Raw genomic sequence first — 57,671 nt, forward strand, 5'->3', positions numbered from 1 at the left:
GGAGGCTCATATGTGTTAGGCAAAATTAACCGTTGTAATTACCTTCAATTTTCCGATAAGGGCTAGCACAAGGTTTTTCAAACTTAAAAAGAGCAGGCTTTACTTTATCCGATTCTATTATCTCGATTACATAACTACAATTTGCTGATGCGAGAAACTCATAGACGGCTTTGTTTGCTCTTTCACCAAGAAATTTACGTAATTGATCTTCAATAGAAATGGTGAACGGCTTGCTTTGTCCTGGCTTAAGAAAAACACCTATGTCTCGTGGAACGGGGGCTATGAATGCACTCTTATCAGATGAGCCTTTGGGAGTTATATATACTTTAATATCACCAAACCTAGAAGACTTATCACCTGAATTATCTGCATAAACAATAAATTCTGATAAGTTGCGACTTATATCAATAACCCTAGTTTTAGATTCTGTTTTAACTGAACTTGAAACAACGGTAAAAAAGGTGGTTGAAACTGAAAGCAGTGCGACTATGAGGGATAGTGCGACCGAACTAAAATTAAAGTGACGTTTCCAATTTTGATGAGTTCCGCACTCCTTACACAAAGTAGCGCCATTTGGGATTTCACTTTTACACGCACAACAATTTTTCAATTTTTTAATTGTGTCATCAGTCATAGCAGCCTCCTTTTGCCTAACGCTTCAAATAAGCGGCGCAGGCTTGCTGGCTATACTTGGCGAAGAATGAGCTCCAGCCAGCGAGTTTGCGTCCGGCGACGAAGGAGCTTACTTGATTTGCTTTGTTAGACGGCGCAATACACATGCTATAAACATCCTTTGTCTGTTGAATAACACTATTACCTAATACAACCACCAGATAATAACCCCTGCAATTACCTTGTTTAAAGATAGCCTGAAACTACTAAACAGTTCAAACAACCTTTAATGACTAACCACTTTGTGTGTTTAAAACCACCTAGAAGAAAAAAGAAATGATGTAGTCATTTCATGTGATTTCAAAACAACTATGCACCTTAAACTAGCGCCTTCTAACAATATTATTAAGTCGCAAAAGTCCGTGTTTAAACACTGGCTTTTGCCGTATATAAATTTAACCTATTTTAATCACAGAGGGTAACTTATTACAACATATAGGTTTTTTCAGATTTCTACTTTTCCCACTGTGAAAGTACGGCAATTACCAGTGATCTTGCATAGTTACGGCTTCGAAGCTAAATCTGTATATAATCACAATAATCGGTGTGGCGGTGACATTGATTTACTAAAAGTTTGAATGTCTGCATATGTCGACTTAGCCGACCAAAGCATACAACTTAAAAGCGAATAATACAGTCTATTAGTTGGCAACCTGACTTTACTTTAGGCACAAAACATTCTACTTGTCGTCACCACTACTTCACTCAATTTAGATGTTGAACGCTAATCTTCCATAATACCTTTTAAGTTCTCCAAGCCTTGTTGAAGGTCTGGGCCAATTAACGAGTCCATGGCGAGTGCAAAATAGCGGTTAATAGGGTTTAACCCAACATCACCGGTACCAATCCAAGTGACTAATGTTTGGCCATTGCTTTCTTGAAAGGTTAATTGCCCTTGGGATGTCATATCAAAGGCAGAAAAGTAGAGTTCATAGGTGACACTTTGGCTTGGCTCTAAAGCAGAAATTGTCATGATACCATCGCCCTCTGACACACTTTGCCAAGAAGATTGCATGCCTATGGATGCACTATCGCCTGAAAACTCTACTTGCATATCGGGATCTCGTTGATACCAGACACCCCAATTGCGCCATTGTTTAAGATCCGCCACTTGCGGATAAATGTTATCCGCCGAGGCGTTAATTGTAATACTCCGTTGAACTCGATACTCAGATGGCAGAAAGTACCCAAATACAATAAACAGAGTAAGTAGTATTAAAATTGCGAATACGATTTTTTTGAGGGCTGCCATGTGAGGTTCTCCTAGATCAACATCTAAATTGTTTTAATATATAGTTTAGAACAGCATCCTTATCGACATTGAATGCCACGTCGATATCAAACCCTTGCTCTGGATCTCGGTATGTTTGCCCAGCATTAGGTTCGTTTGTAGCGACATTTAATTTTACAGATTCAAATTCTATTTCACCGTTTTGCAGGGCTAATACACTGGTTGCTAATACATCCCACATAAAATAGGTAAATTCATAGCTAGGAATGGTATTGATAGTGGTTGCCCAAAACTGACAAGCCAAACTCGATATAGGATAGTTTTTTTGTTCGGCTAACTGCCCCAAAAAATCAATATTAACGGGCAAACAATTAGTGGCATCCAAACCGATGAGTTTAATCTTTAAACCTGAAGCGAACAGTTTTTGGCTTGCGACAGGATCCCAATAAGCATTCCATTCAGCACTTTTATCGTGGTTGTACATGGCTACATTTCCAGGTACATCCACCGCTCCCCCCATCCAGATAACGTCTTTAATCTTACTCTTTAATTCAGGCTGTTTTTCAAATGCAGCAACTAAGTTGGTACACGGGCCTGTCATTAATACACTTACATTTTGCTGATCAGTTAAACATTTGTTGATCAACTCTTCTGCGCTCAGATCCGAAATTTGCTTTTTGTCATAGGGTTGCGCCAACATGTCCGGTAGCACGTTACATATTTTGGGTTGCGCGCGCCAGTCCGCCGGAAAGGCATTTTCACCGTGTAATTGCCCTTGACCAACAGGCACATCAGAACGATTAAACTTAGATAGGATTTTTAACGTTGATAGCGTGGCATCAGATAAATAACAATCTGCTGGGGTCACTGTTACCGCCAACAAATCGATATGATCCATTGTTAATAGCAGCATTAACGATAATAAATCGTCCACTCCTCCATCGTGATCGAATATGACTTTTTGTTTTTCTATGAGGGTATTTTGTTGATTTTGTAATGGCATTAATTTCTCTTACTAACCTTGATAAAACTGTTGTTGGTACTCGCTTGGGGAAATACCAACAAATTTATGGAAGTTGAATCGTAAAGTAACGGTATTATCAAACCCAACTCGAGAAGCAAGTTCATCCATGGATAGACGATCATGCTCCAATAATTCTTTAGCTAATCTGATTCGCTGTTGATTTAACCATTCTTTTGGCGGCATTCCTACAGACGCTTTAAAATGACGATCAAAGCTGCGACGGGACATATTTGCATGTCGAGCTAAATCATCTACTTTAGAAATAGTATTTAACTTTTTAATTGACCACTGTAAGGTTTTCGCAAACTTATGGTGTTTTTGCGGCATCGGAGTTTCAACAAATTGTGCCTGCCCACCAGCTCGATGAGGAGAGATAACCAGTCGTCTAGCCACTATATTGGCTACCTCATGTCCATAGTCTTGGCGCACAATTTCTAACGATAAATCTAATCCGGCAGCGCTTCCTGCAGCGCAGTAGACATTATCTTGCTGGGTATAAAGTACGTTATCCACATACTCCACCATAGGAAATCGTTGTTTAAAAAGTTCAGCATAACGCCAATGAGTGGTGGCTTTACAATGATTAAGCAAACCCAATTGTGCTGGCAAAAAAGCACCAGAACAAAATGTAATTATGCGTTTATTTAAACTGTGGAATGCTACTATTTGTTCTGCCAGTGCCAATTTAATTTTGCGGGAATCGGTATCCCAACCAGGAATCAACAAAATGTCGTAATGCAGTAATTCAGTTACTTCGTTGACCTGCATCAACAATCCGGTAGAAGAAGTTAGCAGTTTGCCGTCAAAACTTATAACATCGCATTTGTACCATGGCGATATTTCTTGTCTAGGCAAACTAAACACTTCCAGTGCACAACCTAATTCAAACACCGGAAAATTGTCGGTGACTAAAATCGCCATATGATGCATTTTCGATTCCTATTCGACGCTGCAACAATTAAAACTGGCTTAATATTAGCGAATAATATCTATTTTGCCACCCTAAGATTGGGTTAATGAAAATATCTTTAATAAAATTTTAACAAATCAAATTGTTTTTGCCGAAAGTACGTGCCAAACTCGTTACATCAAGGTAGCTGTTTGAGCCGTCGTTCGCCTTGATCCAACATTATTATAAATTGTTTGAGGAAGTAATTATATGGAAGGACAGAACCCCCGTTATATTAGTAATTTAACTCGTGATACTTATGCTCTAATTTTAGCTGGCGGCCGCGGTTCTAGGTTGCATGAACTGACTACATGGCGAGCCAAACCTGCCTTGTATTTTGGTGGTAAATTTCGAATTATCGACTTCCCTCTTTCCAATTGTATTAATTCTGGCATACGCCGAGTTGGAGTGGTTACTCAGTATAAATCTCACTCATTAATACGCCACCTGGTTAGAGGTTGGGGACACTTTAAAAAAGAACTGGGTGAGTCAGTAGAAATATTGCCAGCATCACAACGTTCTTCTGATAATTGGTATCAAGGAACTGCAGATGCGGTATTCCAAAATATTGATATTATTCGTAACGAATTACCTAAATATGTAATGGTCTTATCAGGCGATCATATCTATCGCATGGATTATGGTACTTTGCTTGCTCGCCATGCAGAATCTGGTGCAAAAATGACAGTGTGTTGTATGCCAGTTCCTATAGAAGAAGCCGCAGGTCAGTTTGGTGTTATGTCAGTTGACGAATCAATGCGAATTATAGGTTTTGAAGAAAAGCCAGAAAACCCTACACCTCTTCCAGGTAATCCAGATATGTGTTTAGCCTCTATGGGTAATTACGTATTTGACACCGAGTTTTTATTCGAGCAACTAAAACGTGATTCCGAAAAATCAGAGTCAGATCGTGACTTTGGTAAAGACATAATTCCAGACATCATTAAAGATCAACTGGTTTATGCGTATGCCTTTGATGAAGTCGACCAACGTGAAGTGTATTGGCGTGATGTGGGTACACTAGATTCATTTTGGAATGCTAATATGGAGTTGGTACAACCTGTACCAGCACTAAATTTGTATGATAAGCGCTGGCCGATATGGACTTATCAAGAGCAACTTCCTCCCGCTAAATTTGTTTGGGAAGAAGACAACCGCCGTGGTGCTGCAATCAACTCAGTGGTCTCTGGAGGATGCATAATATCCGGTGCAACAGTCCGTAAGAGCGTCTGTTTCTCCAATGTTCGTGTTCACTCCTATAGTGTTGTTGATGAGTCGGTTATTTTGCCTGATGTGGAAATAAAACGTCATTGTAGAATACGCCGTGCAATCATTGACAGAGGTTGTATTATTCCTGAAGGAATGGTTATCGGACATAGCCGTCAGGATGACGAAGCACGAGGTTTCCGAGTCACCGAGAAAGGCGTGACCTTGGTTACTCGAGAAATGCTAGGCTTACCAGTCGGATATTAATCTCACTGCATTTAAGTAGTTTGGGTATATTGTTTTGAATACTTGATACTCAAACTACTTCTTTCATCGACTCCCACTGAGCAATTTTTTGGTTTATCAACTCAGCAACCAAATTTGGTTGCTCAAGGGGAAACATATGCCCCCCTTCTTTCACTACTAAGTGTTCAAGTTTGTTCTTTTTAATAAAGGGCGCAATTAACCTCTCCTTACACACTTTGGTTTTTTCTCCGGTAATAATCATTGCTGGCAAGTTTTCAGGTAATTTGTAACGACCCATATTCAATGGAATTGTTCTAAAAATATTCGCTTCAATACGATGATCAAAATCCAATTTAAACGCGTCCGGCGTTTCTTTAACGGCAGAACTCACGTAATCGGCAATGCATTCTGGATGCATATCTTTAAATAATGCTTTGCCTTTAAAGTAACTCTCAACATCCGTATCTTTAGACCAGGTAGTGCATCTATTCATTGCTTGTTTAGCTGGTGATAATCTGTCAGCAAGACCCAATCTACGTACACTTTTAAATAATAGGCTAGTCAAGCCAGTAATTAGCGGAGGGTCAAGTAACACCAGTCCTTTAACCAGTTTCGGATGCTGGCAAGCAGTTAAAAATGACACTACTGCACCAAACGAATGGCCAACTAAATAACAGGGTTCAGCCTGCTTTTCATGCAAAAATTCGACGAGCTCAGCGACCTGGTTTTGCCAACCAAAATCAACCGGAAAATTGGGATTATGGGCCAATTTATCTATCGCAATCACCTGATGTTGGCTACTAAGAGAGTCCAACAAAACACGATAACTTCCAGCGGGAAAGCCATTAGCATGGGCAAAATGTATTTTAGAATTCGTTTTCATGTTTATATTAGCTTTCATTTTAATTTAAGTCGAAATTGCCATTTTGTAGACAACTATCATTTCTGTTTTTCACCACTTTATACTAAGAACTTAAGGTATCACTTTAAATACCTAAGTATTACTAAGCAGATTTATTTGTGCGCTCCACTGTACCAAACTCAACCCACGTTAAAAAACAAACCAAATTAATTGAGGTCAAAATGAAGGCACAAGTAAAACTTCTTTTGTTAACCAGCATTGCAAGTTTAGGTATCACTACTTTTGCAAATGCATCAATTAGCGTTTCTATGGAAACGGTTTGTAAACAAGCAAACAATCAGAAATTAGCGGTTAAAGCAACACAATCAACCGCTACGGATAATAGCTTTGCATTATTGTCACAACACTTTGCTGTGACAACCTGTAATGGCAAACAGCTGCTAGAACCCACAACTTTAGAACAAGTTAAAATATTGTCGTCTAAATCAGTCGACAACCAGCTTGCAAGTTCAACTGATTAACCGAATTGGACTATCCAATTTAGAAACTAACCATTTCCTTTGATACTTAGTGGTACTTTCCCATCCCTTGATGGTAATAGCCGCTCCTCCCCGGAGCGGCATTTTTTTATCCGTTTCTTTGCTCGGCATTTTCCCAATCTCTATTGACTCGTCTTGAAGTCCAATAAAATGCCAAAATAGATAAAAGATAAGGGACAACTAACCAACTCAGTGCCAACCTTAAGGATTCCACTTCACCATGTGACTCACTCAACATGTTACTAAGAATACCAATAAACGTTGGTCCTCCGCCTAACGCTATAATATTCAGCACAAAGAAGAATAATGCTGTTGACATTGCCCTTACTCTTACTGGTGCTAATGTTTGCGCTAAGGCAAATGATGGCCCCAGATATGCTCCACTTGTAAACAGTAATACGGTCAATAAAATGAGTGACAAGATTGGACTGCCAACCTGCAATGCCATAAACAATGCGGGCGTTCCAATCAGCAACATGCCAGCGGGCACTAAACCGTAAGCTTTTTTACTTTTCTTACCTAATTTATCAACTAATGCTCCACCAAGCCAAACTCCCGCAGCGTAGGCAGTACCATTACTGATACCCATAAAAATAAGTAAATTAAAGAAACTGAAATCAGGATGTGCGCGAACAAAAAAATCGATTATCCACGTAGAAATTGCGTAATTGCCAAAAGACCCAAAAGAAATACCAATACACATCCCCCACCACGAAGGGATAGTGAGCAAGGTTTTAATAGCCTGTTTAAATGGCACAGTCTGCATATCTGCATTACTGTTATCTCCTCCGCGTACCGGTTCTTTAACCGTAAACTTCAGCAGTAACGCCAATACAACCCCTGGCAAGCCCACACTGATCATAACTAAACGCCAATCCGCACTTCCCCCTTTGATAAGAAAGGCAGTAGCAAAAAACGCCAACATAACACCAAAAGGAATCCCCAATGAATAGAACGCTAGGGCACCTGCACGTTTATCCTTAGGAAATAAATCAGAGATCATAGAGTGTGAAGGAGGACTACCGCCCGCCTCGCCAATCCCAACCCCTATGCGTGCCAATGCAAGTTGAAAGTAACTGGTTGCAAGACCAGACAATGCGGTAAACCCGCTCCAAAGGGTCAAAGAAATTGCAACTATATTCACTCGGCTATATTTATCGGCCAACCATGCAATTGGAATCCCGACAAACGTATACAACAAAGCAAAATAAATTCCTTTCAACCAACCTAACTGCGCATCATCTAATCCCAGATCGGCTTTTATCATCGGAGATAAAATACCGATAATTTGTCTATCGATAAAGTTAAACGCATAAACTAAGGTCAATATGACCAAAACATACATTCTGTATTTGTTGCTGACAGGCTCTTGCGACGCAACTACGTCAGGACCATTTTTAGCGTTATTCGACATGTAAACTCCCAGTTATCATTCAAACTGTATTCATACTAATGACCATTCGTTAAAAATAACAAGTAAACCTGTTAACTATTTGTAAATAAAATAATTATCATCATAGAGATTGATAGATCAGTTGATTCGCGAGCTTCGAACAAGAGAAACTTTAAATCACCTCTGGGTTACATCATGATCGGTAAAATGATTCAAAACCCAACTGGACATCCGACCAGCTTACAGTTATAAAAGCATCTCTTTTAGGGGATCAAATATATGACATTAGATGAGTTATTAGCGCAGGCCAAAGAGCACAGCCTAGATGCTAACAAACAACCAACAATGACCATTCCAAAGGAATGGGGTCAAGGACGCACTGTATTTGGAGGATTATCCGCATCTATACTTTATGCAGCGATAAAGGTAAAAATTGACGATGACAGAGTTATGCGCTCCTTTAATTGCAATTTTGTTGGTCCTTTACTTGTGGATACGACTTTCGAAATAGTTGTTGAAATTTTACGTCAGGGTAAAAATGCGACACAAGCATTAGGTCGAATTGTCCAAGATGGAAAAACTTGCGTGACTTGCCAAGTCTGTTTTGGAGTAGCCAGAACCTCAAAAATAGTTGTGAAAAACAACGATACCCACACTATGGAAATTCCCAAAAAAGGCATGTTTTTACCGCAGATTCCTAAGATAACACCTAAGTTTATGCGTTTTTATGATCTGTCAATTGTGGAAGGCAGAATGCCATTTATGGGCAGCAAAAAAAGCGAAATTAGCGGCTGGATGCGATTCAAAAAACCGCCTGTAGAAATAACCGATGCGCACTTAATCAGTTTGATTGATGCGTGGCCGCCGACTATCCTGCAAATGCTCCGGTTACCTGCGCCATCAAGCACAATGAGTTGGAACATTGAATTCATTCATCCACATCAAGATTTTTCACCTGCGGATTGGTTTGCTTTTAAAGCCATCACCAGACAAGCGGCAGACGGTTATGCTCATACTGAAGGGAATGTATGGGATCAAAGCGGCCAGTTAATTGCCATTAGTCGCCAAACAGTGGGTATTTTCGACTAAAGATTTAAGCCGCTCACACAATAGCCGCAGACGCAGGACTAAACATAGCAAGGACGCTAAGACTCTGCATACCCACATGGCTTAAAGCAGCATCTAAGTCACTATCTTCTAAACCTAAGTTTTCATATAACTCAACTTCGAGGTTAGCGTGTCCAGAATAAATTTCTGGATTACAATTATCGAGAGCCAGAATATAGCTTAATTGCATAATTTGCTGTTCAACATCCGAGACTTCATGTTGGCTGTAGTGCTGTTTACTGATGGGCGTAACGATCGCATCGGGTATTCCCCACATTCTTACTAGTGTAGAGCCAATATCCGCGTAAGTTGCACCGCCTAATAACTTTAACTGTAGCTCAAGTGGGGTTTCAGTTTCGTTAATTTGCGCGCACTTTTTAGCAATTTCGGGGTTGAATCTGACCATAACCAGCTCACCCACATTATGTAGTAGACCAGAAACAAATAATCTTTCAGACTCTTTCAGTTTTTTACGTTCTGCAAAATACTTACATAACAAAGCGCAACAAACAGCATTTTCCCAAAAACGCTCTAAATCAATCACCGAAGAATCTAACTGTGTAAAGGTTCGGCATATACTGCACGCAACCACTAAGTCATAAACGGAGTTAGTACCAATGACTTGAATGGCTTTAGACACTGTTTCGATTTTATTAGGAAATTTGTAAAGTGCACTATTGGCTATTTTTAAAATTTGTACTGTTAACGCAGGGTCGAAATTTATCACGCTAGCAATGTCATCCATACCACTAGCGTCATCATCGATCAGTCTTTTTATCTGAAGCACTGAATCAGGTAATACAAAAATGTCTTTTGCTTCAGAAGCATAATCCAACGCGTGCATCATTAAAACTCCGTTAAACCTTATGGTAACTAGTGTAGTTAACTTAACAAAATTTGCCTAAAAGGTGGAACTATTATTCACAATTTAGGATAAAAATAATCCCAAAACCAATTTAGCATGATTTCATGGTTGTATTGTACAACTCTACCGCCGACATTGATTCTGTTATCGTTTGTGGATTGTTAGTTAACTGGTAGATCAGTCCTATTACCTTTTTATTCACTGGCGCGGCAATTCCTAATTTGGCCCCTTCCTCAACTATTGCCCCATTTAAATAATCAATTTCCGTTTGCTTTCCATTTGAGATATCCCACCACATTGATGTTCTGACATTTTCATCAATAGCTAACATGCGATTAGCAACTATTTTGAATATAAAATCCGGTAAACTCAAAACAAAGGGTAGAGAATGGGCAGAAACGGAGGTCACTTTAGGTAACACTATCCCTTTTGCATCGGTAACCAAAAGTAATTCACGCATCATTTGCGCTATAACCAATCTATATTTTCGCTGTTGCAACATGTGTTTCACTGGAATATTGGCTAATGCATTGACACTATTCCCTAAATTTAATTGTAACTTGGCCCATAATAACCAAGTCATTTGAGTACACATAGAAAACGCTAAAATCGGCGAATCTATACTGGCAATTAATTGCTCAGTAAAGTTGCGATCATCAATACAGCTTTCAATAGTCAATCTGCCTTCTGACCCTCGATGAAAATGGCCATCGGCTATCTCCACCACATTGAACGGCACCATAGCTCTTAACACTCGGTTATTAGGAAAGGCTGTTTTAATCACGCTCTCTGATCCCAAGCCATTTTGACAGCAGATAATGGTTGTCTGATGATTAACCAGTAATTGCAATTGCGCTAAAGAGTCCTCCACAGCGGTGCATTTTACGGTTAACCAGATAATATCAAAACTATGCTCTGTTTCTGAATCAGGTAATAAGAATGTAAGGTTGTTAACTTCCACCCGGTGCTCTAAATAGTCCGTTAAAATGATTCCTTTAGATAATTTGTTTACGCTGTGTGATCGAGCCAAAAACGTCACATTTTGGTTTTTGTGCAGTAAACTAGCGCCTAAGTAGCTGCCAATAAGTCCAGCTCCAAAGACTAAATGTTTCGCCATTATATGTTCCATTATTTAAACTTTAAGCTATCTTAAGTCTTTCCCACTTTACTGCATAGGGTTATCATCCACGACCTCCATTGACATGCCCAAAATTGATACTTAGATGACTCAGCAAGCAGAAAAATTACCTAAACAGCTATTGGCCATTGGTTACGTGTGGCCAGAACCAAACTCTTCTGCTGCAGGAAAACACATGTTGAGCTTATTAAAGTCATTTATAGCTGCCGGTTATCAAGTGTGCTTTGCAAGTCCTGCAATTCAGACTGAACACAAGATCGATCTAACTGAATTGGGGATTGAAGAAGCCAGCATCGAGTTAAATCACAGCTCTTTTGATCAGTTTGTTGCCAACTTAAATCCGCAAATCGTTCTATTTGACCGTTTTATGATGGAAGAACAATTCTCTTGGCGTGTTGCGCAAAATTGTCCCAATGCATTGCGTATTTTGGATACAGAGGATTTACACTTTTTACGTGATGCCCGTCATAAAGCCCATAAACAATCGCGGCAAGTATCTGAATCAGATTTAAAAAGTGATATGGCGATGCGTGAAATTGCCGCGATATATCGATGTGACCTAAGTTTGATTATTTCAGAGTATGAAATGAATGTTTTGCAACAGCAATTTAGCGTGCCTTCAGCGTTATTGCATTATTGTCCTTTTATGCTGGATATTAAACAACTGAAGAGATCTCCGGTCGAGTTTAGCCAGCGACAACATTTCGTAAGCATTGGAAATTTTCGTCACGCGCCAAATTGGGATGCGGTTTTATATCTTAAGCAAACAATTTGGCCATTAATTCGCAAACAAATTCCGTCTGCCCAGTTACATGTCTACGGTGCATATCCGCCACCTAAAGCCACTGATTTACACAACCCAAAGAGCGGCTTTTATGTGGATGGATGGGCCGAAGATGCGTTTTCAGTATTGCAACAAAGCAGAGTGTGCATAGCGCCACTGCGTTTCGGTGCGGGTTTGAAAGGCAAGTTAGCTGATGCCATGTGGACAGGCACACCATCAGTGACAACCAGCATTGGGAGTCAAGGGATGAATGACTCTTCAATGTGGCCAGGGGCGATTGCAGATGATCCGCAAGAGATAGCGGATCAAGCCGTTGCTTTATATCAAGATGCCAAACAATGGCAACTTGCTTCTGACTATGGATATCAATTACTCGCGCAACGTTTCAATTTGCTAGTGATCCAACAGCAGTTACTAGAAAGAGTCGACTACTGCCTGACACATCTGGCACAACTCAGATTAGATAATTTTACTGGGATGATGTTACAACACCATTCCCATAAAAGTACCCAATATATGTCACAATGGATAGAAGCGAAAAACGCCAATCCAAAGTGACCTATGAACTATAATCGACTGAGTTATTTGACCTGTTTGACGATGCTTTTTTCACCCAACCATTCAATCCGATAAAGGTCTCGTCTTTTATCTAAAAAGTTACGCACTGAGCCAGTATTTTGTAAAATTTGTAATTTATCCAAATCCACGTCAACGATTAACGTCATTTCGGTATTTGGCGTGGTTTCGGCCATCACTGCATCATGGGGGAATGCAAAGTCAGACGGAGAAAATACCGCTGTTTGTCCGTACTGAATATCCACGTTGTCCACTTTGGGCAAGTTTCCGATACTGCCGGCGATAGCCACATAACATTCATTTTCTATAGCACGTGCTTGCGCACAACGCTTCACTCGTAGATAGCCATTTTTTGTATCTGTCCAAAAGGGTACAAATAGAATCTGCATCTCTTCTTCACTAAGCAAACGTGCAAGTTCCGGAAATTCAACGTCATAGCATATAAGTACACCAATGCGACCAAAATCTGTCTCAAATAAAGTAAGGCGATCTCCGCCTTCCATTGCCCAATCTTTTTTCTCAGAAGGTGTGGGGTGCAATTTATATTGAGACTCTATGGTTCCGTCTCGTTTGCAAATGTAGGCTACGTTGTACAACAAATCCTCTTCAATTAGCGGCATAGAACCGGCAATAATATTAATGTTGTAGCTCACCGCCATATGCGACACCGCATTCACGATTTCTTCGGTATAGGTAGATAGATGTTTAATTGCTTCGATCGAAGAACTCTGGTCGCCAAGCCCCATAAGCGGAGCATTGAAAAACTCTGGGAACAGGGCAACATCGCAACGGTAATCAGACAACGCATCCACAAAGTACTCAAATTGTTGCAGCAACTCCCCGACACTTTCCATTTCACGCATCTGCCATTGCACACAGCCAATACGAACAGAGTCTTTTTGATGACCAAACAGTTTGCGCTTTTTCGGTTCATAATAAATATTGAACCACTCTAATAGCGTTGCATATCCTTCAGACTCTTTGTCTTCAGGCATGTATCCACGTAGTACGCGCTTAACTTCAAAGTCATTCGACAATTGAAAGGTCAAAATCGGATCGTAGAGATCTCTGCGCTTTACTGCTTCTATGTATTTTTGTGGCGAAAGTTCATGACTATGATTTTTATAATTGGGAATCCGTCCACCTAATATAATGGCGCGCAGATTCAAACTTTGACACAGCTCCTTGCGAGCCTCGTAAAGCCTTCTGCCCAGTCGCAAGTTGCGGTATTCAGGATCGACAAAAACTTCAATACCGTACAACACATCACCATTGGGATCATGGGTTGTTAAATAGGAATTACCGGTAATTTCGTCATAGGTGTGCTCGTCACCAAATTTATCATAATCAACGATAACTGAAAAAGCGGCGGCAACCACTTTGCCATCATCTTCAATACAGATTTGCCCGTCTCTGAAGATTTTTAACATCGCCAAATAGCGTTTTTTGGTGATGGAGCCGCCCAAATTTGGGTATACCTTGTTCATTATGACTTTGAGTACGTCAAAATCTGATTCAGTTAGATTTCGAGCAAGTAATTTGACTTCATTTTCTTGAGACATATATTTCCTATCATCAGGCTTTAGAATTGCTAAGCACAACTAAATCGAACATTTACCTATTTTGATTGGCATAATGTTGGATTTTCTCAATTACCGCAGCAAGACCGTTACCGCGGGTTTCACTAAGATGTTTGTCTAACTGTATATCAGACAAATATAATTTGTAATCAAATGCTGAAACAAATTCAGCCGTTTGGTTTTGAATGGGTTCTAAAATAATCGCTAACAAGCCACGGACTATTTTACTGCTGGCATCCACTTCAAATGCTAAGCGATTTGGCGATGTGGTTTTACACAACAACCATACCTGAGACTCACAGCCAAACACTTCAGAATCAGCTGTTTTTTTATCCTCAGATAAGCGTTTGAGGGATTTCCCCGCCAACATAATTTGCCGAAAAACCTGATCCCATCCCCGTGCCGACTTAATACTATCCGCCAACACCAAATTATGTGTTGGAATGTTCAACACCAGATTATCAACTTGGCGATTGGCAGTATCAGTGGTTTTATCAAAGGCAGCAGATTTTGCTGAACCTGTGAAGCCTAATTGCTGAATAGCGCTGCTTAACTGGGCCACAAAAAAGTCGATTTCAGCAAAGGTATTGTAACAACTTAACGAAACTCTTATGGTTCCTAAGATGTTCAATGCCTTCATCAATGGCATTGCACAATGATGCCCTACTCTAACCGCAATGCCTTTTTCAGCCAGAACAATACCAATGTCCTGACTATCATGACCTTGCACAGTAAAAGACAATGTAGCAATTCGGTTTACAGGGTCGCCATAAATAGTCACCCCGGATAGATTTTGAATTTTGTCGAGCAAATACTTGATTAAAGCGGCTTCGTGTTGAATGATTTGCGCACGGTTAACATCAATAAAATGTAATGCTTCTTTTAACGCTAGTATGCCTTCAATATGCGGTGTGCCAGCCTCAAATTTTAACGGGCTAGCTTGGTAAGTCGCCGTATTGAATTCAACATTTTTAACCATCTCTCCGCCGGTTAAGAATACCGGAAGACTCTCCAGTGCACTCTGTTTGCCATAAAGTACGCCCGTGCCGGTTGGAGCAAACGCCTTATGACCACTGAATACTAAAAAATCACAATCTAAGTTGTTCACGTCAATGGGTAGATGGGCGATGGCTTGTGCAGCATCGACTAAAGAAATGGCGTTTACAGCTTTAGCTTTGCGTAAAAAGGGCTCAACAGGCTGAATGCTACCTAGCGCATTCGAAACTAAAGCCAGCGCCACAATACACGTATTATTGGTAAGCAGTGCCAGGCCCTTTTCGAGCTCCCAAACACCCAGCTCATCAATTGGAATAATGTCGATTTGCAAGTTTTTCTTTTTTGCTAAGATTTGCCAAGGAACAATATTGGCGTGATGTTCTGTGGCCGACAGAAGAATCCGTCCACCAGAGGGAAAGTCCCTTTCTGACAATGATTTAGCAACCAAGTTGATACTTTCAGTTGCGCCTTTGGTAAATACTATTTGCTGTTTTTTTTGTGCGCCGATGAACTGCTGAACATAGCCTCTGGCATCCTCAAACTCAGCCGTGGTTTGATTGGCTAAGGAAAATGACGACCTATGTACATTGGCATTTTTAAACAGATAATAATCTTGAATACTGGTCAGCACGTTTTGCGGTTTCTGAGTAGTTGCTGCATTATCAAAATAGACTAAATCCGCATTCGCTGGATGTTGAAAAAATGGAAACAAATGACGTAGAGAAGTATCTTTCATAGGGGCATTTAATCTGTTGATATCTGTAAAATCGACTGGACATCACCTAACTATTTTTTGTGGGTGATGTCCGCAATTGATGCTAGTTGGACAGAAATATATATGTGGCCATTATCAAATAGGATTATTCCATTAGTTCGGCAAAACACTCTGTCAGTTCTTTTGCTTCAAGCATGATGCCCTCTTCATCCTCACTCAGCGGAAATACCAGTATCAAAGTTCCGTTTTTTTCCATTCCTGGTAACCACTGCTGTAACCAATCATCTAAAAGTATTTGTTTTGGCTTACAGTCAGGAAAATCATTTTTCTCCCACGCTTTAGCGAAGGATTCACTGGGCCAAATTGGCATGCACGCATCTTCTTCAGCTTGCAGCAATAGCCAACCATTTTCCCCGAACAGCCCCCACAACTCTTTGTTTTCTATCATTTTAGACAACGCATAATCGAAACGCGCTTCAGGCTGTAATTTACTAATAGTGATAAATTCATCCGTAGATAGTTCAGGCATCAGGTTTTCCTTTTTACATCGCCAAAATTCATTCACAGCAAGCCAAATGAACAAAATTTAGCCATTTAGCTTGCAAAATACACAGTTTGATAGCTTAATTATCCTATTAGGGAAAAATATTATGCCACTGGAAACTGTGAAATCTACTATTGCCGCCCCCAATAAAAAAACCTGGGTGTACGGTGTTTTGATTCTGCTGATCTTTGCAGCACTGGGTTACTACGCTCTGTTAAATCAAAAAGATCGCACCGCTAATCATGATTATTATAGAGTGCTTTACGAAGCTTCCAATGAATTTAAAGAAAATTTAAATAAACTGGATAGTATGCACCGATATAAAGAAGGTGTTTCTTCCATACGGTCCCTACTCCCGAGTTATACCCGAAAAGCCAATTCGGAACAAAACCTTTTGAAAGCAGATGGGTTTAAATATTCAATTGCGGGGCAAACTCTGCTCGTCAGTGCAGATCTAGACGCTAATGATGAAAAGTTCGAAGCGGAATTGTCTTTTGAAGATATTCTTCCAAATCCGAAAAAAGGATTTAGCAAATATTTATTCGCAGATAAAGAAGGAAAAGTCATTGCTACCGTTGGTGATGAAAGCACAATCTCCATCGTAGAATTACGTAGTATCAATCAACAAATCCAACAAAAAAACAAACAGTTCCAATTTAATTTTAGTGAATCTCAAAAATCGGCAGCAAGCGACACTAACCCGCCCCTTCCAAGCTACAGCAATCATGTGGATATGAAAATATCCTATGGTGATTTCCGTGTATTTGTATTTCCATTCGCGCTGGAAATTCCATTAAAAAAACTGTCAGAAACCTCAGAAGACGGTGCACAGAATAAAATGGTAGAACTGGACAAACTATATTTAGTTGGACTGCTACCACAGAGTAAACTTAGCAACAGAGAAAACAATGATTGGAACCTTTCTTTGCTGGTTGTCACGCTGGTCAGTTTATTGTTCATGTGGTGTCTTCTACGTTTATATTTACTGCCCAAAAACCAATCTATTACTCGCTCATACCGCTCATTAACCGTTGTATCGAGTTATGCTTTTTTTATCGTAATTTTAGCCTTAACTTTAGGTTACATGCAGAAGTCTTTATTACAATTAGAAAAAGATCAAATAGCCTCAGAATACGCTAATTATTTAGGTCAAAAACTGCGTAAAGATATTAATCATGTGTTCAGCCGCTTAGAACAATACAAAACGTTTTATGGCGAGATGTTAGCGACACTTTCGTTATTTTCCGAAAATTCACAACCTTATGATAATTACAAAAGTGAAGATCTAGAAGCCTTCAACTTATCCATGAAAAAAGCAATTTTAAGTCTTAATGCAACACCCTGTGTTGAAGGCCGCCCAGCATATTGGTTACCAGGTAGTGCAAGTACCCCCAATAAGACTTATCCGATAACGTATAACTGCTCGGTTGCCCCCGAAAACCCCAATTTTCTAAAAGTAACATTCGATGATCACGCGATAAATGTGATGTTGAATGCGTATAGATCTAACAAAGCCGATCATGTCATATTGGATTTCTATTCTAATAATCAACTACTTGACTTAACTGCAGAGAAATCGTTAAACACCTCGGTTACTCCTGATTTTATTCAAGATCAATCGCATACCATATTATCGGCATTCGCGATAAACAAAGAAGGTAACTCAGTGCTTCCTTCTCTGAACTTTCAAGAGAGTAACGCACTACCGGCAACCTTTAATTTGTCGCACCGAAACTATTATAAAAAAGTCAGAGATCAAAAAGGTTGGGATATTGACAGGATCCCCTCTGCGATTAAAAATAATGAGTCCCCAAATCAATCTAATCTTGATATTCAACCCTCAGAAAAAAATGCGCCTTCCGGCCCGTTTAAGAATGTATATATTCAGCGTTTATTAAATGTCACTAATGGCACTCGTGGTACCACAATCTCAATGCCAATTTCGTCTGCTGATAGTGACAAAACCTATGATTACATTTTGGCCGCAGATGTATTATTACCTTCAATGTCACTGGGACAATCTCCCCCATACGATTTTAATTACATGGTGGTAGATCGCAGCACTGGTGACGTTATATTTCATAATGATTCTAGTCGCTCATTAGTGGAAAATTTGTATTTCTCTGGTGATAACCGCTCTGCACTGAGTAAATGGCTCAAAGCTGGCTTAGACCATTATCCTGAATTAGGCAGGGAACTCATTGAAGGTACCTATCACGGACAAAGTGGTCGATTTGCTCTTTCCAGTACGGTAATAGACAAATGGGCAATAGTCGTATTTTATCCAAATGATAGTTTGCAGACTTTCATGACGAACCAATTTCTTTATGTGATGACCACATTTGCAGTCATCATTGGTTTGATGGTGATAGGAATATATTCGGTACGCCATTTTGTTTGGACAAGTACCTTAAAAGAAAAGCTCAAATTACCTGCCAAACTCAATGTTAGGTTAGTCATGTTGGTTAGCTCGGTGCTCTTTAGCACAAGTTATTGTCTTTACTTCTTAGGTCATAATATCGACACGCTGTTCAGCCATGGGAATGGGTTGAATTGGTCACTTTGGTTACCCATAGTTGGTTTACTGATTGCGACTATCTTGGTATATCGCGGTTGTTACAATCATTTTTGTTTTCCATACAAAGAATTGAACGATTGCACTTTGGATTCAGCGAAACGTGGCTCCAAACGACTCATTATTGCGGTTCTTATCGCGGTAGGGATTCACTTTTTATATCTACAAAAAACGGCTAGCACACCAGAAAAAACGTTAGATTTTCACTATCAACAACTGGCTTGTAATTGGCTTAATTACGAAAGACAAGAAGTCAATTCAATTGGCTTAAGTCGCTACCCCAACTCTATTACTTCAACTCGAATTACGCCCACTAATTTACTGCCCTTAGATCCAAAGTGGCGAGCACGTTTGACCCGTAAAGATGGGGATTGTCAGAATCACTCTGCGCAAATCCACCCAGACGATTACCCTAGTTTGAGTTCTGTTTTTGGCGCCACCTATTTATGGCAATGGATAAATATTTATATTCTCGATAGAGAACTTGCAGCCAGCTATCAACCCGACTCTGATTTTCGAAGCTATTCCCATAAAATGCCGGGCGGGCTGATCAGCTCAATTGTATTTTACACTGCGCTATTTGCTGTGATTATTTGGGCATGGTTTAGATTCAACACCCAATTATTGTGGAATCGTCTGTATTGCCCTGAGCGTTTTTTGCAGCATATCAATAGAATGACAAGTTCAGTGCAGACATTGCATTTTGAACAACGCAGTCACAACTTAAAAATTGAATGTGACACGATAAAATTAAACGGCATTGGCTTGTCACTTCTGTTACGCAGCATGAATCTTAAGTCGGCGGTTGCTGCAAACGACATGCAAGCAAACCATCTTTTAGCAGGATTTGAAAAATTATTTTCGCTCAGTCCCTGTTTACAAAAATTCAGTGAACAAAGTAGCTTTTTACCGAATTTAAAACTGAATATTATCAATCAAGATCCTAAGAAGATCGCGGTTGAAATTTGGGACATTGAAACCTGCTTAGAAAAAGGTGAATTTAGACAATTGTTGCTCGACTTAATCATGGAGATTAAATCACTGACGTTATCCGGTCAATTAGATAGTTTTACCATTTACACTGGTTTTCACAGCTTGCAACGGGTCAAAATGAAAGACCCCTTAATGCTAGAACAAAGCAGCGTATTGGATCATGCCGAATACATTTCTTGGGCAGAATGTTTAATGGACTTCATTGTGGTAATTCCTGAAAGCTTTAAACAAGGCATTGATTGGCAAATGTTGAAGGAAGAAGTGGATGCATTTCCAGAGTTACAATTTTTACAACAAGAAGTTGAACAATCAGAACAACTAGAATCTTGGGCGCACATATGGAAACGAGATGAACAACTCAACATTGAAAGCCGCTGGAGTACCATCAATTACATATTGCTTAATGCAGAGGCATTATACCGCTTCAAATGGGAATCTTGCTCCAGCGCTGAGAAACTCGCTCTGCTTAATTTGGCTAAACGTCAAAAACTAAACCCTGCAAATACCCAAATGATTGAACATCTTGCCCTTAACGGTCTGATTACTGTGCGCAAAGGCAATATCGATGTTATTAATCGTAGCTTTAGCCATTTCATCTTGCATGCAGAAACTAACGCGACTCTAAACCAATTGGTTAAACACGGTGAAGAAGGTTTGTGGAAAAGCTATCGACTGCCGTTGGGAGTCATTATTATTTTAATTATTGGAGGTATCGCACTTACCTCAGGCGAATCTATTTACATCATTGCAGCTTCCATGGCTGGCGTACTAGGCACTATTGCCAGTGTCACCAATAGTGCCAATCTGCTTCGTGGTCAAATGAAAGATTAATGTCTATGTAGCCAATAATTGAGCACTATATAAAAATCGAAACAATGGATAAATAAAGGCTAGCGACAGCTTTTGTGTGCGCACTCCACTAACGGCTGGTGAGCGGCATAAGTTAGCGATAAAACACGAAAAACGCGCAAACTCTGCCGACTTCAGTCTACTGTGGATTGCAGCTCTTTATTGGGTGGATTTCTCATCCCGTTCACTTAAATGCGAAATAGGTTCGTCTCCCATCCTTGGTACAGGTGGCTTAGGATAGTCAGTCCAATAAGTGATATGAAGCTCTAGGTTATTTGCCCAACTTTCATCTCCCCCTTCGGGATACTGTCCCTTAATTAATGTTTTCACATTCATATTAGGAAGTTGCAGTTGGGATTTATCAGAATCACTGGTTTCAAGACCTTCAGCTTTGGCAAATTCAGTAAATTGCCCCCAGTAATTGCTATTGTCAGCGTTCTCGCCCTGCGCGCTATCATTTGTAACAGATAATTCAAATTTGCAGGCAACACCATATTGGAACAGGGACATCCAAGGTTTTTCGGGGGCTCCTTGATCGTGCAGCTCTTTTTGCTGAACTGGCGTTCGATATCCTTCAACGAGTGTAATCGGAACATTTTTTTGTGTCAGATGCGTAATCAAATTTTGTACTTTTTGTCGCATTATCGGGTGTAAATTTTTTAAGACGGTATTGAGTGTCATGGTTGTTTTCCTTTTATTCCTTCTTTATCTATTTGTTTTTTAAATAAACGGAAATATTTAGTCGAATACTTATCCAATACTTCAATAAATCACTTTGAACATCATTACTTTACACGTAATCTCTATAGTTGCATATTTTTTAAACAGCTTGGTTTATACTTTGAAAAAACTGTTTTTTTTAAGATCCGCAAGGCATCATCGTTAAGAGGAAACTGAATGAGTAGCTTTATTGCTGAGTTAAGACGACGCAATGTATTCAATGTCATAGCGGGTTACGCTGTCATTGGCTGGTTAGTCATGCAATTAGCCGTGGTGTTGGAAAGCGCATTACACTTACCAACTTGGTTTGACACGATCGCAACAATCCTAGTGATAATTGGCTTTCCTATCGCGGTTTTACTCGCTTGGATTTTTCAATTTACGCCTAAAGGTTTGGTTCGTACCGCAAAAAACCCCGCATTAAGTAAAGCGGCTAATTCTAAAAATACGATTACTATTTTTACATTAACTGGGGTAATTAGCGCTGGACTGATCACGCTGATGTGGATGCATTTAGGAAAAAACACATTAGTCGATGAAAACCGAGAAATCACTCAGCAAACAAGCAACGCAAATGTTGAAGTCGTTACCAGCTCTGCGACTCAGTCGATTGCCGTTTTGCCATTTGATGATTTTTCAGCAAGCAATGATCAGGGTTATTTTGGGCATGGAATTTCTGAGGAATTACTTAACCTATTAAGTCGTATCAAAGGCTTACGAGTTGTATCGCGCACCTCATCTTTTGCCTTTGTGGATACAGATTCGACCGTAAGTGAGATTGCTAAAGAACTGAAAGTCGCACATATTTTAGAAGGAAGTATACGTAAATCTGGCAATACTATTCGCATCACAGCTCAACTGATCAATGCACAAACTGATGAACATATCTGGTCTGAAACCTATGATCGTCCTTTGTCAGCGCAAAATTTATTTGCAGTACAAGACGAAATAGCCAGTAAAATAACCCAACAACTCAAGGGAAAGTTAACCGTAGTGCCGTTAAAAGATTCTGATAAAACCTTGTCTTTAGAAGCCTACGAGCTTTATTTGCAAGCCCGCGAAAATCAGAAATTACGCTCGCCAGAAAGTCTAGCCCTAGCAGTTCAAAAATTTATTAAGGTCATTGATCTAGATCCAAATTTTGCACATGCCTATTCAGGTTTATCAGACACTTATTTGCTGATGGAAGCTTATGCCGGCTTAGATAAACAAGCATCCCGAGACAAAGCATCACCATTAGTTGCCAGAGCACTTGAGTTAGCGCCTAATTCTGCAGAAGTGCTAGCAAGTGCAGCATACCTAGCAAAAGATAAGAATACTGCCGCGTCCATCAAACAAGCCCAACAATATGCGACACAGGCCATTGAGGCGAATCATAATTATGCTAATGCATACTTTCTTTTAGGCGGTATTTTGTGGGAACAAGGCAAGCTCGATGAAGCAATTGAGCAGTACAAAAAAGCGAGACTACTGGATCCACTTTCTAACAATATTTTAAGTAATCTTGCGCGTATTTATTTATCCGTTGACGATAGAGTGAACAGCAAAATCATTGGCGACGACTTAGTGCGATTGCACCCTACCCAACCTTTTGGTTACAGTGTTTTAGCCGATCTTGCTTTTAAAAGTGGGAATTATTCGCAGGCTCATAGCATGTTGCAAAATGCCTATACCCTTAACCAACAAAGCACGAGTATCAACAGAAACCTAGCTAGGCTATATAATTTAGTCGGCTTATACCAGCATGCGCTTTGGTATAACGCTAGTCCTACTAGCCAAGTCTGGCACGGCATTTACACAGATAATCTAGGATTGGCGGCCGAACAGTTAGCAAAAGTCACAGACATGACAGATATTGCATGGTTTTTATATTATTTACGTGACTATGAGAAAACCAACCAAATTGTGAACGCTTATATTGAGGCCTATAAGTTGCTCGACAGGCCCATCGAAAGTGCGGCAAGTGCAGACTTTATAATTGCACTTGCGCAAACTCGTCAAGCACTGGGAGAAAATAATGAGCAACTGTTAAGTATGCTAAAAGAATACTTAACTAACAAACCCACTCAACAAGTAAGTAACTTAAATGAAATAAAACAACGTATTTTGTTTGCCACTCTTACCGGCAACCATCAACAGAGTTATAAATGGTTAGAACGGATGAGATCATTGGGCTATATAATGACTTTTATCGATCCTATTTTTGATGAGATAAAAAGTATTGCTGAATTTCAAAACCAACAACAAGATATGCGTGAACTAAGGGATAAGTATCAATCGCAAATTAAAGCACAATTGCGCACACCTAACCCCTTATGGATAGTTCCTCCTAGCGATATTTAGGACAACTTCATCGTGCTAACTCTTAGCCCGAAATAGCACTAAAAAACCTAACTTGACAAGCGTTGCGCCAAGCCACTACTTCTTAAACAGACATTGTTTATACAAGCTTGCAGGCTCTCTTTGTGACTGTATAACACAAACTTTTCCCGTGCACGGGTAAGGCCAGTATAAAACAATTCTCGGCTTAATCCTTTGGCTGACGGATTTAAGTTTACGTCGGGCAAGCACAGATATACCTGATTAAATTCAGAACCTTGGCTCTTGTGAATGGTCATGGCATACACAGGTTGATGTTCAGGCAACCGGCTTAACAATACACCTTTGTAACCACCTTCTGCGGTCTTGAACCACGCTTTTTTTAATTCTCGATTTTCAGGATCCGGCATTACTATCCCCACATCACCGTTAAATAATCCTAAATTATGATCGTTACGGGTTAACATTATTGGTCGGCCTATGTAGTCTTTTTCATCCATTGAAATAAAACCCTGACGATCTAATTCCCGAGTAACTTGATAATTGATGTTATCCACTCCCCACTCACCGGATTTATGGGCGCATAAAATTTGTTGATTTAATAAATAGCTGAAACCTTGTTTCAAATCCCCTTGATTTACTGACAAAAAATAGGCTTTTAATTGACTAGCGTATTGCCGCGCGAATACTTGTACATTGCCATCTTGATGCCAAGTTAAGGTAGCTTGTTCGGTATCAGTGAGTATCGATAAAACAGCATGGGCATCACCTTCAATAACTTGTTCCGACAACAAACCGATTCCACTTTCTGACGAGAATCTGTGACTTTTTCGCAATTTAACTAAGCAGTCCGCGATGGGACTAGTACCACGACTTTCAGGTCGTTGGGGAATATTTTGGTCACAAATGCGAATAATCTGTTGCGCGGTATGCAATGAATATTCAGGGTATGCTTTACCCAATAACGCGGAGTGACAAATATCGGATAAAACACTGCCAGTCTCAACCGAAGAGAGTTGATTGTGATCTCCTAACAACACGACTTTTGTGTTGATGGGAATCGCACTAAGCAGCCTATACATCAATGGTAAATCTACCATCGACGCTTCATCAACAATCAATGCATCCACATGCAATAAATTTTCCGCATTGTGCCTAAATTCAATTTGTCCCGGTTGACTTCCTAATAGTCGATGAATTGTACTGGTTTGTAGATTTAATCCCGTTTTGTAGTTATCCGGCAATGATTCTCGCGCTGACACTATAGATTCAGTCAGCCGTGCTGCTGCCTTGCCCGTTGGCGCAACGAGTTGTACTTTGAGCTCTTTTCCGTTGGCGCGTTGAAGGGCAAACAACAAGGCTAATAACTTGGCAACTGTGGTTGTTTTACCTGTGCCGGGCCCTCCGGTTATAAGGCTAAAATTACGTGTCGCTGCAATCCCAACCGCCACTTTCTGCCAATCGATTTCGGTTTGATTTTGCCCCTCAGGAGCACTAAATAATTCATCAACAATAGGTCTTGCGACGTCGCTAGACACTGTCGTTTCTACTGCTAACTTTTGTTGAATGATTTGGGTTAAACCCATCTCATATTGATAGTATCGCTGCAAATAAATGGCATTTTGCGCGAATATTAATGGTTTTCGAGGATCTTCAACAGGGTTCGAAGAAATACAATAACTTGCATGAATAGCCTCAATTACCTCATTAATACTCGAAAATCCGAGTAATTTAATTTGCTTGAAAGTAAGCTCATGTAAATTTAAACAACTGTGTTGCTGACTCAAACGTTGACTCACTAGACCTGAAAGCAGCGCTATGTTTTGGCTAAGATGGCTTTCCTGCTGAAAAATAAAATGCGCAAAAGCACTATCGAGGTTAGAAAGGCCCATAGCGCTAATTTGACGCTCACAATTAGTATAAAAGTGCGTATCGAGAAGACCATTTACCATAAATCCATTTGCTCCTGACTGGTACTTTGTGGCGCAGCAAAAGAGTCTATTTCCTCTCCTTGAAACAACTTATCAAGGGATTCAATTATGACTTTCTCTGGTTTATAGAAGTAAATTCCGCTGCCTGGGTAATGCTCTGACATTCCCCGTAAGAACAAATAATATGCGCCACCGACATGCTGATCATAATCATAATCAGCTAACTTACTTTTCAAGAATCGATGTAAGGCTAAAACATAGAGCAAAGACTGCAAATGATAATCGTGCTCCACCATGGCTTTTTGCATTTTATCTTCGGCATAGTCAGCATAATCAGGACCTAAGTAATTAGATTTATAATCGGCAACGTAAAAACGGCCATCTAAGCAAAACGTTAAGTCGATATAGCCTTTTAGCATGCCGTGCAATTGGGTAAATTGATATTGCCTTTTACTGGTTTTAAAAACCTTATTAATCAATTGATTAAAAGGTGCTGCTTGCACCGAATTTAAAGGTAGATGGAACTCCATTTCAGGACAAACTTGGTCCTTGGTTAACGATGCCAAGGTAAAAGTCGTGTTAGTATTTTTGCTATGAGTGAGCACAATACTGGTGTTTAGCACGTCTTTTAGCCAGATTTCCACTGTTGCATTCCACTGCTCATCAATACCAAACCAACTGCGTTGCTGTTCAATCACTTGAGAAAGCTGGCTAGGCTGTTGAAAATCAATATTTTCTAACACGCCGTGTAGGAAAGAACCGGCTTGCGCGCCTCGAGTAAACTCAAATCGACTTAAATTATCTTGCGCAGAATCGAGTTCCACTTCCACCTCTTGGGCTGAAAAAGTTGAATCGAGTTGATTTATGGTTTCGCTTTCGTCGGTACCAGGTTGCTCATGCTCAACATGAAATTGATTGCGAGCAATCGCAGAATAGCTCGTTATCCGCCAGTTAGCATCGATTGGCGTTTCAATGATATTGACTGCCAAGGAAGTATCTAAAGTTAATTTATCAGGTCGGTACGGTAATATCTCCGGTTCAATATGCACTGCGGTGTATCCGATATCACCATACTCTGCCAAGCTCTGAATTCGCTGACCGATAAAACTATTGGTTGGTTCAATATTTTCTAGCGAAAGCAATTTCCCTAAAGCAGTGTGAAATAATCCAGAAACAGATTGGCTTTTTCCCAAAGCAGGATTCCAAATCCCAACAAAACAGTTGTAAACAGCGCGAGTAAGTGCCACATATAACAACCTTGTATCTTCGGCTAAACGTTCAAAATCTGCTTTTTCTAAATTTTCAGGAGTGTTTTCAAAATCCATGGTCAAGTGAAAATCTTGATCATGAAATAGCGCTTCCGATGCGGGTTTATAAGAACACCCGAAAGGCACAAAGACATAGGGAAACTCTAGCCCCTTGGATGCATGAATGGTAATAATTTGAACTAAATTGCCGTCGGTTTCTAAACGTAGTTGATGGGCTTCATTATTATGATCTGGCTGCTGTATTTGATGCCCCAACCAATACAACAATTGATTATCACCTGGAGTGATAACACTTTGTTGCTGCAACATTTCAACTAAATGCCTTAGATCAGTTAAACGTCGCATGCCATCGCTAAAATGCGTCATTAATCCAGTAAACACGTGAAAATGCTGCATAACTCGATTGAGCGCCATCATAATACCAAAGCGTTGCCAGTGTTGCTGCCAAGTAACAAACAGCTCGACTATTTGCTGCCAAGCTGATTCACTGGTAAATAACTGATCCAACTCTACGCTATTGAAGCACATTAGTTCACTGGTCAATGCCGCTTTAATCCGCCTTTCGTCAGAAGGGTTGACCAATGCATCTAGTACACGATACAAGTCCATGGCTGTTTCTGTGGCGTACACGCTATGGCGAACCAAAAACACACTGTCTACACCTCGAGATGCCAATGCCTGCTTGATTAAGTTTGCTTCATTACGATCTCTAACGAGTACACAGCAATCTTTGGCTACAACGTCGCGTTTTAGTTGCTCTAATTCTGTTTGTACATTTAATTGACCGTGCTGCAATAGGTCAACAATAATATTTGCCGTATGGCCGGCCAAATCAGTCTTTGCATCTTTATTCCCAATAACATCTTTAGCACCATGTAGATGATAGAAATTTAAACTGGCATACCGATTTTCATTCGCTTCCAAAAAAGTGGACTTAGATGCAGCCTCTACGGGAAAAAATGGAATCGCTTGTTCAAACAAAAAGCCCTTATCGCTTTTTGCAAACAATTGGTTTACCGCTTCGACCAAAGATTGCTGTGAGCGCCAGTTTGTCGCTAACGTAAACTGCTTTTCATTGCCGATTTGCTGCTTAGCTTGAATATAGGTGTATATGTCAGCACCACGAAAACCATAAATAGCCTGTTTAGGATCACCAATCATGATTAACGAATAGGATAAATCAGGATTTTCTTGCAGTGGATAAACTTGGCTAAACACATTCAATTGGCAATGATCGGTATCTTGAAACTCATCAATCATTGCGGCTGGATATTGTTTGCGGATCAGATCGGCTAAGGTTTTGCCATTTTCTCCTATCAAGCCATCATTTAAACGAGTTAGCAAATCATTGGGTGACAATTTGCTGGTGCGCGCTTTAAACGCTTCTAGATTTTTCCGTACTTGCAAAAGTGCCGTGTTTTGAACTGCATTACGCAGTGCTGTCACAAATGAATGTCGTAACATCTCTGTTAATTCAAAACGCTTAAAATTTAAATCGCTTAAATCTGGACTGGTTTTAGAACGTGCTTTTTCCACTTTTTCAGGAAAAAAGTCGATCCAACCTTTATCAAACGGGCAGATAACTGAATCACTTTGACAGAAATCATCCATTACCCGGTAGATATCTGGCTTACCCAGTTTAGTATTGCCCTTGAGCTTAGCTTGTTGCAATTGGGCCGACACATTATGCTGCAGCCACCAGCTTTTTAGGCTGTTTGTACTGTCGATTAGTTGTTCTAATAATTGATTCGCATGGCTCAACGTAAGCTGTTTACTGGGAATGAATTCCCGCTCTAAAATCCCCCTCAGCGACTTTATTAAAGGTTCGGGGCCTGACCAAATACTACGCACATACTGAACCATAGTTTCCGGCAAAGGCACGATTTCACTGCGCCAAAAATCTTCTACTGCTTGTTGAATCCAAGTTGATTGATCTAACTCTAGCTGTTCGTCAAAAACACTGCCACTGGCAAATGCGTGTTCAGACAACATCCGTTGACTAAAGCCGTGAATAGTAAAAATTGCTGCTTCGTCCATTTGTCGTGAGGCCAACAGCAAGGTTTCGCAAGCCAGAGCCATATCAGCCGTATCATCGATTAACTTTTGAATAAAACCATCGCTACTGTGGCCTTGATAAAAGTCCAAATAAGCACTGTGCAAACGTCGTTGAATTCGTTGTTTTAGCTCTGCCGTGGCTGCATTTGTAAAGGTCACAACTAAAATTTGTTCTACTCCCAACCCTTGACGCTGGTCGGATTTAGTTAAATTCAAGCCCTCACTTTGATGCCCAAGCAACAAGCGTAAATACAAATTAACAATGGTGTAAGTCTTACCTGTGCCGGCGCTAGCTTCGATTAGCGAAGCGCCTAAAAGTGGGTAGCTGTAGGTATCAAGTTGCTTCATTTAGATACCTTATAATCGAATATTGGCGCAAAAACCATTTCGCTCAATTGTTTAAATTCGGCAAAGTTAGCTGACAAATCAGGGCACACCCGATGAATATTGGTCTCTTGACCTTCTCCTGAGCTAAAAATAGTGCCATTAAACTCAGCTAAGGTTTTATCTATATCTTGAGTTTCCAGCCATTTTTTTGCGCTATTGGCAAAAAACAAAGGGGGTTTATTAAGACCAGAGGCAAATACATCGAATAGAATATTTAAATATTCTATTGCTTGGGCTTGAGGTACAACAGTCAATTCTAATGGTTTCTCAATATTAAGATATCGAGCGACACCACTTTTTCGCTCCGATGATGCGCAATAACATAGCCATTTCAACCATAATTCAATCATATCTTTACCACGTATTTTACCGGCTCGATATAACACTAAATCTGTACCGTAGATCTGTTTTAGCCAACCTTGTATAGAGCCGTTTTCTAGGACTTGGTCAACCTCTACCAAGCTTGCTTTTTTGGCTTTAATATTCTCTATCAATTGATTACGTAGACTCTCAGATGAGCGCCAAATTTGATTGAAACTTAATGGGCCAGCAGCACCGGTGGGCAACTTGCCTTGTGCCAAATAATCCTGATAGAACTGTTGTTGGAAGGCTTCTTCGTCCATTTGAAGTTTTAACATACTATCTAAAATAGTGTCGTTTAATTGAAACCGAGTTAATGAATCTATATCAAAAGGTTCTTCATCGACTAACTCATTAAAGTAAAGTGACAAACTGGTGCGCCAACGTTGGCGAAAGAAAAATTTGGGCGGATTCTGGAAAAAGGCGATTAAATCGTTCAATTCTACAATGAGTTCATTATCTTCCAGTTGACTTGGCAAGGTTTCAGTAAAAAAATGGGCATCTAGATTTTCAGACATTTGTGCATTCAGTACTTTTAACCAAATTGGTTGATAACTCTGTAAATTGTTGGATTTATCAAAATACTGTTTTGAAAATGGCTGCAGTCCATGGGGTTGCATTAAATGCTTGCTTAGTTGTTGCTGGGTCTGTTCAACCGGCAGGCTTAATGTGTCGGCTACACAAAATACCTGTTGGCAGTAATCCAATAATTCGGTTACTAAAATAGACGGATTACGCTCTGAATTATCACGACTACTATTACCAAGAAAGCTGACATATAACTCTTTACGTGCTGATAAAATGGCTTCTAAAAATAGATAACGATCATCCATTCTGCGGGAGCGATCGCCTCTGCGATTCTGGGTTTCACGCATTAAATCGAAGCCAATTGGCACAGTCTGCCGCGGGTAGTCCTGGTCATTCATCCCCAACAAACAAACTATTTTGAAGGGAATACTGCGCATCGGCATTAAAGTACAAAAATTAACTTTACCGGCTAAAAACCGCTGCCCTACTCCTTTGTCTTGCAAGCGCTGTGTCAATTCCGCAACAAATACGTCCTGACAAACGTCTTGATTAAACTGGTTTATATGATCTTGCATACTTTCCAATGCTTGACGCAATTGGTTTAAATAGACTTGTTCGTTTTCATCAACTGAATAAATTAATTCTATGAACGACAAACTTTGTTGTACCTTGTTATCTAAAGTGTCGCTTTGTAAGCAAAATTTCAGCACATTTTGCAGAAGCAAAGCAAATTGGTACAACTTACCTAACGCAATAGCTCTTTGCCCTTCGATATCTTTATAGGGGGCAATTGGAAGATTTTCAGACACTCTACCTGTGAACAAAAATTCACCGCTCATGGCGTAGCCAGATAACAATCGTTCGAGCGCAAAAATTAGCGTATTCTGAGATTCTTCAGGTACTGCCCAACGAGTTTTATCATCGCCGCTTAATCCCCAACGAAAACCAACTTCAATTAACCAATCTCGAATATCTTCGTATTCGCTGGCAGAAATATCAAAGCATTTTTGAATTGCGGGGATTTCTAAAAATACTAAAATTTCAGATAGGCTTATTCGACTCTGATGTAAATTGAGTAGATTAATAAAGCTTTCAATAATATGTGATTCTTGCGCTGCATTACGGTCTGAAATTCCATAAGGAATAAAGAGATCCGACTCCGCACTACCAAACACCCCATCGATATAGGGTGCATAGGCTGCGACATCGGGCATCATCACCACTATATCTGACGGCTTTAGTTGTGCATCTTGCGAGAAATGGCTCAGCAAATGATCATGTAACACTTCCAATTCTCTGACTTTCGAGTGACAACTATGAATTTGCACCGATTTGTCATCTTCTGATATCTCTATTTTTGGAAATTCCACACCATTGGTTAACAGTTCATCGGCTGACAACGGCGGTTGAGTATCGCGCATTGTTAACTCATACATTTCATGTTGTAACCAACTTAATAGCGTATCAGGTTGCACCTCGACAAATATATCACTCGATTCTGCACTGCTAGCCAACAGCATTTCCAAGTAATCACGCCCTGGTTTCCCCCAACTCGCCAATAAAGGATTGCCAACGTCGAACAATGCACTGCGCTCAGATTGGGTATCGCCTTCTTTTAATTTATGTCGGCTCAAGGTATTTTCATCCACAATGTCACCCCAGAAGTGTTGACTCGGGTTACACCAGAATAAAAATACATCGCGATGCGCAGCCAATGCTTCAAATACGTCTAATTGCTGCTGTGGCAAAGTAGAAATGCCAAATACGTATAGCGGTTTTTGCCCCCTAGCCGGCTCACTTTCTGCTATTTTTTGCAGTAACTGGGCATGCAAGTTCGCTCGATGATAGACAGATTCGCCCAGTTTACGAGTCTGCGCCACCAGCGCTCGCCATAATATTGGTTGCCAAAGATGTGACGTGATGAGTCTACCATCAACGCTATTTTCACCCGTTTCCCAAAGATTAATCCACTCAGGACGATAGACTTGATATTGATCGAACACATCTGCAATTTTTTGACATAGCTGATAGAACTTTAACTCGCGGTCCCCGTTGAGATATAGCTTTATCTCAGTAAATTCAGGCGTGTCTAAAAAGCCCTCGAGAATACTCATTAACTTCCAAACCATATTAGGCTTAGTGAATGCAGAAGTTTCAGGTAAATCATTAAAAAAGTATTTATATTGCTGCCAAATATAGCTTGATGGCAGTGGAAATTCGATGTTGGCTGCTACCCCTAAGGTTTCGGCAATGGCAATTTTAATCCATTGCGCCATTCCTGGACTTTGCACAATAATAGTTTCTGGGACGAGTAACGCCGACAAATTGCCTTGTGCTTGAGGTGAATTTTGAGAAGGCTTTGGTGATAACTTGTCTAACAAATCAGCCTGTAACACTTCCATTTTATTTGACTGAATTAAATGCAGCACTCAACACCCTCTTCCTTACTTTTTCATGTTTATTAGGATCATGGTAGCGCGTTTAATCCAGTTCCAGCAAACACAAATATCAGCTTTATCGAAACTACTGATTATCTTTATTTTCAACTAAGTAGCTTTGTTTGTTAGAATCACCGGCAAAATTTAGTCGATGAGAAAAACATGAAATTTATATCATTTAATATAAACGGTATTCGAGCGAGGCTGCATCAATTGCAAGCGCTTATCGAAAAACATCAACCAGATGTTATTGGACTACAGGAAATAAAGGTGCATAACGATCAATTTCCTTTAGAGGATGTTGCCGCTATGGGGTATCACGTTTATTTTCACGGACAAAAAGGTCATTACGGTGTGGCAATGTTGTGTAAAGAACAGCCTAGCGACGTGCAGTACGGATTCCCTACAGATGATGAAGAAGCGCAACGACGAATGATTATGGTGACATACCCATTACCCAACGGCGAAAGTGTGCGAGTACTGAATGGATACTTCCCGCAAGGTGAAAATCAAACCCACGAGACCAAATACCCAGCAAAACGTAAATTTTACCAAGATTTAATGGGTTACTTAAATGATAATCACTCACCTGATGAAAATGTCATTGTCATGGGCGATGTGAATATTTCGCATACAGATTTGGATATAGGAATTGGTGAAGAAAACCGTAAACGTTGGTTAAGAACGAAAAAATGTAGCTTCTTACCTGAGGAGCGTGAATGGTTAAATACACTGTTTGACTGGGGTTTCGAGGATGGCTTCAGAACATTAAACCCTGACGGCGGCGAGCAATATAGCTGGTTTGACTATCGTTCTAAGGGATTCAATGATAATCGTGGTTTACGCATAGATTTAATTTTATCCACATCTAAGTTACACGAAAACCTAAAAGAAGCGGGAATCGACTATGAACTTAGAGGAATTGAAAAGCCTTCTGATCATGCACCTATTTGGGCAACTTACGAGTTTTAAATGTTTGAATTAACTTTCCTTCAAATCTCAGCATGGCTGATCTATTTACTCGGTATAGTGTTTGTTCTAACACGAGTATCTTTTGTTCAATTTAAGCACAATAAAAAGCTCCAACATTTAGTGCTGGGCTCGTCCGTTTCAGTATTCGGTTTATGGCTTTTCCGTGTAGGCGTAGAGCCAGGATTGGATGTACATTTTTTGTGGCTCACAGCAATGACCTTGCTGTTAGGCTTGCGTTGGGCTTTATTAGCAGGGTTTTGTACCCTGCTAGTGTCTACCGTAGCCGGATACGATAGTTGGCAGATGTTTGGAATCAATGGTGTATTGGGGATCAGTATTCCCATTGTCACCAGTTATTTGATTTATAACTTTTCGTTTCACAAATTACCTAGGCACTTTTTTGTCTATGTGTTTGTCTGTTCATTTATTGCTGGCGCGGCGATGATCGCTGTAAAAATGTTGCTACTATCTGGCTATTATTATGTGGATGGCATTTATGACGCAGACACACTTTATGACTCTTACTTACTGTTAATTCCTTTATTACTAATGTCTGAAGGTATGCTCAATGGTTGGACAATGACCATATTGGTTATTTATAAACCAACCTGGGTGTATACTTTTTATGATAAACATTACTTACTAGGTAAATAATTCAGTAGGATTAAAAAAGGGCGGATACATTTATCCGCCCTTTTAAATATAATTTCGACTTATTTGTCGAACAATATGTCGTGAACATTCTTCAAATCAGTTTTGCCTTCAATGATCTCATCAGGAGTCAGTCCTGAGATTTCATGCGGGAAAACCAACCATTCATCACTTTCGTGAATAAAGTAATCAGGTACCATTTGAGTTTTGTTATTTTCCGGTTTGTAATACGGACAAGCAACACGAATATCTTCTGGCATATTCAGCCTAGAAAGCTTTTTAATTTGTTCTATTAGCGCATTTACACTGCGCCCAGAATCAAAAACGTCATCCACAATCAGTAAGCCATCGCTAGCATTAGCATTTTCAATCAAGTAATGCAGTCCATGTACCTTGATTTCTTTAGATTGTTTATCGATTCCATAATATGACGATGTGCGCACCGCAATATGGTCTGTTTCAACTTTTTTATAATCAAAATATTCTTGAACGGCGATACCTATGGGAGCTCCCCCTCGCCAAATACCTACAATAAATTGCGGACGAAATCCGTCTTGATACACCTTTGCAGCCAAACGAAAAGAGTCTTCCAACAATTTCTGTGCAGTAATATACGTTTTTTGCATTAATTAACCTTAATTTACAAATACTCAAAAAGCACTTCTGTTAAAACCTATGTGTTTTTGAATATGATTTTTCTATGTTTTGCCAATTATAGCGAAAGCATTCGATAAAGTGTTGAGAAATCCAATTCAATTTATACCTTACTCGTATTTCAGTGCCTCAGCGGGTTGCACCCTTAACGCTTTATATGCCGGATAAAGGGTAGCAACAAAACATAAACCAATGGATAGCAATACCAGAGAAACGATTTGCTGCCATCGAATATCAACTGGCAAACCTTGCCCATCCCCCACAGCTATCGGCATCCCTAAAATGTTTAAAATAGTATTTAATTGTGTCACCAACAGGATCCCACAAATCAAACCGATGACCGTACCTTTAATACCGTTGTACAACCCATTGATCAAAAAGATAGTAATGATGCTAGTTCCGCGCATTCCTTGGGTACGCAAAATAGCGATATCTCCCCTTTTCTCTGTGACCACCATCACAAGTGCTGAAACTATGTTAAATGCAGCCACTGCAATAATTAGCAACAACATCAATGACATCATGTTTTTTTCCATTTTTACGGCGTCAAATAAGGGCCCTTGTCGAACCCTCCAATCAACCGTTGGCAGATCAATTTGTTGCTCAACTTTTTGATATTGAAAAGCATCATCTAGAAATAAACGAGTTTGTTGCAATTTATCCACTGATTTGCGCAATAGTTTGGCATTATCTTGAATATCGATATACACCACTTTATCGTCCAATTGTGAGGCCAAATCAAACAGTCCAACGACACTAAACAACCGCTGACTAGGCATTCTTCCCATTGGAGAATATGAACTTGCTCCTGCCGATATCAAACGTATCTGATCACCAGGGCGAATACTCAATTTGCTGGCTAAAGCTCTGCCCATGATAATATTGTATTGGCCCGTCTTTAATTGACTAAACTGCCCAAAAATCATATTTTCAGCGACAATAGAATGCTGTTGCATAAATTCAGCGTCTACTCCATGCAGTAGCACTCCTTGTATCCCTCGGCGTGATTGCACTATACCTTCACTTTCAATAATAGATGTTATGGACTCAACACCTTCAATTTCAGCCAACTGTTGTATTTCAGTAGGAGTTGACGCACGGGTATCTGCCACTATGTGAGGGGTAATTCCTAACATGCGATTTTTCAACTGCAATTCAAAACCGTTCATTACCGAAGACACGGTGATTAGCGCAATTAACCCTAGCGCGATTCCTACCACTGAAAATAAGTTAATGAAGGCAATAAAATGACTACTTTTACTGGCTCTTGCGTATCTAAGGCCGATAAAAGTGGAAACTGGATAAGACATATATGAGTATTAAGCCTTTTGGGGAATTAATTAAACCAATATCTATTGAACACAATAATTACCCTTTGGCTATTCATTGTGGACGATAAACTGGCATAATACGTGTTTGAGATCAGCTAAACAAGAAACAAAATAGCATCACTTTGTTAAACTACAATCAAAGACTTACTGAGTCTTTGTGGTTTAATTGAAAGAATTTAATAATTGCCATAATGGCGTTGAAACCTAATCAAACGGGGAAACCATGGATCCAATTAGTTTGGAACAAAAAATGGCTCAATTTCATGAGTTTTTTACCATAAAGCATCAGCTCAGTGTGAATATGACCCCAGTAAATGGCGGATTTCAACTTCCAAGTTTAGATGAATTAGTGAGTCAAATGCCCTATGCGTTTAAAATTGCAGCAGAGATGTCAAATATTGACACCCAAGCGCTTAGACCGCTGCGCAACCTCAGCGAACACGCGAAAGATTTAACTGACTTTCTAAATCATCAAAACAAAAAATTAGATTTGATGATGTCCTATATTCTGCAGCAACAAGATGATCCGCAACACCGCTATGTGTCAGTAGAATTTGGTGGCGGAGGTATTATATTAAAACGCAATGCGCCTTTAGCAGAAGGGACTTTAGTTGAACTTAAAATATTTTTAACCGAAGAATCCGCCGCTGTTTACTGTTATTCAGAAGTAATCAAAGCAGAGCCTGTTGGTGATGATTACCATATTTATCTACTTTTTAGTCGTATCCGCGAAGAAGACCAAGAATTACTGGTTAGAGCTAGTTTACATATGCAGACATTACAGCTTCGCGCCCGCTCGAAACAACAAAACAATGATTCAAATTAATGATAACAAGTATTTTTACCCCTGAGTTACCTCAAAAAGCCGGCAATATTATCCAATGGGGCAATATGCATGGCAGTAGTTTATCCCTAGCAATTGCTAACGGAGCGAAACGAAACCCCGGTTCTACCCTATTGGTGACAGCAGACACTCCTACGGCTTTAAAACTAGAAAAAGAGCTACATTTTTTTCTTGCCGGTGCTGGCGATGATGAATTAGACGTTAAATTACTACCCGATTGGGAAACCTTACCGTACGATAATTTTTCTCCACACCAAGATATTATTTCTCAGCGTTTAGAAACATTGTTTGAACTGACTCAAAATAAACGCTGCATTTTTATTGTGCCGGTGAACACCTTATTGCTCAGAATGCCGCCCGTGGATTTTCTCGGGCGTTATCTATTGATATTAAAAACCGGACAGACCTTAGATATTGACGAGTTTAGACTCAATCTAAATAAATCAGGTTATCAACACGTTAATCAAGTAATGGGGCATGGTGAATTTAGTATTCGCGGCAGCATTATTGACTTGTTTCCCATGGGCAGCAATGAACCCTTTAGAATAGACATGTTCGATGATGAGGTAGATTCGATTCGTCACTTCGATCCGGACAATCAACGCTCTGGCGATAAAGTAGAGGGCATTAATTTATTGCCTGCTAGAGAGTTCCCGACAGATAAAGATGCGTTAAAACGCTTTCGTGAAAATTATTTAGATACCTTTGAAGCAAATAACAGCAAAGATTCAATCTACTATCAAGTAGGCAAAGGCATTATGCCTGGTGGTATTGAATACTATTTACCGTTATTTTTTGATGATACAGCCACGTTATTCGATTACTTGCACCCAAACACCTTAATCATGACTTACGGTGATTTGTCATCTGCTTGCGATTTCTACTGGGCCGACCTTAACGAACGCTATGAACAGCACCGTTACAATCCAGCGCGTCCCTTATTACCGCCGCAACAGATATTCCAACGCTACGAAGAGCTTTTTGCAGGTTTCAAACAATGGCCACGAATAAATCTTTCAAGACAAAAGTTAGAAGAAAAAGCAGGAAGGATTAATTTAGCCACCGATGATATTGGCGAAATAGCCATTAAGCATCAAAATAAAGTGCCCTGGACGAGCATAAAAGAATCCGTTAAAAACTGGCAAGAAAAAGGACAAAAAGTGCTTTTTTGTGCAGAATCTCAAGGGCGAAGAGAAAGCCTTTTAGATCTTTTACATAAAGCACAAATTCCCGTAAAAGCGTTTGAAAATATTCATGCTTTTTTGGCCAGTCATGAACCTATTGGCATCGCGATAGGTTTGGCAGAACACAGTTTTCAGTTATTGGAAGCTGACGGCGAACTAGCCTTTATCACCGAAACTCAATTGTTAGGGCATAAAGTTAGTCAACGCCGCTTACGTGAAAAACGTCAAGCTACCGATGAAAGTGCGATTATTCGTAACCTTGCTGAATTGACGCAAGGCCAACCTGTGGTTCATTTAGAACACGGTGTAGGACGCTTCTTAGGCTTACAAACCCTTGATGCTGGCGGATTGACCACAGAATATTTGACCATTCAATACGCTAAAGAAGCCAAACTTTATGTGCCTGTGGCTTCATTGCATCTAATCAGTCGCTATAGTGGTGGTGATTTAGACCATGCACCATTGCATAACTTAGGCTCCGATGCGTGGAGTAAAGCACGCAAAAAAGCAGCAGAAAAAGTACGAGATGTGGCAGCGCAGTTATTGGATGTGTATGCACGAAGGGCCGCTAAACCAGGCTTCGCCTATAAAATTGACTGGCCAGAATACCAATCTTTTGCTGACAGTTTCCCTTTTGAAGAAACAGATGACCAATTGCAAGCCATTAATGCTGTTATTCAAGATATGGGCAGTCCTAACGCAATGGATCGGCTTGTTTGTGGTGATGTCGGCTTTGGTAAAACTGAAGTAGCGATGCGAGCCGCTTTTTTAGCTGCGAATCAAGGCAAACAAGTCGCCATTCTTGTGCCCACAACCTTGTTAGCGCAACAGCATTTTGAGAATTTTAAAGATCGATTTGCTAACTGTCCTTTCAGAATAGAGGTGCTTTCGCGTTTTGTAACCGGTAAAGACCAAAAACAAGTGATTGAAGGCATCGGTAATGGCAAAGTAGATATTGTTGTAGGCACTCATAAGTTATTGCAAGATGATTTGAAGTTTAGTGATTTAGGGTTAGTTATCATCGATGAAGAGCACAGGTTTGGAGTACGTCAGAAAGAGAAATTTAAAGCCTTAAGATCTGACGTGGATATTTTAACTCTCACAGCGACACCAATACCCAGAACATTAAATATGGCATTGAGTGGTATGCGCGATTTATCCATTATTGCCACTCCCCCTGCTAAACGTTTGGCTATCAAAACCTTTGTACATCAGCGTAGTAAAGAATTATTACGAGAAGCAATAATGCGCGAAATTTTGCGCGGTGGTCAGGTCTACTTCCTTCATAACGAAGTGGATACGATTGAAAAAACAGCAGCTGAAATTGCAGAAATAGTACCAGAAGCTCGTATTGCAATTGGTCATGGCCAGATGCGAGAACGTGAACTTGAGCGAGTAATGAGTGAATTTTATCATCAACGCTTCAATGTATTGGTGTGCACCACCATTATTGAAACCGGTATAGATGTGCCATCAGCAAATACGATTATAATGGATAGGGCCGATCATCTAGGATTAGCCCAATTGCACCAATTACGTGGACGTGTGGGCCGCTCCCATCACCAAGCCTATGCATATTTGCTTACTCCACCACCTAAACGTATGACAAAGGACGCTCAAAAGCGCTTAGACGCCATTGCGAATTTAGAAGATCTGGGGGCTGGATTTGCGTTAGCCACCCACGATCTAGAAATTCGCGGCGCAGGCGAGTTATTAGGCGACGATCAGTCTGGACAAATCGCCACTGTTGGATTCTCGTTATATATGGATATGTTAGAACAAGCGGTAGAAGCGCTGAAGGCTGGCAAAGAACCATCCTTAGATGATGCTCTATCAGCTCACACTGAAATAGATTTACGCATCCCCGCATTGTTACCTGAGGATTATATCGGTGACGTAAATACCCGTTTATCCTTGTACAAAAAGCTGGCAGGATGTACAAATCTAACTGAAATAAAAGAATTTCAAATTGAATTAATTGATCGGTTTGGCTTATTACCTGACGCGGCTAAAAATTTAGTCCGAGTCGCAGAATTAAAATTACAAGCTAAATCTGTTGGTATTAACAAAATTGATGCGACAATAAAAGGCGCAGTAATTGAATTTTCAGACTCCACCAAAATCGAACCTGGATACATTATCCGAATGATCCAAACCAAACCCAATAAGTTTAAATTAGAAGGTCCGGATAAATTGAAAGTGATAATTAACAATGATTCGGCCAAAAGCCGAATAGACGTTATCGAAAACCTACTGAATGATTTTAGCCGTCAGGTAAAAGCCGCATGAAAGGTAAACTAAATCTGTTCTCTGTACAAAAGCGTTTTAATCTAGGCAAATCTTCTGGGCGTCTAGTAATCTTAACTTGGCTTTTTATGTCGATGAGTTTTGTCGCCAATAGCCAAGAAAAAGAATGGTGGTTCGACGTTGAAGTCATCATCTATAAACGCAATATAGACCCAGCATCCATTGTTGAAAAATTTCCAGGCAAGTTGCTAAAAGGAACATCTAATCACGGGTTTGAAAACTTGTATGACTATTTATATCCTGATTTAGAAGGAATTTTTACTGGTCTTCCCTTATGCTTCTCTGATTCGCAGCAACAGCAAGAAATTAGTTCAAAAATCATAATGGATGATAGTTTTGGACAATTCGAAGCATTTGATAAAACTCAGTTCACACTTTCCAGCGACGAGACTGCAAATGATACTGTGGTTTATGCAAACCAAGAGGTTGCAAACCCAGGGTTAGACGGCTCAAATGCCACTGGCTCTTTAGCTTATTTGGATGTTTGGCAATTAGATTTCCAGTTAGAGCCGATACATTTACCAGAAAAACTATTGTGTCGATTGCCTGATGAAAAACCGCTTAAACCTTTTATTGAAAAAGTACCTACCCTAATCAGTAATATTGAAGATCCCAGTTTACGCCATACCCAATTATTGTCTGCGGACAGTTTTCAATTAAATGAGCTGGCAAGAGACATAAACCGACAGAGAGGATTAACCACTTTGTTGCATATGGGATGGCGGCAACAAACGCTTTTTGGCCAAGATAATGGACTTGCACTTCACCTATTTTCTGGCAAAAATTACGGCAAAGAATATGATCCTTCAACGGGAAATCGACTTCCGGATGAAAATCTAGACGCATCTTCAATCAATATGCTGACATCATCACTAACAGAGCAAGACAGCAATCTAAGCACTGCTGATTTAACCTCCATTGATCTTGCACAAACGAGTCAGCAAGCAGACTTAATTGAACAAATAAAACTAGCGTTAAATAATGAAAATTTTGAATTTAACGAGCCGACTATTGACATCCTCGACGAGCCTTCAGTTGAAGATATAAATACTTCAACTAATGTGAACGATATCTGGGAACTAGATGGCACGGTAAAAGTGTTTTTACGCTATATTCAGCGTACTCCGTATCTGCATATCGATAGCAATATAGATTTTCGTGCTCCCGTCTTTGATTCTCCTGCTTACCTTAGAGAACAAGCGGCCGCAAAACAGGTACAAGAATCGTTACCAAAACCGGATCGTTTACAAAGTTATCCGTTTAACCAATTACGTCGTGTGATTAGTAATCAAGTGCACTATTTTGACCATCCAATGTTCGGAATGATTATTCAAATAAGACGTTATGATTTACCCGCTTCTTTTGATAAGCAAAAAACTACAGAGCAATAAACTTGAAAATATATACTAAAACAGGTGACACCGGTAAAACCCAAATTTATGCAGACAAAGTGGTTCGTTTAGATAAGAGTGATGAGGTATTAGAATGTTACGGCACTTTAGATGAGCTGAATGCGCATATAGGGATGTTGATAAGCAACACTATGTGCCCTGTCATCACTGCGCAAACTGAGCTGTTAACGGATATTCAGAAAAACCTGTTTCAAATCGGTTTCGCTATTTCAGCCAATGCAACTTTAACAGATAAAGATGTGCAGGCAATAGAAACCAATATTGACAGTTTGCAAGCTGAACTCCCCCCTCAAACCCACTTTATTTTGCCAGGTGGTCATCCAGTCGCTGCACAAGCTCAAATATGTCGAACGGTGACCAGAAGAGCAGAAAGACGCATGGTTGGGTTACTTTCAAATTACCCCGTACCTGAAGCGTGCTTGCAATATCTGAATCGCTTATCTGACTATTTATTTGTACTGGCCAGGGCCGTCAACCACCACTATGTAATAGACGAAATAAAGGTTTAGTCAGGTTAACTTAGAAAGTAAAAACAGTTACACCCGTGATGACCAAAGCAGCAATAATATTTAGCATCACTCCTTCTCTGGCCATGGTTTTAATACTGAACTTTCCGGTACCATAAACAATAGCATTGGGAGCTGTGGCCACCGGAAGCATAAATGCGCAACTTGCACTCATTGCAGCTGGCATCATCAATAATGCTGGATCTATGCCTGCAGCTACTCCTGCGGTAGCTAAAATAGGCATCAATAGTGTTGCCGTAGCTGTATTCGAGGTTATCTCGGTTAAAAATGTCACAAAAAGACACACCGACAGAACCAACAATGGAACTGGCAATTGTGACAAACCATTCAACCAGCCGCCCATAACCTCACTCAATCCTGATGCGGAAAATGCTTTAGCAATACAAATCCCGCCAGCAAACAACAGTAACATTCCCCATGGAATATCATTCGCTGTGGGCCAATCCAAAAGCGTTTCTTTTTTACCTTGTTTATCCAAGTTGCCATTAGGAACTAGGAACATTAATACAACGCCAAAAAGGGCAATACTGCTATCGCCAACATAAGGCATATTAAACCAATCTGTCCAATAAGGTCTTAAGACCCAAGCCAGAGCAACAATCGAAAAAACAATTAACACGCGTTTTTCGGCTACCTGCCAGCTTCCTACTTTAGGTAAATGGCAATCATCCATGGTCTTAAGGCCTCGAGTTAACCATAATGCCATCAAGGGTATAGCGATTATTACAACAGGCACCCCAGTCTTCATCCATTGAAGGAAATCAATTTCATGTCCTTGTACTTCTGAATAGACACTCATGAAAATAATATTAGGGGGTGTACCAATCGGCGTGCCTACCCCTCCCAAACTTGCGGAATAGGCAATTCCCAACAACAAGGCGACAACGATCTTTTGTTGTTTAATATGGGGAACGATGGCTAATACAATGGGTAACAACATTAAGGTTGTGGCCGTGTTTGAAATCCACATACTTAGAATAGCTGCCGTTAGCATAAAACCAAGAACTAAACGTCGCGGACTTTGACTGCCCGTCATCCTCAACATATATAGTGCAAGTCGGCTATGAACGTTAGATCGCTCTAACGATTTAGACAACATGAATGCTCCCATCAATAATAAAATGACATGGCTGCCCAGAGCAGATGCAGCGTCTTTATGGGTAATCACCCCCGCCATAGGGAAAGCAAAAAAAGGAATAAGTGATGTTGCCGGAATTGGCAGTGCCTCTGATACCCACAAAGTAGCAATGAATAAGGTTATAGATGCAGTAATGGCAATAATGTGGCTTTGTTGTAATGAAAAATATAAACCCGCATAGACTGCAATAGATACAACAAATGCAGCACCAATAACCGGATAATTAACTTTCATTAAATTGACCTAAGGTTTTTAATGCCATTTGGTATTTCGCCGTTTTTTGTAACTCAGAAAAACCTGGAAAAGGCCCCTTGCGCATACTTTTCACTCGCCCTGTTGATTGGTAATCACTGGGTAAACCATCGATGACTTGGGCTGCGTCATTGGGACTGTTACACACCAATGTCATATCACAGCCTGCATTTAAACCGGCTTGCGCACGCTCTACGATTGAGCCCAATTGCACCGCACCTTGCATCGATAAATCATCAGTGAACACTACGCCGTTAAAGCCAAGTTGTTGACGTAAAATTTGCCCAACCCAAATAGGAGAAAAGCCAGCAGGTAAAGCATCTACCGCAGGATAGATAACGTGGGCTGGCATCACCGCATCTAGCAAACCTTGTTGATGTAACTTATCAAAAACAGTCATATCAAGCTGAAATATCTGTTCTTTACTGCGTTTATCTACCGGCATTGCAATATGTGAATCTTCCTTAACATTGCCATGGCCTGGAAAATGTTTTCCAGTGCACTTCATACCAGCACTGTGCATGCCATGAATAAAGGCGCTGGCAAGTGAGACAATATGTGTTGGATCTTGATGAAAACTGCGATTTCCGATGACATCAGATACGCCATGAATATCTAAAACTGGTGCAAAACTAATATCGATATCAAATGCAAGTAACTCAGCAGCCATTAGCCAACCAAAGGTATTTGCTTGTGTCAGCATCAACTCAGAGATCTTGGCGTCAGCCGCACAAAAGCTACCCATTGCCGGTATCGCACTGAAACCTTCACGAAAGCGTTGTACCCTGCCCCCTTCATGATCAACAGCAATTAACAGGTCGTTACGCGCATTTTTTCGTAGCTCACTAACCAACTCTTTAAGTTGTTTCTGATCATGGTAATTTCGTGAAAATAGTATGATTCCGCCTACCAGCGGATGATCTAAGATGTCTTTTTCTTCGGGTGATATTTCATACCCACTGACATCCAGCATTATTGGTCCCATTGGGCTCTCATTAATAATTCAATTGGATGAACAAAACTATATAAGAATGAATGACATAACTAAAGTGAAAATCACTTTTCTTGTGTTATGCCGCTATTTTGAGTTTTGCATACGTATGTTTCTATCAAAAGCAAACGCTTAGGTTACAATAATGTTAACAGCAGAGTTTTATCTCAAATAATAAAAATAAGAGAATAGTATGCTAGCGGTACAAAAAAATCTTAGTAATGGTTTTTACACCCTCCTTAGTTTACCAGCAAGTGCTATGGGGTTTGCACTATCAGTGCAAATAGCCGCGTTAAGTTGGATATTAACAACCCAGTATGGTTTAGATTTACACGATGTTGGATTTGTCTGGGCAGCAGGGCCAATTGCAGGGATCCTAGGGCAAGTAGTCGTTGGCGCAATTAGCGATAACATATGGTTCTGGGGAGGCCGAAGACGGCCATTTATCATCATTGGTGGTGTACTTGCCTCTTTAAGTTTATTAGCTTTACCCAATATCGGTATTATTTCTGCTGCACTCAATATTGAAGCCATTTTAGGTATTGCCGTTCTTATAGCGTTGACACTAGATTTATCAATCAACATAAGCTTCAACCCTACTCGCTCCATAATCGCGGACGTAACTCCTAAAGGACATGAGCGCACTAAAGGCTATACATGGATGCAAACCGTATCCGGTTCATTCGGTGTTTTGGCCTATGTGATAGGTACATTTTGGAATAATTACGCGCTAATTTATGTGGGCGTTGGCTTAGTATTAGTGATGTCTATTTTGCCACCGCTGTTTGTTACCGAATCCCGTTCTTTACAGCAAACGGAATCTGCCACTCCTCACCCCAAATTAGGTTTTTGGAATGGCTGTAAAGTGATTGAGCCGCTATGGGGGTTTATTCTTTACTCGGTGTACGCGTTTACAGTAAAAATCGCTAATATAGATATTCATCACTATTGGATAGAAGCAATCTGCTTAGTGATAACCTTGGCATTAATTTTAAAAACCCTCATCAGTAAAGAAGTCCAGAATCCCGATGGCACCAGTGAACAGGGATTTAAAAAAGTGTTGGCCGCTCATGCGTTCACATGGCTGGGGGTACAGTCGATGTTTATCTATATTATTGGCTTTATTAAACAGAACCTACCGGAATTAACAGATAACCAAACAGGTCAGGTTATCAGCGCAGGCTTTCTTATTTTAAGTGTGGTTTCAGCAATTTTACCGGCGTTATTGTTAGAGCCATTGGCTAAAAAATTAGGCCGAGTGAAAATACATACTTACTGCATTGCATCGATGTCTTTAGCATATTTTGTGCTGTCTCAAGTTGGCGAAAGCAAATTAAGTATTTATATAATGATGGCGTTTTTAGGGATCGGATGGGCCGCAACTATCAGCCTGCCTTTCGCAATAATGTCGCAAAAAGTACATGCTGCAAAGATGGGCTTGTTCATGGGTTTATTTAATCTATCCGTGGTTCTCCCTCAATTAGTTTCCAGTTTAGGAATAGGAAAATATATAAATCAAGTGGACAACAAAGACTCACTATTTGTGATTTGCGGTGTTTGTCTTCTAATTTCCGCTTTAGCTTGGCTATTTATTAAGGACGATTTACCCCAAGATTTAAAGATAAAGTAAATTAAAAAACCTTAATGGAACTAATGCCCTTGCTCTTGAGAGAGGTATCCTCAATCGCCTGAATCTCAACCTCGCGAACGTGATTTTTCTATCAAGTTGAATCCGAGAATATCTATTTCCTATCGCTTATGCTAATTTTTATAGAACCAATGTATAATTACAAAATTTTCGATGGCAGTTATAATTGTAAAGAGAATCAATTATTCGTAAACCCTGTCGATTTATTTTTAACTTTATAAATATGCTCACGGACAATATCACTTCGAAATTATTGAGAACGACTCAAATCAAATTCAAATTGAGCAATCGAAGCCAAAACTATTGTTAAATCGTTATACAGGTCAGCAGAACTAAACAGGCATCTCTTGTTAAAATTGTCTGACTAGGAGTTTGTAACATGACATCGAAAAACAGTAAAAAGGCACCTTCTTTAAGTAAATTTTTTGAAAAACCCAGTGAGATTGAAAAGTATTTTAATGCTGCTTTCAATATCACTGGAGATCCCATTTTCGTTAAAGATGAAGAGTGCAGATTGTTACTTGTGAATGATGCATTTTGTAAAATATTCGGGGTAACAAGAAAAGAAGCTTTGGGTAAAACCCTTGCAGAAAAAGTAACAGCAAAAGAACGCCAACACTTTTTAGCCGTCGACAAAAAAGTATTACTAACTGGGGATGAAATTCTATGCGAAGAAACGTTAACAATATTGGGGGCCGAAGAAAAAACCGTACTGACTAAAAAAAACCGATTTACCGACTCTCAGGGCAAACATTTTTTAGTCGGTATCATTCACGATATCAGTCAACGAAAACAGGCTGAATTGCGGGTCAAGTCAAGTCGTCACGTGTTAGAGCTGATTTCTCGAGGTAAACCTTTACGCGAAATACTACACGCTATAGTACAGGTCGTTGAACAAGAAAATCCCAATATGCTTTGTAGTGTTCTGTTATTAGATGAATCACAAAAACATTTAGTTATTGGCACTGCAAATGGCCTACCTCAATTTTACAATGACGCTATTAACGGCATAGAGATAGGTATTGGAGTGGGTTCTTGTGGAACCGCAGCGTTTACCAACAAACGAGTGGTAGTAGATGATATTAATTGCCATCCATATTGGGCTGCCTATAAAGAACTCGCAAAAGAAGCTGGATTAGGCGCATGTTGGTCAGAGCCCATACGTTCAACTACTGGAACAGTGCTAGGTACATTTGCCATTTATCATCATGCTCCACACCAACCGACTGACGCAGATCTTTTGCTGATTGAGCAAACCGCGAGTTTGGCAAGTATCGCCATTGAGAAAAAACAAGCCGAAGAAAAGCTGGAACGAGCAGCCAGCGTATTTACCCATGCCCAAGAAGGCATAATGATCACCGATGCCAATGTTAAAATTATTGAAATTAACGAAGCATTTACGCACATAACCGGATATACACTTCAGGATGTGCAAGGAAAGGAGCCCAGTATTTTGCGCTCTAATCGCCACTCTACGGAGTTTTACGATGAAATGTGGGAAACCATTGAAACTCAAGGTCATTGGCGTGGCGAAATTTGGAGTCAACGTAAAAATGGCGACATATATCCAGAATTAGTGACCATTAGTGCGGTAAAAAACTCCACAGGCAATGTTCAGCATTACGTATCTTTATCCACCGATATTACGCCAATGAAAGCATATCAAGGACAACTAGAACGTATTGCCCACTATGATGCTTTGACGAATCTTCCAAATCGCGTATTACTTGCAGATAGATTGTGCCAAGCGACCATGCAGTGCGAACGACGCAACCAATCGTTAGCCGTAGCATTTATGGATTTAGATGGTTTCAAAGCCATCAATGACACCTACGGACACAATGTAGGAGATGAACTGCTTATCGCCGTTTCCCAACGTATGAAAGAAGCCTTGCGCGAGGGAGATACTCTGGCTCGAATCGGAGGAGATGAATTTATTGCAGTGATGGTTGATTTACAGAAATTTGAAGATACTGAACTGATTTTAAAACGTCTTTTGAAAGCGGCATCAGATCCTGTAAATGTAGGCGATGCGTTGATGCAAGTTTCAGCCAGTATTGGCGTCACCCTTTATCCCCACGATAACGTAGATTCCGATCAACTCATTCGTCATGCCGACCAAGCTATGTATATCGCCAAACAAGCAGGTAAAAATCGATTTCATTTGTTTGATACAGCAGAAGATATTGCACTCAACACACAACGCGAAAGTATTGAAAATGTTCATATCGCTTTGCAAAAAGACGAATTCGTACTGCATTATCAACCAAAGGTCAACATGCGAACCGGTGAGGTTATTGGAGCTGAAGCATTAATACGTTGGCAACACCGAGTGAATGGTTTGATACCGCCTTTAGCATTCTTACCTTTAATAGAAGGTCATGTAATTAGTTTAAAATTGGGGGAATGGGTTATCGACAGCGCTTTGTCGCAAATACACCAATGGCAAAAAATAGGCTTAGATATTCCGATAAGTGTGAACATTAGTGCTTATCAATTACAACAAAGTAATTTCACAACTCGTTTAGCTGCATTGTTGAGCGCCCACCCAGAAGTCAATCCAAATCGATTAGAACTGGAGATACTTGAAACCAGCGCTTTACACGATACTAGCCTCGTATCCACAACAATGAATACATGCCAAGAACTAGGCGTCCGATTTGCGATTGACGACTTTGGCACTGGATACTCTTCACTTACCTATCTCAAACGATTACCAGCATATTTAATCAAAATAGATCAAAGTTTTGTACGAGATATGTTGGAGGACACTGATGACTTAGCGATTGTTCAAGGCGTGGTAGGTTTAGCGAATGCTTTCCAACGAAAAGTGATCGCCGAAGGTGTAGAAAGCATTGAGCATGGAAAGGCCCTTGTAAAACTGGGTTGCGAACTAGCTCAAGGTTACGGTATAGCTAAACCCATGGTAGCTGAAAAGATACCGGATTGGATTTCAAAATGGCAATCAGAAAACGCTTGGCATCTTAAAGTTAACTAGCATTCTTCCATCACGCTAATTAAGCAATGGTTTTCTGCGCTTATTGCCGGGCAATCCACTGTTCTTTAGCCAATTGTAAATACAATTCAACATCCCCACTCTCGCCTGCTAACTGTTCAGCTAATGCATGAATTTGACTATCTCGAGTTTCAATCAGATTATCTGAACGCTCAAACAAGTCTTGCGCTTCTGGGTAATCGAGTTTCAACTGTTGGATATCTTGAAATGAAAGATAATGTTGTTGGAATTTTTTCACAAAAATTTGTCTACTGGCTAAAAACTGCATAAATCGCAATCCATTATCACCAGAGATTAAGGATACTTCAGTGGCAGGCAAATTAGCGGCTACTGCGATTTCAATGGCTTTTTCCTGTAGCGTTTTAGCAAGCTCAATGTCATTATTTTCAACAGCTTGTTGCATCCCCAGTTTAAACTCATCATTGTTTAAAATATCTTTGTATGAGTATTGTTTAATATCATCCGACTGATTCTGGGATGGATGATTAGGTAAATCAGCGCTTAAAACAGTTTCAGGTTGATTTAACTGCGTTAAGGCGATAACTGCCGCAACAATTAACGTTGCAACCAGTAAGAGTTTTTTGGCCATTTAAATTACTATTTAGATTAAGTGAGCGGATTCAGTAAAGTCCAGATTTTAACCAGCTTATTAGGAGGTTTATCCGGTAATGAAACTGTCTCACACCCTTATAAAAATAAGGGTGTGAAATACTCGATTTAAGAGTTTGAAGGTTCCGTATTTTCCACACGACTTTTGAGTTTTTGACCTGGTCTGAAGGTCACTACTCTGCGTGCTTTAATCGGAATATCTTCCCCGGTTTTAGGGTTTCTACCAGGACGTTCATTTTTTTCACGTAAATCAAAGTTACCGAAGCCGGACAATTTTACTTGCTCTCCGTCTTCAAGTGCTTCTCTTACTTCCTCAAAAAATGATTCAACAAGATCTTTAGCATCCCGCTTATTAATTCCCAATTTTTCGAACAAATGCTCAGCCATTTCAGCTTTGGTTAACGCCATAAAGTCAATCCCTCAATGATGCCCCGAACTTTTCTGCTAACTGGGACAGAATGTCTTCAACTACCGCTTGAATATCATTTTCTTCAAGCGTTCTTGTTTGGTCCTGTAGAGTAAGAGAGATTGCCAAGCTTTTATAACCGGCCTCTATTCCCTTGCCTCTGTACACATCGAATAAGTTTAGGCCAACTAGTTGATTTCCGCCAAATTTTTCGATGTAAGAAATTATTTCACCTACAACTTTATCTTCCTCTACAACGATAGCAATGTCACGTCTATTAGCAGGAAATTTGGAAATTTCTTCAGCTAATGGCAGTTTTTTGCCTCCAATTGCATTGAAATCAAGCTCGAAAACGAACGTTTTGCCGTTTAACCCCAATATTTTGGTAAATTTAGGATGCACAGCACCGACATATCCGACCAACTCTTGATCACGATAAATTTGTGCACATTGGCCTGGGTGAAGAGCTGAATGCTGGGCCGCTTTAAAACTAAACTCAGAAAGATTAGCTGTAGTTTGCAACAAAGCTTCTACATCCGCTTTAACATCGTAGAAGTCAACAGCACGGTCTTCCATATTCCAATGTTCATTGTTGCGATTACCACATATCACACCACCAACAACAACTTCTTGTCTTACACCGGTTTTCTCATTCTCATCAGGTACGAATCTCAAACCTGTTTCAAATAATCTGACACGACTTTGTTGACGTTTTTGATTGTAAGACACAGACTGCAATAGTCCTGTCCACAAACTAACACGCATTGCAGACATATCAGCAGAAATAGGATGAGGCAACTGCATACCTAAGGCGTCAGGGAATAAAGCACTTTGCACTTTAGGATCCACGAATGAATAGGTTATCGCTTCTTGGTAATCTCGCTCTACCAACGTTTGTTTTAGTCTGTCTAAAGTAAGGTTTTGTTCCTTATGGACCGACATTTTTAACTTAGCAGTAGGCGCTATTGTTGGAATACTATTGTATCCATAGACTCTGGCAATCTCTTCAATCAGATCTTCTTCGATGCTGATATCAAATCGATAAGCAGGTACAACAACCGTCCACTTATTATCGGAGAAGCTAACGTCTAAACCTAAACGAGTTAGGATATCGGTCACCTTCGCGTCTTCTACATGGATTCCAAGAATACGCGTCAGACGCGATGCTCGCAGTTGAATAGTCTTTTGTGTTGGAAGATGCTCTTGGCTAACAGACTCAGTTATTGGTCCAGCTTCACCACCAACAATATCCAAAAGAAGTTGGGTCGCTCGCTCCATTGCCACTCTTTGTAGCTGTGGATCTACGCCACGCTCGTAGCGGTGTGATGCATCAGTATGCAAACCGTATTGACGGGCTTTGCCCATAATCGCGTCAGGCGCAAAAAATGCACTTTCTAAAAATATATTCTTAGACTCATTTGTGACACCGGATTCTAAACCACCGAAAATCCCAGCCATTGCTAATGCTTTACGTTGATCAGCAATCACCAGTGTATTGGTTTTTAGCTTAGTTTCGTTGCCATCCAGAAGCGTTAATTTTTCATTTTCACTGGCAAAACGGACAACAATATCACCATCCAATTTATCCAAATCAAACGCGTGCATTGGGTGACCCAGTTCAAGTAAAACGTAATTTGTTACGTCTACCACGGGATCAATACTACGAATACCGCTACGTCTAAGTTTCTCTTGCATCCACAAAGGTGACTTTGCTGCAAGGTTTATGTTTTTTAATACCCGGCCTAAATATCTTGGGCACGCTTCAGGTGCGACAAGTTGGATTTCTCGAGTATCCTCAATTTTACTATCAACGCTTTCTATTTTTGGTGCGTTCACTTCAACCTGATTCAACACACCTACTTCCCGCGCTACCCCTCTGATACCAAGGCAATCCGCTCGGTTAGGTGTTAAATCGACTTCAATAGTGACATCGTCCAATTGTAGATAGTCACGAATATCCTGACCAATTGGCGCATCACTAGGAAGCTCTACAATACCGTCATGATCATCGCTAATACCTAACTCAGAAAAACTACAAAGCATACCAAACGAAGGCTCACCTCGTAATTTCGCCTTTTTAATTTTAAAGTTACCTGGTAGTACAGCGCCAACAGTTGCTACAGCAACTTTGATGCCCTGTCGACAATTCGGTGCACCACAAACGATATCAATTAACTCGTCTTCTCCGATGTTAATTTTTGTCACTCGTAACTTGTCTGCATTAGGGTGTTGTCCACACTCAACAACTTCGCCCACTAATACACCTGAAAACTCGCCTGCAACCGGGTCAACTGCATCAACTTCTAAACCGGCCATACTAAGTTGTTCTGATAATTGTTGTGTTGATATTGCTGGATTAACCCACTCTCTCAACCACTTTTCACTGAATTTCATTTTATCGAGTCCCCTTAATTAAACTGCTTGAGGAAACGAAGATCGTTCTCAAAAAAGGCACGAAGATCGTTCACACCGTAACGCAACATGGTAAGACGTTCGACTCCCATGCCAAAAGCAAATCCAGTGTATTCTTCTGGGTCTATGTTAACCGCTCTAAGTACATTTGGATGAACCATGCCGCAACCCAGTACTTCTAACCATTTGCCGTTTTGTCCCATCACATCAACTTCCGCTGAAGGCTCTGTAAAAGGAAAATAAGAAGGACGGAAACGCACCTGTAAATCGGCTTCAAAGAAATTATTTAAAAAGTCATGAAGTACACCTTTAAGTTCCGCAAAACTGACATTTTTATCCACCATTAACCCTTCCACCTGATGAAACATAGGCGTATGAGTTTGATCGTAATCATTACGATATACACGACCTGGAGAGATAATACGTAGCGGTGGCTTTTCTACTTCCATGGTACGAATTTGCACACCTGATGTTTGCGTACGCAGCATTACATCAGGATTAAAATAGAAGGTATCATGATCAGCACGAGCTGGATGATTAGCGGGTATATTCAAAGCATCAAAATTATGGAAACCGTCTTCCACTTCGGGCCCTGATTTCACGGTGAAACCTAGTTCTCCAAAGAAACTTTCAATTCGGCGTATAGTTCTGCTTACTGGGTGCAGCCCGCCGAGATTTTCAGTTCTGCCTGGTAGAGTGACATCAATTGTTTCACCGGCTAATTTAGCGTTCAGCTCAGCATCTCGCAAGTATTCGCCGCGAACTGAAATAAGCCCTTGAATCTTTTGCTTAGCTAAGTTTATTTTTTGTCCGGCAATTGGACGCTCTTCAGCTGATAACTTACCAAGTCCTTTAAGCAAATCGGTCATATGACCTTTTTTACCCATAAACTCTACTCGCACCGCGTCTAATGTTGCCGCATCTTGTGCATCGTTAATTTTAATTTGTGCCTGTTCAATTATGGCGTCGAGATCCATAGCTTCCTCGAATTGGAATTTTACTTAATAAATTAAAGGCCTATCTTCACAAACCTGCTAATGGTACTTCAAAAAAAGAACCGGCAATTCTACACGAAATCAGCCCCTTATAGCTAGAGTCTGGCTGTGATTGATCAACAAATTTTTATTAATTTTGAAAAATGCTAAGTAAATATGCATCAGAGAAGCCCGTTGGGGCAATGAAAGAGTTTTGAATGGGAAAATGTTACTAATAAGTGACTGGTGATCAGACTCTTTTTTAACTTCTAAACCCCACAAAGATTCACTAAATAAGCGTCACTTTGTGAGGTAATGTAAATTTACAGTTTTAGAAAATGTTATATACGATAAACGCCATCAAATATGCGAGGGCTCCATAACCCACAACTAAACCCCAAGCGATCTTTTGACTGCCAGTTTCGGCTTTAATAGTTGCAACAGTGGCAACACATTGCAGTGCAATAACGTAAAACATTAACAGCCCCATGCCTGCGGCAAAGGTTAGCCCATCGTTTTGGATGTTGGCAGCTAAGCCAGCAATATTCTCATCTGCCCCTTCAATACCAAACAATGTTCCTAAGGTACCAACAAATACTTCACGGGCAAGAAATGACATCAAAATAGCCACGCCATATCGCCAATCGATACCAAGAGGTTCAAATAAAGGCTCAATAAAATGACCTATATGGCCTAAGTATGAATTTTCTAAACCGCCCTCATGAATAGGGAAATACCCCAAAATCCAAATCCCCACCGAAACCATGAAAATCACGGGTGCTGCGCGTCGAATAAAATACTTAGCGCTATTTAGCACGCGATACATCAGTGGTTTCCAGTGCGGCAAACGATAACTTGGTAACTCCAAGATAAAAGGCATTTCGCTTTTATCACTGTCGGCGAAATGCATTTTATCCATCACAAAACTTACGATTAATGCCGTCACTATGCCAGTCATGTAAAGACCAAAGAACACCATCCCTTGAGTATTTACCAATCCGCCAAGATATTGGACTTGCGGGATAAATACTGCGATTAATAAAGCATACACGGGCAAACGAGCTGAACAGGACATTAAAGGAATGGTCATCATCGTAATTAGACGCTTACGTGGTGACTCAATTGTTCGAGCGGCCATTATTGCAGGGATGGCACAGGCATGTCCCGATAAGTAAGGAATAAAACTTCGACCTGATAAACCAAAGAAGCTTAAGGGTTTATGACAAATCAATGCCGCACGGGCTAAATATCCACTGTCTTCTAACAACCCAATAATAAAGGTTAACACCATAATTTGTGGAACAAAAACTAAGAAAGAGCCTACCCCACCAAATATAGCGTCATTTAAGAAGTCATTAAAAATACCTTCAGGCAGCATCTCACTGACAAAACTGGCAAGGATTCCTATACCACTTTCAACCGCGTCCATAAGTGGTGTTGCCCAAGTAAAGATACTTTGGAATAACAAAAACATAATTGCCATGAAAGCAACACCGCCTAACCAATTATGTAATAGAAATTGATCTATCTGGTTCTGTTGTTTCAGCACTACGTTGGCATTCATGCCGAACTTATAAGCTAGCTGACGGCTTCGCTTGATAACGTCATCATGATTATCATTTACTATTTTCGGTATCGTGCTCTGGTGTTTTTCAACTAGTTCAGGTAACGCTTGTTGAAACTCAGACAGTCCAATCAATGTTTTCGCAGATAATGCAAAAACCGGTGAGCCTAGCTCTGTTGATAGACCTTGCACATCGATTTCATGTCCAAAACGCAATGCGTCGTCGATCATGTTGATGACAAATACAAAACCTTTGTTGTGCTTTTTTGCTAAAGCTTGAATTTGCAGTCCAAATACCAAGCTGCGCTCTAGTCTAGAGGCATCTAAGACACACACAATTAAACTAGTTTCATCGCTATCGAGAGCTTTATAAATCGCATCTACTGCCACTTGCTCGTCTTGAGAGAAACTATGTAGTGAATAAGTTCCAGGGAAATCTACAATCGTTAGATCTTTCATCTTACCTGATTTCAGCTCTACTGTGACGCCAGGAAAGTTAGCCACTTTTTGCTGCAATCCCGTTAATTGGTTGAACAGTAAGCTTTTACCGCTATTTGGTCGTCCAATTAAAACAACTTTCTGTTGAGCATTATTAATATTATCTGAAACAGTTGAAGACACTACGGGTACCTGTTTAGTGAGAATTTAGTAAAGTAGAAAATAACGAGCTAACGAATTAGACGAAATTGAGCTATATTTTAATTTTAATATTTTGCGCTATTTCTTTATCAATTGACAAGATTGCACCACCCAATTCCACAACTTTTGGACCGTTAAATGGACATTGCTTTAAACATACGATTATCTCACCGTCACAAAAGCCCATTTCTTTAAGCCTATTACTCATAGCAACCGAAAGACCACTTTGTAATCCAACGATTTCGGCGGTTTTTTTAGTAGGAAGTTCCCACACTGTATTTTGCAACATGACTTACTGACCACAAATGAGAATTATTTTCATTTATTATCTTATAAAGTACTAGTAAAAGGCAAGGTTTGAATAGCCTGCTTTGAGATTTTTTAAGCGATAAAGTGCATATCTAATTATTAACCCGAATAATCAGTACAATTTATATTCAGCCAAAACGAAAAAAGGCGAACCATCCTGGTTCGCCTTTTCCCGAAAGAACTTAAACTTAATTGTTAAAAATTAAGCCAATGCGCCTTTTGCTGCATCAACCAATGCAGTAAATGCGCCTTTATCATGCACAGCGATGTCAGCAAGGATCTTACGATCGATTTCGACAGACGCTTTCTTCAGACCGTTAATGAAACGGCTGTAAGACATGCCATTTTGACGTGCCGCAGCATTAATACGTGCAATCCATAATTGACGGAATTGACGCTTACGCTGACGACGGTCACGGTATGCATATTGACCTGCTTTTGTTACTGCCTGGACAGCAACGCGATAAACTCGACTACGAGCTCCGTAATAACCTTTGGCTTGCTTTAGTACCTTCTTATGACGGGCACGGGCAACTACACCACGTTTTACTCTTGCCATTTTTAAGTCTCCTGTGCTTTAAACGTAAGGTAACATGCGTTGAATCAACGCAGTGTCAGCTGAATGGGCTAATTTCTTGCCACGCAAGTGACGTTTACGCTTAGAGCTCTTCTTGGTCAAAATGTGACGCAAGTGAGACTGCTTACTTTTGAAACGACCTGAAGCGGTTTTTTTAAAACGCTTGGCTGCTCCACTATTGGATTTCATTTTAGGCATTGCTAAAACTCCGCATTGTTAAGACCACACTTGAGGACATGCATTGCATGACTACTCTGGGGTCGTTGTTTCAACATAGCAGCAAGGTGAACTTAAGGTGCAGATCCGATTTTACGGTCCTTAGTTACTTGTAAACCTTTACTACTTCTTAATTGGGGCGAGCACCATGATCATTTGACGACCTTCCACTCTATGAGGGAAAGATT

42 protein-coding genes (1 of these 42 running past the window's edge) are annotated in these 57,671 nt (G+C 40.2%); 14 read left to right on the forward strand and 28 right to left on the reverse strand.

The genetic code is table 11. The annotated features are described in order from the left end of the window. Positions 1-25 precede the first annotated feature (25 nt). From KO530_RS04725 to KO530_RS04740, 4 genes are all read right to left on the reverse strand, one after another. The gene (locus KO530_RS04725) at positions 26-634 is read right to left on the reverse strand and encodes a hypothetical protein (RefSeq protein ID WP_216047261.1); all 609 of its coding nucleotides are present in this window, start codon (positions 632-634) and stop codon (positions 26-28) included. A gap of 762 nt (positions 635-1,396) precedes the next feature. Further along, complete coding sequence (locus KO530_RS04730; protein WP_216047262.1) at positions 1,397-1,924, reverse strand: SRPBCC family protein; 528 nt, start codon at positions 1,922-1,924, stop codon at positions 1,397-1,399. Positions 1,925-1,940: 16 nt separating this feature from the next. Then, the gene (locus KO530_RS04735; protein ID WP_216047263.1) at positions 1,941-2,906 is read right to left on the reverse strand and encodes a nucleoside hydrolase; all 966 of its coding nucleotides are present in this window, start codon (positions 2,904-2,906) and stop codon (positions 1,941-1,943) included. 12 nt (positions 2,907-2,918) lie between these two features. Continuing rightward, on the reverse strand, positions 2,919-3,857 hold the full coding sequence (locus KO530_RS04740) for a GlxA family transcriptional regulator (protein ID WP_216047264.1): 939 nt from the start codon (positions 3,855-3,857) through the stop codon (positions 2,919-2,921). Between the two features lie 229 nt (positions 3,858-4,086). On the opposite strand from KO530_RS04740, the gene glgC reads away from it, so the two are divergent. Then, positions 4,087-5,349 (forward strand): glucose-1-phosphate adenylyltransferase, encoded by a 1,263-nt coding sequence (glgC, locus tag KO530_RS04745; RefSeq protein ID WP_216047265.1) that lies wholly within the window; start codon positions 4,087-4,089, stop codon positions 5,347-5,349. Between the two features lie 49 nt (positions 5,350-5,398). Here glgC and KO530_RS04750 read toward each other — a convergent pair whose 3' ends face one another. After that, positions 5,399-6,211 (reverse strand): alpha/beta fold hydrolase, encoded by an 813-nt coding sequence (locus KO530_RS04750; RefSeq protein ID WP_216047266.1) that lies wholly within the window; start codon positions 6,209-6,211, stop codon positions 5,399-5,401. A 200-nt stretch (positions 6,212-6,411) separates the two neighbouring features. Between KO530_RS04750 and KO530_RS04755 the strand changes: the two genes are divergently transcribed. After that, the gene (locus KO530_RS04755) at positions 6,412-6,711 is read left to right on the forward strand and encodes a hypothetical protein (protein ID WP_216047267.1); all 300 of its coding nucleotides are present in this window, start codon (positions 6,412-6,414) and stop codon (positions 6,709-6,711) included. A gap of 106 nt (positions 6,712-6,817) precedes the next feature. Here the strand turns inward: KO530_RS04755 and KO530_RS04760 are convergent, their stop codons facing one another. Then, positions 6,818-8,143, reverse strand: a complete 1,326-nt coding sequence (locus KO530_RS04760; protein WP_216047268.1) for a spinster family MFS transporter — start codon at positions 8,141-8,143, stop codon at positions 6,818-6,820. A gap of 258 nt (positions 8,144-8,401) precedes the next feature. Here KO530_RS04760 and KO530_RS04765 point away from each other — a divergent pair, with 258 nt between their 5' ends. Next, complete coding sequence (locus KO530_RS04765) at positions 8,402-9,211, forward strand: acyl-CoA thioesterase (protein ID WP_216047269.1); 810 nt, start codon at positions 8,402-8,404, stop codon at positions 9,209-9,211. 13 nt (positions 9,212-9,224) lie between these two features. Here the strand turns inward: KO530_RS04765 and KO530_RS04770 are convergent, their stop codons facing one another. Both KO530_RS04770 and KO530_RS04775 read right to left on the reverse strand, forming a co-directional pair. Then, positions 9,225-10,076 carry an HDOD domain-containing protein gene (locus tag KO530_RS04770; protein ID WP_342807978.1) on the reverse strand — a complete coding sequence of 284 codons (852 nt, stop codon included), beginning with the start codon at positions 10,074-10,076 and terminating at the stop codon, positions 9,225-9,227. Between the two features lie 109 nt (positions 10,077-10,185). Beyond that, positions 10,186-11,211, reverse strand: a complete 1,026-nt coding sequence (locus tag KO530_RS04775; RefSeq protein ID WP_216047270.1) for a 2-dehydropantoate 2-reductase — start codon at positions 11,209-11,211, stop codon at positions 10,186-10,188. A 106-nt stretch (positions 11,212-11,317) separates the two neighbouring features. Between KO530_RS04775 and KO530_RS04780 the strand changes: the two genes are divergently transcribed. Then, positions 11,318-12,574 carry a glycosyltransferase gene (locus KO530_RS04780; protein ID WP_252728864.1) on the forward strand — a complete coding sequence of 419 codons (1,257 nt, stop codon included), beginning with the start codon at positions 11,318-11,320 and terminating at the stop codon, positions 12,572-12,574. A gap of 23 nt (positions 12,575-12,597) precedes the next feature. On the opposite strand, the gene KO530_RS04785 is transcribed toward KO530_RS04780, so the two are convergent. From KO530_RS04785 to KO530_RS04795, 3 genes are all read right to left on the reverse strand, one after another. Next, positions 12,598-14,154 (reverse strand): bifunctional GNAT family N-acetyltransferase/carbon-nitrogen hydrolase family protein, encoded by a 1,557-nt coding sequence (locus KO530_RS04785; protein WP_216047271.1) that lies wholly within the window; start codon positions 14,152-14,154, stop codon positions 12,598-12,600. A gap of 52 nt (positions 14,155-14,206) precedes the next feature. Then, a complete protein-coding gene (locus tag KO530_RS04790) occupies positions 14,207-15,904 on the reverse strand; it encodes an aminotransferase class V-fold PLP-dependent enzyme (RefSeq protein ID WP_216047272.1) in 1,698 nt (565 codons plus the stop codon). Between the two features lie 124 nt (positions 15,905-16,028). Further along, a complete protein-coding gene (locus KO530_RS04795) occupies positions 16,029-16,412 on the reverse strand; it encodes a DUF2750 domain-containing protein (protein ID WP_216047273.1) in 384 nt (127 codons plus the stop codon). Between the two features lie 121 nt (positions 16,413-16,533). Here KO530_RS04795 and KO530_RS04800 point away from each other — a divergent pair, with 121 nt between their 5' ends. After that, complete coding sequence (locus KO530_RS04800) at positions 16,534-20,826, forward strand: hypothetical protein (protein ID WP_216047274.1); 4,293 nt, start codon at positions 16,534-16,536, stop codon at positions 20,824-20,826. Between the two features lie 177 nt (positions 20,827-21,003). Here the strand turns inward: KO530_RS04800 and KO530_RS04805 are convergent, their stop codons facing one another. Next, the gene (locus KO530_RS04805) at positions 21,004-21,525 is read right to left on the reverse strand and encodes a hypothetical protein (RefSeq protein ID WP_216047275.1); all 522 of its coding nucleotides are present in this window, start codon (positions 21,523-21,525) and stop codon (positions 21,004-21,006) included. A gap of 216 nt (positions 21,526-21,741) precedes the next feature. Here KO530_RS04805 and KO530_RS04810 point away from each other — a divergent pair, with 216 nt between their 5' ends. Next, entirely contained in the window at positions 21,742-23,907 is a 2,166-nt protein-coding gene (locus KO530_RS04810) for a tetratricopeptide repeat protein (RefSeq protein WP_216047276.1), read from the forward strand. 47 nt (positions 23,908-23,954) lie between these two features. On the opposite strand, the gene recD is transcribed toward KO530_RS04810, so the two are convergent. The 3 genes from recD to recC are packed head-to-tail and all read right to left on the reverse strand — an operon-like array spanning position 23,955 to position 32,841. Then, the gene (gene recD, locus KO530_RS04815; protein WP_216047277.1) at positions 23,955-25,835 is read right to left on the reverse strand and encodes an exodeoxyribonuclease V subunit alpha; all 1,881 of its coding nucleotides are present in this window, start codon (positions 25,833-25,835) and stop codon (positions 23,955-23,957) included. Next, positions 25,829-29,485, reverse strand: coding sequence for an exodeoxyribonuclease V subunit beta (gene recB, locus KO530_RS04820; protein ID WP_216047278.1), 3,657 nt, complete (start codon positions 29,483-29,485; stop codon positions 25,829-25,831). The genes recD and recB overlap by 7 nt, the downstream gene beginning before the upstream one ends. Beyond that, positions 29,482-32,841: an exodeoxyribonuclease V subunit gamma gene (gene recC, locus KO530_RS04825; protein WP_216047279.1), complete on the reverse strand. Its 3,360-nt coding sequence runs from the start codon at positions 32,839-32,841 to the stop codon at positions 29,482-29,484. Before recC ends, recB begins: the two co-directional genes overlap by 4 nt. A 171-nt stretch (positions 32,842-33,012) precedes the next feature. On the opposite strand from recC, the gene xthA reads away from it, so the two are divergent. Both xthA and KO530_RS04835 read left to right on the forward strand, forming a co-directional pair. After that, the gene (xthA, locus tag KO530_RS04830; protein WP_216047280.1) at positions 33,013-33,822 is read left to right on the forward strand and encodes an exodeoxyribonuclease III; all 810 of its coding nucleotides are present in this window, start codon (positions 33,013-33,015) and stop codon (positions 33,820-33,822) included. Beyond that, positions 33,823-34,476, forward strand: a complete 654-nt coding sequence (locus KO530_RS04835) for an energy-coupling factor ABC transporter permease (protein WP_216047281.1) — start codon at positions 33,823-33,825, stop codon at positions 34,474-34,476. 59 nt (positions 34,477-34,535) lie between these two features. On the opposite strand, the gene KO530_RS04840 is transcribed toward KO530_RS04835, so the two are convergent. Both KO530_RS04840 and KO530_RS04845 read right to left on the reverse strand, forming a co-directional pair. Next, positions 34,536-35,099, reverse strand: a complete 564-nt coding sequence (locus KO530_RS04840; protein WP_216047282.1) for a phosphoribosyltransferase — start codon at positions 35,097-35,099, stop codon at positions 34,536-34,538. A 138-nt stretch (positions 35,100-35,237) separates the two neighbouring features. Beyond that, positions 35,238-36,437, reverse strand: coding sequence for a lipoprotein-releasing ABC transporter permease subunit (locus tag KO530_RS04845; RefSeq protein WP_216047283.1), 1,200 nt, complete (start codon positions 36,435-36,437; stop codon positions 35,238-35,240). Between the two features lie 244 nt (positions 36,438-36,681). On the opposite strand from KO530_RS04845, the gene KO530_RS04850 reads away from it, so the two are divergent. From KO530_RS04850 to KO530_RS04865, 4 genes are read left to right on the forward strand one after another with little or no spacing between them, the layout of a single operon-like run. Continuing rightward, positions 36,682-37,284 (forward strand): PilZ domain-containing protein, encoded by a 603-nt coding sequence (locus tag KO530_RS04850; protein ID WP_216047284.1) that lies wholly within the window; start codon positions 36,682-36,684, stop codon positions 37,282-37,284. Then, positions 37,284-40,775, forward strand: coding sequence for a transcription-repair coupling factor (mfd, locus tag KO530_RS04855; protein WP_216047285.1), 3,492 nt, complete (start codon positions 37,284-37,286; stop codon positions 40,773-40,775). Before KO530_RS04850 ends, mfd begins: the two co-directional genes overlap by 1 nt. Continuing rightward, positions 40,772-42,184 carry a CsiV family protein gene (locus KO530_RS04860; RefSeq protein ID WP_216047286.1) on the forward strand — a complete coding sequence of 471 codons (1,413 nt, stop codon included), beginning with the start codon at positions 40,772-40,774 and terminating at the stop codon, positions 42,182-42,184. Before mfd ends, KO530_RS04860 begins: the two co-directional genes overlap by 4 nt. A 2-nt stretch (positions 42,185-42,186) precedes the next feature. Beyond that, entirely contained in the window at positions 42,187-42,714 is a 528-nt protein-coding gene (locus tag KO530_RS04865; protein ID WP_216047287.1) for a cob(I)yrinic acid a,c-diamide adenosyltransferase, read from the forward strand. A 10-nt stretch (positions 42,715-42,724) separates the two neighbouring features. On the opposite strand, the gene KO530_RS04870 is transcribed toward KO530_RS04865, so the two are convergent. After that, positions 42,725-44,104 (reverse strand): SLC13 family permease, encoded by a 1,380-nt coding sequence (locus tag KO530_RS04870; RefSeq protein ID WP_216047288.1) that lies wholly within the window; start codon positions 44,102-44,104, stop codon positions 42,725-42,727. After that, positions 44,094-45,095, reverse strand: a complete 1,002-nt coding sequence (gene nagZ / locus KO530_RS04875; protein ID WP_216047289.1) for a beta-N-acetylhexosaminidase — start codon at positions 45,093-45,095, stop codon at positions 44,094-44,096. The genes KO530_RS04870 and nagZ overlap by 11 nt, the downstream gene beginning before the upstream one ends. A gap of 211 nt (positions 45,096-45,306) precedes the next feature. Here nagZ and KO530_RS04880 point away from each other — a divergent pair, with 211 nt between their 5' ends. Further along, positions 45,307-46,743, forward strand: coding sequence for an MFS transporter (locus KO530_RS04880; RefSeq protein WP_216047290.1), 1,437 nt, complete (start codon positions 45,307-45,309; stop codon positions 46,741-46,743). 397 nt (positions 46,744-47,140) lie between these two features. Beyond that, positions 47,141-49,759 carry an EAL domain-containing protein gene (locus KO530_RS04885; RefSeq protein ID WP_216047291.1) on the forward strand — a complete coding sequence of 873 codons (2,619 nt, stop codon included), beginning with the start codon at positions 47,141-47,143 and terminating at the stop codon, positions 49,757-49,759. A gap of 40 nt (positions 49,760-49,799) precedes the next feature. Here the strand turns inward: KO530_RS04885 and KO530_RS04890 are convergent, their stop codons facing one another. The 9 genes from KO530_RS04890 to infC form a co-directional block, all read right to left on the reverse strand. Continuing rightward, entirely contained in the window at positions 49,800-50,366 is a 567-nt protein-coding gene (locus tag KO530_RS04890; RefSeq protein WP_216047292.1) for a hypothetical protein, read from the reverse strand. Between the two features lie 128 nt (positions 50,367-50,494). Further along, the gene (locus KO530_RS04895) at positions 50,495-50,794 is read right to left on the reverse strand and encodes an integration host factor subunit alpha (RefSeq protein ID WP_216047293.1); all 300 of its coding nucleotides are present in this window, start codon (positions 50,792-50,794) and stop codon (positions 50,495-50,497) included. Positions 50,795-50,798: 4 nt separating this feature from the next. Continuing rightward, on the reverse strand, positions 50,799-53,186 hold the full coding sequence (gene pheT, locus KO530_RS04900) for a phenylalanine--tRNA ligase subunit beta (protein ID WP_216047294.1): 2,388 nt from the start codon (positions 53,184-53,186) through the stop codon (positions 50,799-50,801). A 14-nt stretch (positions 53,187-53,200) separates the two neighbouring features. Further along, on the reverse strand, positions 53,201-54,181 hold the full coding sequence (gene pheS / locus KO530_RS04905) for a phenylalanine--tRNA ligase subunit alpha (protein WP_216047295.1): 981 nt from the start codon (positions 54,179-54,181) through the stop codon (positions 53,201-53,203). A 328-nt stretch (positions 54,182-54,509) separates the two neighbouring features. Then, entirely contained in the window at positions 54,510-56,363 is a 1,854-nt protein-coding gene (feoB, locus tag KO530_RS04910; RefSeq protein ID WP_216047296.1) for a ferrous iron transporter B, read from the reverse strand. Positions 56,364-56,433: 70 nt separating this feature from the next. Continuing rightward, the gene (locus tag KO530_RS04915; protein ID WP_216047297.1) at positions 56,434-56,670 is read right to left on the reverse strand and encodes a FeoA family protein; all 237 of its coding nucleotides are present in this window, start codon (positions 56,668-56,670) and stop codon (positions 56,434-56,436) included. A gap of 222 nt (positions 56,671-56,892) precedes the next feature. After that, positions 56,893-57,249 (reverse strand): 50S ribosomal protein L20, encoded by a 357-nt coding sequence (rplT, locus tag KO530_RS04920; protein WP_216047298.1) that lies wholly within the window; start codon positions 57,247-57,249, stop codon positions 56,893-56,895. 18 nt (positions 57,250-57,267) lie between these two features. Next, entirely contained in the window at positions 57,268-57,465 is a 198-nt protein-coding gene (gene rpmI, locus KO530_RS04925) for a 50S ribosomal protein L35 (RefSeq protein ID WP_216047299.1), read from the reverse strand. Positions 57,466-57,606: 141 nt separating this feature from the next. Next, on the reverse strand, positions 57,607-57,671 hold the end of the coding sequence (gene infC / locus KO530_RS04930) for a translation initiation factor IF-3 (RefSeq protein ID WP_216047300.1). 490 nt of this gene lie beyond the right edge of the window; only the last 65 of its 555 coding nucleotides appear in the window; the start codon falls outside the window, past its right edge; the stop codon is at positions 57,607-57,609.

This window comes from Aliiglaciecola lipolytica, from assembly GCF_018860635.1.
Classification (GTDB): Bacteria; Pseudomonadota; Gammaproteobacteria; order Enterobacterales; family Alteromonadaceae; genus Aliiglaciecola; species Aliiglaciecola lipolytica_A.

What these genes read in the sequence shown, in the direction of transcription:
- KO530_RS04885 (WP_216047291.1), top strand. Translation starts at nt 47,141, where the DNA reads ATGACATCGAAAAACAGTAAAAAGGCACCTTCTTTAAGTAAATTTTTT.
- KO530_RS04835 (WP_216047281.1), top strand. Translation starts at nt 33,823, where the DNA reads ATGTTTGAATTAACTTTCCTTCAAATCTCAGCATGGCTGATCTATTTA.
- pheS (WP_216047295.1), bottom strand. Translation starts at nt 54,181, where the DNA reads ATGGATCTCGACGCCATAATTGAACAGGCACAAATTAAAATTAACGAT.
- KO530_RS04770 (WP_342807978.1), bottom strand. Translation starts at nt 10,076, where the DNA reads ATGATGCACGCGTTGGATTATGCTTCTGAAGCAAAAGACATTTTTGTA.
- KO530_RS04840 (WP_216047282.1), bottom strand. Translation starts at nt 35,099, where the DNA reads ATGCAAAAAACGTATATTACTGCACAGAAATTGTTGGAAGACTCTTTT.
- KO530_RS04725 (WP_216047261.1), bottom strand. Translation starts at nt 634, where the DNA reads ATGACTGATGACACAATTAAAAAATTGAAAAATTGTTGTGCGTGTAAA.
- KO530_RS04800 (WP_216047274.1), top strand. Translation starts at nt 16,534, where the DNA reads ATGCCACTGGAAACTGTGAAATCTACTATTGCCGCCCCCAATAAAAAA.
- KO530_RS04760 (WP_216047268.1), bottom strand. Translation starts at nt 8,143, where the DNA reads ATGTCGAATAACGCTAAAAATGGTCCTGACGTAGTTGCGTCGCAAGAG.
- KO530_RS04850 (WP_216047284.1), top strand. Translation starts at nt 36,682, where the DNA reads ATGGATCCAATTAGTTTGGAACAAAAAATGGCTCAATTTCATGAGTTT.
- mfd (WP_216047285.1), top strand. Translation starts at nt 37,284, where the DNA reads ATGATAACAAGTATTTTTACCCCTGAGTTACCTCAAAAAGCCGGCAAT.
- KO530_RS04735 (WP_216047263.1), bottom strand. Translation starts at nt 2,906, where the DNA reads ATGCCATTACAAAATCAACAAAATACCCTCATAGAAAAACAAAAAGTC.
- KO530_RS04895 (WP_216047293.1), bottom strand. Translation starts at nt 50,794, where the DNA reads ATGGCGTTAACCAAAGCTGAAATGGCTGAGCATTTGTTCGAAAAATTG.
- KO530_RS04845 (WP_216047283.1), bottom strand. Translation starts at nt 36,437, where the DNA reads ATGTCTTATCCAGTTTCCACTTTTATCGGCCTTAGATACGCAAGAGCC.
- KO530_RS04790 (WP_216047272.1), bottom strand. Translation starts at nt 15,904, where the DNA reads ATGAAAGATACTTCTCTACGTCATTTGTTTCCATTTTTTCAACATCCA.
- KO530_RS04730 (WP_216047262.1), bottom strand. Translation starts at nt 1,924, where the DNA reads ATGGCAGCCCTCAAAAAAATCGTATTCGCAATTTTAATACTACTTACT.
- KO530_RS04775 (WP_216047270.1), bottom strand. Translation starts at nt 11,211, where the DNA reads ATGGCGAAACATTTAGTCTTTGGAGCTGGACTTATTGGCAGCTACTTA.
- KO530_RS04915 (WP_216047297.1), bottom strand. Translation starts at nt 56,670, where the DNA reads ATGTTGCAAAATACAGTGTGGGAACTTCCTACTAAAAAAACCGCCGAA.
- recD (WP_216047277.1), bottom strand. Translation starts at nt 25,835, where the DNA reads ATGGTAAATGGTCTTCTCGATACGCACTTTTATACTAATTGTGAGCGT.
- nagZ (WP_216047289.1), bottom strand. Translation starts at nt 45,095, where the DNA reads ATGCTGGATGTCAGTGGGTATGAAATATCACCCGAAGAAAAAGACATC.
- rpmI (WP_216047299.1), bottom strand. Translation starts at nt 57,465, where the DNA reads ATGCCTAAAATGAAATCCAATAGTGGAGCAGCCAAGCGTTTTAAAAAA.
- xthA (WP_216047280.1), top strand. Translation starts at nt 33,013, where the DNA reads ATGAAATTTATATCATTTAATATAAACGGTATTCGAGCGAGGCTGCAT.
- KO530_RS04780 (WP_252728864.1), top strand. Translation starts at nt 11,318, where the DNA reads ATGACTCAGCAAGCAGAAAAATTACCTAAACAGCTATTGGCCATTGGT.
- KO530_RS04765 (WP_216047269.1), top strand. Translation starts at nt 8,402, where the DNA reads ATGACATTAGATGAGTTATTAGCGCAGGCCAAAGAGCACAGCCTAGAT.
- KO530_RS04755 (WP_216047267.1), top strand. Translation starts at nt 6,412, where the DNA reads ATGAAGGCACAAGTAAAACTTCTTTTGTTAACCAGCATTGCAAGTTTA.
- KO530_RS04795 (WP_216047273.1), bottom strand. Translation starts at nt 16,412, where the DNA reads ATGCCTGAACTATCTACGGATGAATTTATCACTATTAGTAAATTACAG.
- KO530_RS04810 (WP_216047276.1), top strand. Translation starts at nt 21,742, where the DNA reads ATGAGTAGCTTTATTGCTGAGTTAAGACGACGCAATGTATTCAATGTC.
- glgC (WP_216047265.1), top strand. Translation starts at nt 4,087, where the DNA reads ATGGAAGGACAGAACCCCCGTTATATTAGTAATTTAACTCGTGATACT.
- pheT (WP_216047294.1), bottom strand. Translation starts at nt 53,186, where the DNA reads ATGAAATTCAGTGAAAAGTGGTTGAGAGAGTGGGTTAATCCAGCAATA.
- KO530_RS04890 (WP_216047292.1), bottom strand. Translation starts at nt 50,366, where the DNA reads ATGGCCAAAAAACTCTTACTGGTTGCAACGTTAATTGTTGCGGCAGTT.
- KO530_RS04785 (WP_216047271.1), bottom strand. Translation starts at nt 14,154, where the DNA reads ATGTCTCAAGAAAATGAAGTCAAATTACTTGCTCGAAATCTAACTGAA.
- KO530_RS04870 (WP_216047288.1), bottom strand. Translation starts at nt 44,104, where the DNA reads ATGAAAGTTAATTATCCGGTTATTGGTGCTGCATTTGTTGTATCTATT.
- KO530_RS04740 (WP_216047264.1), bottom strand. Translation starts at nt 3,857, where the DNA reads ATGCATCATATGGCGATTTTAGTCACCGACAATTTTCCGGTGTTTGAA.
- KO530_RS04860 (WP_216047286.1), top strand. Translation starts at nt 40,772, where the DNA reads ATGAAAGGTAAACTAAATCTGTTCTCTGTACAAAAGCGTTTTAATCTA.
- KO530_RS04805 (WP_216047275.1), bottom strand. Translation starts at nt 21,525, where the DNA reads ATGACACTCAATACCGTCTTAAAAAATTTACACCCGATAATGCGACAA.
- recB (WP_216047278.1), bottom strand. Translation starts at nt 29,485, where the DNA reads ATGAAGCAACTTGATACCTACAGCTACCCACTTTTAGGCGCTTCGCTA.
- rplT (WP_216047298.1), bottom strand. Translation starts at nt 57,249, where the DNA reads ATGGCAAGAGTAAAACGTGGTGTAGTTGCCCGTGCCCGTCATAAGAAG.
- KO530_RS04880 (WP_216047290.1), top strand. Translation starts at nt 45,307, where the DNA reads ATGCTAGCGGTACAAAAAAATCTTAGTAATGGTTTTTACACCCTCCTT.
- KO530_RS04750 (WP_216047266.1), bottom strand. Translation starts at nt 6,211, where the DNA reads ATGAAAACGAATTCTAAAATACATTTTGCCCATGCTAATGGCTTTCCC.